Source organism: Rhizobium sp. YTU87027 (assembly GCF_050644135.1).
GTDB lineage: Bacteria > Pseudomonadota > Alphaproteobacteria > Rhizobiales > Rhizobiaceae > Rhizobium.
The window spans coordinates 1-57,671 of the sequence record NZ_CP098443.1; the positions used below are offsets into that span (position 1 = coordinate 1).

Below are 57,671 nucleotides of genomic sequence, written 5' to 3' on the forward strand. Positions count from 1 at the left end.
CAGTGGACAAGCAACCTTGAAAACCACAGAAAAACAGCCGTTTATGGACGGGCACTATTTAGGCAGGCGGCGTCGCATCGACGGCGCCGAACTGCTTTGCGCGGCGCGGTGTCCGGGTGATTTTCCATGGACAAGCCGGTCATGGCGGGTGCCAGCAACTTCTTGCTCCCCCATTTTTCGAAGAGCGGATTTATGATCCGGCGCAGCTTTCTAAGGAATGGCTTATTTGACGTACTACTTGGCCATTTTAATCGCGCGACGTTCCGGCTTTTGTCATATAAAGGCTCACTTACATTCTAGGAAAAATGTCTGCTTTGGAGGGCAGGCGCCCACGAATGTGATTTAAAGCGTACGGAGGAGCGAACGCTTATGAGGAGTCCGATAGATTACTTCGCTTGTGCAGCACGGACGTGGTACCGCGCTTGTCAGGCGCATGCGGGCGGCTGGGGTGATAGAGCCCGCGCCAGACACAAAGCAAACAATCAGGATGCCTCTTTCATTGATTAGAAATTGTGCAATTGGACTAGCCCCGCACAAAATGCTGGCACAAAGTCGTCGTCAGAATAGCCCGCGAAGCCCAAACGGCAAGGAAAAGGAAGTGGCATGAAGTTTGCCTCACCAATTTAGCTAACTTACGTTAGTTTACTTTGCATGGCGCCTGAATGAGCATAACGCTGGCGCCGGAAAATATCTCGCGCGCCTTATGGATCGAGCAACAGAAGAAGAGCAGGGAACCTAGAAATGATAACAGTCCTTTTCGGTACAGAGAGCGGCAATTCTGAGATGGCGGCCGACGACATCGCAGAGTTCATTCGTGAAAACGGCGAAGAAGCCCAAGTCATTCCCATGGAGGACTGTGACGTCTCTCGGTTGCAGGATGCAGGCTTGGTGATCGTGATCACATCGACTTATGGCGAGGGCGAGCTTCCCGAAACTACGCAGCCATTCTACGATGCTCTCCGGGCCTCAAGGCCGGACCTTGGCGCACTCAAGTTTGGCGCTTTTGGCTTGGGTGACAGCACCTATGAAACCTACGGGAATGGGATTGACGTAGTTTCGACCCTGTTGAACGAGCTGGGGGCTCACCAGGTCGGTGAGACTGGCCGGCATGATGCGGCAAAAGGTGTGCCGTTGTCTCAAGCGGCACTCGACTGGGTTGACAGACTTCTTCCATCGTTAAGCCGGCGAGCTGCATGAGGTCCTGAAAAAAAACACCTCGCGGTCAAGAAATGGGCTGAGCTTCCTGCCACCGGATGGTGGAGGAGGAGGCGCAGCTAGGGCATCATGCTTGGCCAACTTAACCTAACAAATGTGAGTTAGTTAAATGAGCAATAACAAAGATATCGACGCCGATGTCATTATTGTAGGAGCGGGTCTCTCCGGTATGACTGCGGCCAAAGAGTTGCAGGAGAGCGGCTTGAGCGTCCTTCTCTTCGACGGAAAGGATCGTGTTGGCGGACGCACGTGGTCGGACAGCCAGTTCACAAATGGCGCACTCGACTTTGGCGGGATGTTTATCGGCACCACGCATGACCGCTCACAGCGACTTGGCAAAGAAATGGGCCTCGAAATGGTGAAGGCCCGACCCGCTGGCAAAATGGTTTGGGATCTCGGAACGGAAATCTTGATTGCCGAGGACGGAAGTTATCCAGAGAAACTCGTTGGCGATGGCAGCAGCTTGCAGCAGCAGCTTGCCAAGGCATTTGCCGCGATCGACGAACTTGCGAGAAGAGTCGGCAAGGAAAACCCATGGGATGCTCCGGGGGCCGCTGAACTCGATTCTAAGACAATGGCTACTTGGCTCGAGGAAAATGTTTCGGACGCACTTGTCAAAAAAATTGTCGGCAGCGACGTCACAATCATAACCGGCGTTGATCCGTCAGAGATCTCGCTGCTTTTCTTCGCGTTTTATGTCGCACAGTGTGAAGATATGTATGCGCTACAGGTCACATCAAATGTGATGCTGTGGGTCGGAGGAGCGCAGCAAATCTCTCAACGTATTGCTGAGCGGCTACCGGCTGACAGCGTTCACTTGAAAGAGGAAGTGATCGCGGTCACTCACGGCGAGAAGCACGTTGACGTTCTGACTCACAAAGGAACCTATCGTTCCAAGCGCATCATTATGGCGCTGCCGCCCGCTGCTGCGGCGCAGATAGCGTTCCACCCGGAACTTCCATCGGCTCGGCGTCAGATCAATCGGCGTACCAATTTCGGTCGCTACATGAAGCTCCAACTCCGATACGAAAAGCAGTTTTGGCTCGACCGAGGACTATCTGGCGAGATTTTCTCGCTTTCGCCTGGCTTCTTTGCCTTGGACGTGACGCGCCCCGGCGACACCTTCGCTACTCTGGTCATATTCATAGGCGGCTCGAACTACGACAAGTGGTTTGGCCTGGGTGTAGAGGGACGGCGCACCGAAATGCTCCATGCTGTGGGCCGCTGCCTCGGAGAAGAGGCGTTACGGCCGCAAGCTTACCTCGAGACCAACTGGAACGATGTCGAATTCACGATGGGCGGGCCAGTCTGCCATATGCCGCCCGGGTTGATGAGCACGTGCGGATCGTCACTGCGCGCGCCGATAGGCCGCATTCACTTTGCGGGAACGGAAGCCGCTCCCGCATGGACTGGTTACATGGAAGGCGCTGTGCAGTCGGGTGAAGCCGCTGCCGCGCAAATTAAGGGAGAATTGCTCAATGACCGCGAAGCAGCTTAAGGCCGTCGTTCCTTCAGGTATGGAAAGTACTGGCCCAACTTACGGTTTTGCACCTGGGCGTGTTGCCAATGGATTGCTCTTCGTCGCCGGCCAAATTGGCGTCGACAAAAGCGGGCAACTTGGAAAATCGGTTCAGGAACAGGCGTCGCTCGCTTTGGAGAACCTTGGACGTGTGCTTACAGAAGCGGGTTGCGGCTTTGCCGACGTAATCGCGATGAATACCTACCACGTAGGCGACTGCACATTGGTCAACGAATGGTTCTTGCCGCTCAAGAAGGACATCTTCCCAGCGCCCTATCCCGCATGGACGTCGATGGGTATCACCAGCTTGGCTATTCCAGGCGCTCTGATCGAAATCTCGGCGGTCGCCGAGCTCCCAAACAACTGAGGCACTAAAAATAACTAAAAACACGGCGTGTCGGTTCAAAACTCCAAAGGGGAACTACGAAAATGACTGATACTACGCAGACAGATGGTGTGAGAGCAATTTCAAGCAGTTTCGGTGCAGCTGCCGCGCCGAACACTGGAGAGAAGCCAAGACTGGTCGGCCGTATGGGCCCGGGCGCGCTTATGCTTACCGTGCTCGCATTCTCGGCACCGATCGCAGTTGTCGAAGGGTTCATTCCCTTCACCATCCTTTTTGACGGGCCCGGAGCGACCTTCGGGTTCCTTTTGACAACGATCGTTCTCATCCTCTTCTCCATCGGCTATGTGACGATGGCGAAGCACGTACCGAAGCCAGGAGACTTTTACGCGTTCATCAGTTCGGGCCTCGGGAAGGTGACGGGTCTCGGTGCCGCCTTCTTGGCCGTAATCGCATACCTGGCTCTTTTGGGCGGCACATACATATTCCTTGGAGTTAGTACGAACTCGCTAATCACGAGCGTCGGTGGATCGCAGACACCGTGGTGGATATGGACCATCATAGGCTGGATAGGGGTTAGCACTCTCGGATACTTCCACATCGAACTCTCCGCGAAAATTCTCTCGATCGCAATGCTGGTTGAAATCGCGATTGTCATGATCTTCAACGTCGCCGTTCTGTTTTCCGGTGGCGCGGAGGGATTGTCCGCTCAGCCATTTACTCCTTCGGCTTTCGCATCCGGTGATATGGCCGTTACGATGGTTTATGCCATCCTGGTGTTTCTGGGCTTTGAAGCGACTGCTCTCTTTCGCGACGAAGTCCGCGATCCCAACCGCACCATCCCACGCGCGACCTATGGTGCCGTACTCATCGTCGGAGTGCTCTACACATTGTCCTGCTATGCGCTTGTGTCCGCTTTTGGATCCCAAGCGTGGGACGTGGCAAAGAACAATCCGACCTCGATGTTTGCGGTGGCAATCGGCAAATTCGTGGCACCCGTATTTGAGCAAATCACCTACTGCTCGGTCATTTTGTCGATAACTGCCGCTTTGATTTCCATCCATAACGTCCTTTCGAGATACGTTCTTAATCTCGCGGTCGACAAAGCACTGCCCGCATACCTATCCAAGGTGCATGAGCGCCACAGTTCGCCGCACACAGCGTCAACTGCCGTTGCGATCATAGCCGCTCTCTTTGTCGGGCCGTTTATCATCATGAATGCCGACGGATCGATTTTGTACGGCATTGCAACCGGCATCGGTGGGGTAGGCGTTATCATCCTGATGGCGATGGTCAGCTTTGCAGTTATTGCCTGGTTCGCTCGCAGCGGCATACCCGCGGGTGAAAACGCATTCAAAGTGTTTGTCGCGCCGGGAATTGCTGCGATCGTGATGACAGTTTCGGTCGTCTTTGCCGTCGCCCATCTTGAGCTGATCGTCGGGGGCGAACCAGGCCAGAATCTCTGGGTGGTGTACTTCCTGATCGGGTCGTTTGTCGTTGGGAGCCTACTTGCGCTCTATTTCCGCTCGGCAAAACCCGAAGTTTACAACAGCCTTGGTCGCGCAGACCGGGTGTTTGAGTTCCTCGCCCACAAGCGGGAACGAGAGCACCAGCACTAAGGTCGGGAGAAGCCCGTCCTCGTTTCCCATCTCCAAGGGCGGGCCAACGTGATGGGGCCCTAGTAAAGGGCACCATCACAACAAATGCGAAATCAGGAGAGCTGGCATGACAATTGAAATCCTTCCGCCAAACCAGGATGAATGGGCCGGAGCCAAGAGGAAAATAAGAACAAGAAGCGGCATTGAGCTCGCGTACGTAGAGTGGGGTGATGTAGCTGCCCCTGCCGTCATTCTTATCCATGGATATACAGATAATTCTCGCGCCTATTCGCTTGTTGCGCCTTTTCTCAAGGGACGGCGCTTTGTCGCGATCGAACTGCGCGGGCACGGCGATAGCCAGAAGGTTACAAGGGACATAAACTTACTGAGCTTTGCGGCGGATGTCAGCGAGCTTATGGACGAACTTGGCATTGAAAAGGCTGACATTGTCGGCCATTCGATGGGATCCATGACCGCAGCCGTGCTCGCTGCCTTCTATGGTCACAAGGTCAACAAGGTTGTCTTGATCGCTACCGCGATGCAGCTCAGTAAGGCAACGGCGGACTGGCTTCAGACTACCGTTGAAAGTCAGACTTTCCCGCTTGATGTGAACGGTGCGTTTCTCAATGAGTGGACGTGGAATCCTCATCCAATCGACCAGAATTTCATGAAATACCTCAAGCAGGAAGCCACGGTGGTGCCCCACGAGACATGGAAGGGCTGCCTTGTCGCCTTAGAAGTTACAAACTGGTCACTAGCAGCGACGCGCATCAAGGCTCCCGTTTTTGTGATGTGGGGCGATCAGGACCAGTTCTTTAACGCAGAGGATCAGGAGGCAGTGAAAAGCGCATTGCCCGACGCGAAGTATAAGACCTATCGCAACTATGGCCACTCTGTGACGTGGGAGATACCACAAGTCGCAGCCAATGACATCATGGAATTCCTCAACGACCCTGCCTGAGGCTTTTTTCTATGATCGGGTTCGTCACCGTGATAGCGGCGGACCGCAAACACACTCAGATTGTCAATCGAAACTTCGCACAAACGGAGATGGATCACCTATGTCAAAACTTCCGGATGACGTCCGCGCCGCAATCGCCGCCCAGCACGATTTGATGAAACAGGCGTTTGCCTCTGGTGATGCCGACCCGATTGTGGACAAATATTACACCGAAGACGCCTGGGTATTTGGTGACGGGGACCAGACATGGAAAGGCTCCCAAGCGATCCATGAGCTCTATGCGGGGATTGTCGGCAAATACACCTGGACCACCAAGACCGAGCAAATCATCCCGTTGGGAGACGGTGCCCTCGAGTTCCTGATCGGCACCATTCATCCAGTCGATGGGAGCGAACCGACAGTATACAAGATTCTTTTTGGCTGGGTGAAGGCGGGCGAAAGCTGGCGTTGCAGTACCCAGATGTTTGCCTTCGGTGACCACTTTTGAGAATCGTACCCTGCAATGGCCAAAGCGGCGTGATCGATGGTTAGGTAGATGTTCGTCAAACATATCGGAATGGCACATGTAAAGACGACAAGGTTGCTAGACCTCGATCGGGCGCAAATTACCGCGCGCGGCATTGCTGGTGACCGCGACTTTATCTTGCTGAATGAAGCTGGACAACCGCTCGGAGCAGGCCATCATCGCCATTTCTTGCCGTTGATATTTCATTATGACGGAATACGGCGTCGCTTGCGCATGACCTATCCGAACGGCCGCGTGGTTGAAGACGACTGTTTCGCGAGCAGGCTACCATTCGCTCTGAGCTATATGGATATGCGACGTATTCTGGTCTCGGACGTAGTCGGTGAGTGGAATAGACGCCTTTGCGATTTTTCGGGCGAGAAGGTCCGGATGGTCAGGGTGATGAAAAGCGGAGACGGTGTTGACGTCCTGCCAATTACGCTTCTGACGACTGGATCCATTCGTGATTTGGGCCTGCGCATGGGTTCCGCAATCGACTACCGGCGATTTCGGGCAAATCTCGTTATCGAATGCGACGAGCCCTATGCCGAAGATCGATGGGAGGGAAAAACCATCCGGATCGGCGCAGCCGTTTTGAGAGTTCGAAGTTCGGTCCCGCGTTGTGTTGTCACTCAGCTCGATCCTGAGACCGGGAAGAACAACGCAAGGACCGTCGCTGCGCTGTTGGAATATCGGCAAAAGGTTCATCTGCCTGATGGACTTATGCCTGCCTACGCCACACCGGGCTTCGCATCATATGCCGAGGTGGCTCTGCCTGGCGAGGTGCTTGTCGGCGATTCCGTCGTCGTTGAGCAACAATGAGCGTTTTCAACGCAGTCAGGCCCAAATACCAGGGAGGTCGAGACAATGGAATACAATGATAAGGTTGTGGTCATCACCGGCGCCGGCTCCGGGATGGGCCGTTCAATGGTCTCCGAGTTTGCCAGGCGCGGTGCGCGGGTGGCAGCAGTCGGACGCACCTTGGAGAAAGTGGAAGAAAGCATTCGTCTTGCCGGCAACACCGAGCGAGCACTAGCACTCCGCGCGGATGTCTCGGTTGAGGCGGATGTCGTAGGTGTGATCGACGCTGTCGTCGCGCACTGGGGGCGAATTGATGTGCTGATAAACAACGCCGGTGTTCTCGACACCTATGAACCGGCCCATACGGTGAGCCTCCAATCATGGCAGGAGGTGATCGCGATCAACCTGACCGGTCCTTTCCTGATGTCGAAGTATGCAATTCCGCACATGCTCAAGAAGGGCAAGGGCTCGATCGTCAACATCGCGTCGCTGTCATCATTTAGCGCAGCCGGAGGTGGTTCGGCTTACACCGCTTCGAAGCATGGAGTTCTTGGTCTCACCCGTCAGCTCTGTTTTGAATATGGCGCGAAGGGTATCCGCGTAAACGCAATTTGCCCCGGCGCGACCGCAACTCCCATGGCACTCCACGGCGGCACGAGTGAAGCGCTCCCTGACATGGATGCCGGCGTGATGAAGACACCTGCCCAGCGGTGGTGCAAGCCCGAGGAGGTCGCGCGGCTTGCAGCCTTCCTCGCAGGCGATGACGCAGACTTCGTGCACGGCAGCGCGTACGTCATTGATGGCGGCTGGCTGACCGCAGCGCGCGAGGCGTTTTAGCAAACTTACGTGCGCCCGCGACAGTCGGGTGTGCGGCCCTTAGAAGACACACACGAGGAACCAATGGACGTTCGCGCAGCTGTTGCCGTACAGGCAGGAAAACCACTCGAAATCATGACCGTTCAGCTCGACGGCCCGAAGGCTGGCGAGGTGCTGATCGAGGTCAAGGCGACGGGTATCTGCCACACCGACGATTTCACGCTTTCGGGTGCCGACCCGGAAGGCCTGTTCCCGGCGATTCTCGGCCATGAGGGTGCCGGCGTGGTCGTCGACGTCGGCCCAGGCGTCACCTCCTTGAGGAAGGGCGATCATGTCATTCCGCTCTACACCCCGGAGTGCCGCGAATGCTACTCCTGCACTTCGCGCAAGACCAATCTCTGCACCTCGATTCGCGCTACTCAGGGGCAAGGCCTGATGCCCGACGGCACGAGCCGCTTCTCCATCGGCAAGGACAAGATCCACCACTACATGGGTTGCTCGACCTTCGCGAACTTCACCGTTCTGCCGGAGATCGCTCTCGCCAAGATAAATCCCGACGCCCCCTTCGACAAGGTCTGCTACATCGGCTGCGGCGTGACGACGGGCATCGGCGCTGTGATCAACACCGCCAAGGTCGAGATCGGATCGACGGCGATCGTCTTCGGTCTTGGCGGCATCGGTCTCAACGTACTGCAGGGTCTACGCCTTGCCGGCGCCGACATGATCATCGGTGTCGACATCAACCCGGACCGCAAGGCCTGGGGCGAGAAGTTCGGCATGACGCACTTCGTCAATCCCAAGGAAGTGGGCGACGACATCGTTCCCTATCTGGTTAACATGACGAAGCGTAATGGCGACCTGATCGGCGGCGCCGACTATACCTTTGACTGCACCGGCAACACCAAGGTGATGCGTCAGGCACTCGAAGCCAGCCATCGCGGCTGGGGCAAGTCCGTGATCATCGGCGTCGCCGGCGCCGGTCAGGAAATCTCGACGCGTCCGTTCCAGCTTGTAACTGGCCGCAACTGGATGGGCACCGCCTTCGGTGGCGCGCGTGGCCGCACCGACGTGCCGAAGATCGTCGACTGGTACATGGAAGGCAAGATCCAGATCGATCCGATGATCACCCACACCATGCCACTGGACGACATCAACAAAGGTTTTGAGCTGATGCATAAGGGCGAGTCGATCCGTGGCGTGGTGGTCTACTGACAATGAAGACGATATCGACCGCGAAGTCCTTCGGGGGCATTCAGGGCGTTTACTCCCACGAATCCGCCGAGTGCGCCTGCGAGATGACGTTCGCCGTGTTCGTACCACCACAAGCGGCAGAAAGGCAGTGCCCGCTCATCTGGTACCTGTCGGGGCTGACCTGCACCTACGCCAACGTCATGGAGAAGGGCGAGTACCGGCGGCTGGCAGCCGAACTGGGACTGATCGTGGTGTGCCCGGACACGAGCCCGCGTGGGGACAACGTTCCTGACGAAGGCGACAACTGGCAGTTCGGGCAGGGGGCTGGCTTCTACCTCGATGCGACGGAGGCACCTTACGCCCGGAACTATCGTATGTATTCCTATATCACTCGCGAGCTCCCATCGCTTCTGTCCAGAGAATTCCCGGTCGACATGGACCGTCAGGGCATATTTGGCCATTCGATGGGTGGGCATGGTGCAGTCACGATCGCACTGCGAAATCCCGAGAGGTTTCGCAGTTGTTCCGCGTTCGCCCCGATCAGCAGACCCACGCTTTCGGGATGGTCGGATCCAGCATTCCGCAAGTATCTCGGCTCCGACGAAGAAAACTGGCGGTCTTATGACGCCTGTCTCTTGATTGAAGACGGTCACAGGTTCCCGGAGTTTCTGGTTGACCAGGGAACGATTGACGATTTCCTTGAGGAAGGCTTGCGCCCCGGCGAGCTTCAGAAGGCCTGTGAACAAGCGGGCATTCCGCTCACGCTCCGCATGCAGGAGGACTATGGGCACTCATATTTCTTCATTTCGACATTCATGAATGATCATCTCCGCTGGCATGCGGAGCGGCTGAACAGGTGATCGCAGACGGCCGGCCATCTTTTGCCGGCCAAAAAAGGAAGGAGAGCAGCATGACACTACACCCATCGATCGATTCCGGGTTCAGGGCGACGGACGCTTTGTTCTCGGGCGGCACGCTCGTATGCAACTGCGCAAGTAATCCGGTGAAGGTGCGGATTAAGGGCGATATCGCGCATAACCATGCCTGCGGCTGCACCAAGTGCTGGAAGCCGGAGGGCGCTGCGTTTTCGATCGTAGCAGTAGCGCCGACGGATAACGTTGAAGTCCTCGAAAACGGCGAAAAGCTTGTCGTCGTCGATCCTGCAGCTCTTATTCAGCGTCATGCTTGTAAGCAGTGCGGCGTCCATATGTACGGCCCAGTAGAGCGTGAGCATCCTTTCCAGGGTTTGTCCTTCATTCACCCGGAGCGGTTCGAAGAAAAGGGATGGGCCAAGCCTGGCTTTGCCGCCTTCGTTTCTTCGATCATCGAAAGCGGGTTCGACCCGTCGAAAATGGATCAAGTCCGCGCCAGGTTGAAGTCTGTAGATCTTGAGCCTTTCGACTGTCTGTCGCCAGGCCTGATGGACTACATCGCGACTTGGACTGCCAAGAAAAACGGCGTCCTTCCGGGTTAACTCGATGGTCGCCTGATCTCGCTGCCGGTCAGCATCAAGTTAGCCCATGTGGACCGGTTATAACAGCATTGTCACGTTTATCCGAGGCAGTACAGCCCGCAGAAACACGAGGAACAAGCATGTCAGGAAGGGTAGCAGGGAAGAATATTGTTGTGATCGGTGGCACGAGCGGCATGGGGCTTGCCCAAGTCCGGCGTTTTGTTGCTGAAGGCGCGAAAGTCGTTATCGCCAATCGAAATGCAACGCAGGGCGCTGCCGTTATTGAGGAGGTCGGGCAGGCCGCGAAATTCGTTCAGCTTGACGTCCGCAGCGAGGAAGATTGGGCGAAGCTTGTAATCCGCGCGGAGGATTTCTTCAATGGGCCCATTCACGCGCTGGTCAATAACGCTGGAATTCTGGTCGAGGAAGGTATCGAGCAGACTAGTCTCGAAACTTACCGCCACTTGGTAGACGTGATGCAGGTAGGTCCCTTCCTCGGTATGAAAGCGGTTATACCCTCTATGCGGCGCGCTGGAGGCGGATCAATCGTTACCGTCTCATCGACCGCAGGGATTGTGGGGTACCAGGGTTTCTTCGCCTACACTGCGACGAAGTGGGCTGTCAGGGGCATGACCAAAGCCGCCGCTCTCGACCTCGCTTCCTCCAACATTCGTGTCAACAGCGTCCATCCCGGTGATACGGAGACGCCTATGATCGAAGGCCGTGGTTACAATGCAGACTTCGTGCCTCTCAAGCGATTCGCCCGCCCTGAGGAGATAGCGTCGCTCGTATTGTTCCTGGCGTCCGATGAAGCGGCCTATATTACCGGGGCAGAGCATGTCATCGACGGAGGCTATACCGCGCAGTGACAGCTGCGGCAAAGCGCTGGCAGTTAGGCTGAACGTGTAAAGCTCAGAGACGATCGCCGCGCACAGCCCAGAACAATCGTTTGTTCGCAGGGGCTTGCTTGAAGTCTTGTACTACTAAAAAAGGGGAATAACTCATGAATGCGCACGTTCAACATGACAGTCTCTTGCCGTGGGCCGACACCGCCTTCCGCGAAAATCCGTATCCGTGGTATGACGTCCTCCGTCGTGAGGCCCCGGTTTATCGCGATCCTATTGCAGAAAATACGTATATCGTCTCGCGTTACGATGATGTCGTAAAGTTCGGCAAACATCCTTCGTTGTCCATGATCGCTCCTAGCTGGGTCCCTAAGGGTCCTTGGAGTCTCTTCAAGGACAGCATGATCGTTTCAGATCCCCCCGACCACACCGCGCACCGCCGTCGCTCGAATAAGTGGTTTACTCCAAAACTCGCCAATCAATGGGCGCAAGCGACGGCAAAAGCAGTTAACGAGGCGATCGATGATCTTGGTCCCGGCGGCATGATCGAGGCGTTTCGCAATCTCGCGCTCATTCCCGCCCATCACGCAATGTGCGCAGCTCTTGGGCTACCAAACGATGGCTACGATACCGGTTCCGCTTGGATGCATGATGCGATGACCGCTCTCGGCTCCGCCGTTACCGAAGAGGAGGAGCAGCGTTGCCAAGCTGCATTCGACTACCTGTCAGACAGGGTACGGCATTATCTGCAAATGCGCCGTGCAAACCCGCAGCCAGGCGTTGTTTCCTCCTGGATCGAGGACGTCGCCAATGGCGAGATGAACGAGCAGCAGCTGTTCGAGGGGTTGCTTCTCTTCTGGGCAACGGGAACGCCCAATGCGGCGTATCTGATAACTGGTGGCCTGGAGATTTTCGCACGGCGGCCGGATGTGTTCGAACTTTGGAAATCCGATCCTGGCAAACATCAAGCGATCTTCAGCGAAATCGCGCGTCTGCATACGCCGGAAATTTCATTCACGCGGTTCACCACCGAAGAACTCGAGATCCGGGGTGTCAAGATACCCGTAGGCATGATGGTTCGCTTTATGATTGCGTCTGCGAATCGTGATCCCGAAGTCTTCACGAATCCGCATGAAGTGGATGTCACGCGTTCGACGGAAATGAATCAGCACATATCGTTTGGTGTCGGTGCGCATTCGTGCCCAGGCATGATCATCTCGACAGCCGAAGCGAACGCCGTGTTCAATACGGTTGCGCAACGCGTTAAGCGTGTCGAACTGGCTGGACGGCCAGTTTACAATCACAACGATAGGTCAGCCGCGTACTCACGTCTTCCCCTGCGTCTTGTCATCTAGCTTCTGCGAAATGACGAGCAGGCAGAAGGGGCGCTCTTGAAGCGCCCCTTCTGCATCACCACAATATTTTTTCGACGATTAACTGTTAGAGATGTTTTACAAACCAGCCGACAGCAGCGCTACTCGATTGCTCAAAGAGCGTCGTGTAAGGTTCGAAGTGGCCGCCAGGAAGCACCTCGAGTGCCTTAGGCTCGCCGGCGCGGTCGAACGCGTCCAATGCAAGGTCGGTCGGCGTCAGATGGTCCTCTTCGGCAACAAGCATCAGCAATGGGGTCGGGCTGATCAGCCGGACGTATGCACCCGGCTCGTTCGCTCGCGCCAGTTCCAAACTTCTGACCGTCACCTTCGGGTTCCAATTCGTTGCAAACTCGGATGACTTTGTAAAATACTCGAAACTATCGGCGCCTGGCAGCGCGCATGGCACTTCCGGATCCGAGGCAACCACATTTACGTAGCCTCTTCCCTTGCCGAGCACCCTGACGGCCCGGTCGCTCGCCAACTGCTCCCTGAGATAAGCTGCTTGGGGTGTTTTTGACCGACGAACAGCGACCTTTGACCCGCTTATCGTTGGAACCTGCGAGACAACGGCCCTTACACGCCTGTCCTCGGCGGCAACTGCAAGAACATGGCCGCCGCTGTAGCTTGTGCCCCAAATGCCGATGCGTTCCGGATTGGGGCCGTCCATTGTCTGAATAAAGGAGATTGCGTCTTTGTATCCGCGTCTCTGTCGTTCGGGATCGACCTCGAAACGAGGTTCCCCGCCGCTTTCTCCAAAGCAGCCGTGATCAAAAACCAGCACACCAAACCCGTGATCTGCAAACTTCTGCGCATATTGGTCCAGATACTGCTCCTTCACAGCGGAGAAGCCGTGTGCCATGACAATCGCAGGATATAATCCAACTGCTGCCCGAGGCTTGTAAAACCAACCGCGCAATTGATCGCCTTCGGACCAAAACGTGACGTTTGTTCGTGACATAAATTCTCCTATTGAATGTCTGACGCTCAGACATTCACCGATCGTGGACGTCGCTTTGCCGCGGAGATTTGGGATCGCAACTAAGGGTGAGGTAACTCGCCAAATGGAACTTGAGCGCGTTCGACCGCGTATTGGGTCCCAGCGCAAGGACGCCGGTCGTGAACGGCTGCCTCAACGAGAGCGATCGCTCTTTTCATCTCGGTGGGAATGCTCTGAATACGTGCAGTAAGCTGAACCGATCTCAGCCAGCCAATTTCGCAGGATTTCCCACCAACCCCATCGCTGCATATTCATACGCACCCATCCCTTGCGTTTGGAGCCCATGAACAAACTCGCCACAGCTGGGCAACGAACAGCTCTCCAGTAAAGGAAATGTAACTCGACCAGTCAGCCATGGAAGGGCGAAGATGGACATTAACTACGCGTAATCTGCCAATTACGCCGTTAGGGCCTGTAACAGTATGTGTAGAGGCTCGTTTGCGGTGACGTATTGGTCAAGGAATGCTTCTAACTCATCGGCTTCTCCTAGCACATCGAATGTTCACGTCCTTCCATTGCGACCCAGCTTGCCTTCAGGCAGGGCAGCGCGAAACGCTTTCTGATAATCCTCACGCATCGTCTCGCCCAAATCTCCACCGAGCGTTAAAACGGGTGCGGTGATACGCTTGGATTCCATACCCTTGACCAACCGATCTATGCCTGTCGTGAAACGGCAGCCTCTGCGTATTGTGGATGGCACAGCAGATCCTCGGGAACATAGCGACCATGCTTATATGACTGCGCCGTTAGGATCGAGTGGAAACGACGTCGCGGTGACATGGCGAGAGAACCACGAACGAACGTGGCTTTCGAAGCTCCATGTTCAAGCAGAAGGGACGCGTTTTAACATTCAAGGCCGAGCGGTCTCCTGACTGCCCTCCAAGGGGCAACGTCAGTTGATGGCCCAAATGCAAGCGTCTGAAGTGAAATTGGCAGTTTCGGCGTAGCACTTGTCAGCTCAAGGCGACGCCGGCCTCATCGCGAGCAGCTATGTTGATCTCAATTCGCGGTACCAACGAAAGGTGCCAAACGTCAGGAGCGTTCGGATCGCGGCGTTGGGTGAAGCAATCATCGGAGGATCAATAGTGAGCAAAAACACCATTAACTGGGATCGCGTAAAGCACCGGGTCAGCAAGGAAAATGTCCGGACGTATTGGCGCCCGTATGCCGCACCGACAATAATGTCGGCGGGAGACAGCCTGATCTCCGGCGCGCCTCAGATGCCCCGCTGGGACCCCCTACCGAAAGCTGCAGTTTCAGTCGCGATCAACGGCGCGTTCTTCACGAAGGCCGAAAATCCGAACCAGGCTCAGACCCCCGACGAGATCATCCGCTCTGCAAAGGAGTGCATCGCTGAAGGTGCTCAGATCATCCACATTCACGTTCGTGACGAGGGTGGTCACAATGTGCTTGACGTCGACAGGTTCAGCGAAGTCCTTGGCCGGCTGAAAGCCGACCATCCCGAAATCGCGCTCGATGCCTGCCTTGTCGCTGTCAATGACGAAGAAAGCAAGGCCATGCAGGAAGTCATCGATCGAAGGCTGGTCAGTGCGGTTCCGGTAAACACGACGGCACTGATCTTGGGCGACAACCTGTTTGTTAAGCCGCCGCACGCCATCATAGAGAAGACACGCATGGTCATGGACGCGGGACTTGTGCCGCAGCTTGCGGTTTATACTGACGGTGATGTCGACAACGCCCGGCGCCTTCTGATTGACAGTGGCTTGGTAAAGGGCCCGTTGACTTGGCTTCTCCTGGCTGGCCTCCCGGGATGCTCGCCCATGTACTCGCCCCAAAGCATGATCGACGGGCTTGTCCGTCAAGTTGGCCTCATCCGCCAGGTTGACCCGGGCGCAAATATCATCGTCTGCGCAGGTGGGCGCGCCAGCCTTCATTTGGCAAACCTCGCGCTTTTGATGGGTCTGCACATTCGTGTGGGCATGGAAGACACGGTGTGGAAATGGCCGCACCGCGATGATCTCATCCAGCGAAATGTCGATGCGTTCTGTATCGCGAGGACCATGGTGGACGCTGTCGGTCGCGAGCTCATGTCGGCCGAGGAATTCCGACAGATGTGCGGAATTTCCTCTGGTATTTCCCGCGGTAATGCAGCCGCTGCCGAGTGAGGTGCTTGCTATGAGGGAGGAGAACAGCAAACATAACGGTGTCCCCACATTGGGGACATTCGATCCAACCGCCAATCGGGACCGCTGGAACATCCCTCTCGGCGCCTTTGAGGAGGGGCGCTGGAAGGTTGACCAAACTATCAATGAGACCAAACAAGAACCGGGGAGGCTGCACGTGCGCTACTCCGCACGGCCAGCCACCTATGACGCATTGTTCCGAGCGAGCGTGGAGCGTTTTCCAGAGCGGGAGGCCGTCATCTGCGGTGAACGACGTGTCAGCTATCGGCAACTTGACACTCTTGTGGAAAATGCCGCTTGCGGCCTCCTTCACGCGGGCCTGTGTAAAGGCGATCGTGTCGCGATCATGCTGGACAATCGCCTCGAGTATTTCGTGGCGATCTTGGCGGTTGTCCGGGCGGGCGGTATAGCTATCCCACTGGGTACCCGTCTCGGACCCGCCGACGTTGAGTACATCGTCTGTGATGCCACACCGGTGTTTGCGATAACGGGTCAACAGTGGCTCGACAAGTTTCCGACTGAGGGAGGACCAAGCCGGATCTTTGTTGTTGACGCGGACGCGGCCTCGGACGACCACTTCGATAGGCTCACCAAGTCGTCGCCTAAAGCTCTACCGGCTTTGGAGAGCGAGGCGCTGATGATGATCATCTTTACGTCAGGGACCACAGGCAAGCCGAAGGGTGCATGCCTGACACACACGAATTTTGTCCATACCTGCCTGCATTATCTGTATGCGCTTGCTATCGACAGACCGCAGAAGAGCCTTCTGGCGGTTCCCGCCACTCACATCGCAGGTTTCGGCCCGCTGGCTTCTGTCACGTTGGCATCAGGCGGCACGCTCGTCATGGCACGTGAATTCAAGGTGGCGCCCATCCTTGAGCTCATGGTGCGAGAGCAAATTACCTATGCGGTCCTCGTCCCGGCGATGTACCAACTGCTTGCAATGGCACCGAACGTTCAAGACTACGACCTGTCAGCTTGGAAATACGGGGTCTATGGTGGGGCCATCATGCCGCCGGCCGTCATCAACCGGTTTCGTCAGATTGTGCCCGGCCTCCGAATGATCAATGCATATGGGGCGACCGAGACATGCGCGGTTTGCACCATAATGCCTCCGGAGCTGACGTCGTCTGCGCCCGCGAGCGTGGGATTGCCGCTTGAGTGCGACGAAATTCTTATCGTCGACTCAGACGGCAAGCCGGTTGCAGACGGCGAGTCGGGCGAACTCTGGATACGTGGGCCGAACGTGAGTCCAGGTTACTGGAATAACGAAAAGGCAACCCTGCTGTCTTTCGAGAATGGCTTTTGGAAGAGCGGCGATATTGGCAAGAGAGACACCTGCGGCCTGATTTATGTCCATGACCGCCTCAAGGACATGATTAACCGGGGCGGCTTCAAGGTTTTCAGTGCTGAAGTTGAAAACTCGTTAATGGAGCATCCTGAAGTCGACGATTGCGCAGTCGTCGGCGTGCCGGACCCTGTCCTTGGTGAAAAGACGTTTGCGTTTGTAAAGCGCCGATCGGACGCTGTCACCGACAGTACGCTACGCGCCTACCTTCTGCAAAAGATCGCTGACTACAAGGTGCCCGATTTTTGGCTGGTCGGCGACGATGCGGTTCCGAGAAATCAGAATGGGAAAGTCCAGAAGGCTGAAGTGAGGGAGCTCGCTAGGAGCCTCCACGCATCATAGGAATTTCGCGTCATCTGGCGCGATTAAGGTGAGATCCATAGCAAACGGAGGAGACACAATGTCTGGATCAGTAAAGGACAAAATCATCATCGTAACTGGCGCTGGTCGGGGTCTTGGCGCCGGCATCGCCGGTGATCTTGCTCGCAATGGTGCGAAGGTAGCGGTTGCCGATTTGAATGCGGACAACGCCGCTTCAGTCGCCGAGCAGATCAAGCAGGCTGGCGGTGACGCGATGTCTGTCGCGGCTGACGTTTCCGACCGTCAGCAAGTCAAGGCAATGCTCGCGAAGGTCGTGGAGAAGTTTGGCCGTCTCGACGTCCTGTTCAATAATGCCGGCATCAGCCAAACTTGCCCCTTCATGGAAGTCACGGAAGATGACTTCAACCGCATCATGAGGATTAACGGCCTTGGCGTCCTAATCGGCACCCAAGAGGCTGCCCGGCAGATGATCAAGCAGGGCCATGGTGGCAAGATCATCAACACGGCATCGATTGCAGGAAAACAGGGTTGGCCGGACTATGCCCACTACTGCGCATCAAAGTTTGCAGTGGTGTCGCTCACGCAATCGGCTGCCCGTTCCTTTGCCAAGCACGGAATCACCGTCAATTGCTTCAGCCCGGGCGTCGTCGCAACTGAACTCTGGAAGCAACTCGATGACGACGCTTTGCAGCACGGGATCACTTCCAAGCCGGAGCAGCTGATCACCGAGTTTTCTGCGAACATTCTACTGGGCCGGGTGTCGGTCCCGAAGGATGTCGTCGGGACAACGACGTTTCTGGCCTCCGATGCTTCCGACTACATCACCGGCCAGACCATCATGGTCGATGGCGGCATGGTTCTGATTTAGACGATTTTTCAACCGCTTGGCTTTCCTGGGGAGGGAGAGCCAAGTAACCGGGAGGAGTGAAGTATGACCATCCGTTCAATGTTCGCAGCGTTTTTGGCGACCAGCTTCTTGTTTGGTGCCGGCCAGAGCCTCGCCGAAACTGGCGAGGATCTTATGAAAAGCCGATTGGGTACAACGGAGGTTGATCCGGCCATCGCCAAATCGCTCGAAATTGCTGCAAAGCCCTTGACGCCTGAACTGCAGGCAAAGGCTTTGGAGTGCTGGAAGAGCGATACTTGCGACACCGGCAGTGGCGGGAAACTCAAGATCGCCTATGCCGACGGCTTCGGTGAAAACGTTTGGCGACGCGTAACCAAAATGGAGTTCATCCAGCAAGCGCTTGCCTACCCAGAAATTGGAAAGATCCAATATTCATCGGCGCGCGGTGATGTCTCGAAAGCCATTGCAGATATGAACGCTTTCATCGCCCAAGGCGTCGACATCATCGTTCTTTACGCTGACGCTGGGCCGGCACTTCTGCCGGTGGTGCGTGAAGCCAAGGAAGCGGGCATAACTGTCGTCTTGAATAACGGCCAGGAAGTCGGCACTGCAGGCGAAGACTACGCGAGCACCGTTCACGAAGACCTTTGCGAGCTTGGCCATCAAATGGTGAAGGCGGTTGTCGCCGACAAGGCGGGAGCTAAATCTATCGTCGCCCTCGGCGGCACGCCGGGCAACACGCTGAGTTCGACATGGCAAGGCTGTGCCCAGGAAGAGGCAGACTCTTCTTCCATCAAAATCCTAGCGAAGATGGACACGAATTGGACGCAGGAAGGCACTTTCCAAGCGGTATCCGCTGCGCTCGCCCAGTATGGCGACTTTGACGGCTGGGCTTACGAATATGCCGATGGTTTCCGAGCTGCGATGCGCGCTTACCAAGCCGCCAACAAACCTGTCGATACAGTCGTATCGCTCCGAACGGATGAACAAGGCCTGTTCTGCGATTGGGAAGCCGCCAAGAACCCCAGGTTCCGGATCTATTATTCGGCTTCCGGCTCTACGATTACCGCCCGCTTCGCCGTTACCGCTGCAATGATGGCAAAGACGGGCGAGACCGTCTCCACCTGGGTTAAGGTCCCCTTCTCAATGAAGGCGGTCAAGGACGGCCTCTGCGACAAAAACCTCCCAATGGAAACGCCTGTTTCGACCATCGTGAACGCGGATACGCTCAAGGCAATGTTCCCGAACTGAGATACCTCCCAAGCGGGTCGGCGCGTTGAGTGTCGGCCCGTTTTTGTTTGGTTCCATAATTTGAATTTGCGTAGGAGGCCGCAATGACCACGCCCGTTCTGAAGCTGCAGGGAGTGTCGAAAACATATCCCGGCGTACGCGCACTGGACCAAGTGAACCTGGAATGCTTGCCGGGTGAGGTTCATGCGATTCTCGGCGGGAACGGCTCTGGAAAGAGCACGTTAATGAAGATCGCCAGCGGCGTGGTCAAGCCGGATGGGGGGACTGTCGAAATCGCCGGCAATAGGCTTCTTAGAGCAGACCCGCGGGCTGCATCTGATTTCGGCCTTGCGACGGTTTACCAGGACGATTCGCTTGTTTTGGAAATGACTGTAGCCCAAAATCTTTTCATGGCAGCGAAAGCGGGCTCGGTTGCCTTCGCTGAAATGAATAGTTGGGCTTCCAAAAGGCTTGCAGCCCACGGGCTTAAGATCGACCCGCAGGCCGTCGTCGCAGAACTATCTCCAGCACAACGTCAATTTATTGAAATCATCAAGGCGCTGCAGTCTGAACCCAAAGTGCTGCTGCTTGACGAACCGACGTCCACGCTAGACGCTGACGGTGTACGAAAATTGGCTGCCATCATTGCTGATCTGAGGGCACGGGGAACGTGCATCATTTATGTGAGCCACCGACTTCCAGAAATTTTGGAGCTCGCCAGCCGTATTACTGTCCTGCGCGACGGTGTTCATCGCGGTACGTTTGATGTGACCAGCGACCTCTCAGAGCATGACCTTATAACCTTCATGGTCGGCCGCGAAATCGATGTGGAATATGGCGTCAAATGTACGAACACATCGAATCAGCCGGTGTTGGTTGTCGATCGTCTGTCTGGTGATGCGTTTCAGGACATTTCCTTCTCTTCACAGGTGGGTGAGATCATCGGCTTTGCCGGCGCGGAGGGCAACGGACAGAGGGAGGCGATGCGCGCCCTGGTCGGCTTGGAGGAAGCAGAGGGCCAAGTGTTTTGTGCTGGCCGACAAGTGTCTCGGGTATCGCCAGGCGCTGCATTGGACAGCGGTGTTCTCTTTCTCAGCTCGGATCGCAAGGGGGAGGCAATTTTCCCCGAGCTTGGGGTCGGCAGGAACATGGTGCTGCCCCTTCTCGGGGCATTCACTTGGTTTGGCATGCTGTCGCGCAGACGCGAGACAGAACAAGCACGTACGATGAAAAGGGATTTTGGCGTCGTGGCAGCCGATCTTGAGATGCCGGTTATCGGTCTTTCCGGCGGTAACCAGCAAAAGGCCGTTCTCGCAAGAAGCTTCAGGTCCGGCGCCAAAGTCTTTCTCATCGACGAGCCAACTCAAGGCGTAGACGCAGGAGCCCGCTTCGAAATTTACAAGGCAATCCGGGAGAATATCAGTGAGGGAGGGACGTGCGTGGTCAATTCCTCCGATGCCCAAGAATTGGCTGGGATCTGTGATCGCGTTTTCGTTTTTTCCCGCGGTCGGATTGTCAAGGAATTGAGCGGAGAGTCCGTTACAGAAGAGACAATTGTCTCGAGCTTTCTCACTGCAAGGAATGCCCGGGACAACAAACGTGGCCAGCCGCCGCAAGAAGTACTCGGTACACTTCAGCGGATCGTTTCCGGGAGCTCGCCCTGGTGGATTCCGATCCTATTCTTGATCGGGCTTATCGTGCTGGTCTGCGCTTACGCAGCAACGCACAGTGATGTGTTCCTAAAGCCGATTAATTTTCGCCACCTTCTTCTCGCACTGACCCCGGTTGGTTTTGTTGCCATGGCCCAGCTTCAGGCGCTTGTCGTGCGAGGCATCGATGTGTCGGTTGGATCTCTAATGAGTTTGATTGTTGTTACGATGTCCTTCATGATTGGCGCAGGGATCAGTCCTTCCGCAATGGCGGTCGGCGTGATCGGCTGCCTTTGTGTTGGAGCAATCGCGGGTTTCGCAAACGGAAGCTTGGTACGCTTCGGGCGGATAAACCCGGTCATCGCGACGATCGCGACCCTGAGCATCATGCAGGGATTGGCTCTTGTTGGTCGACCGACACCAGGCGGTGTCCTCAATGGTCAGTTCACATCATTTTTGCGAACCTGCATCGGCTTTGTGCCCGTATCGACCGGTATCCTCGTCGTCGCGGCGATCGTAGGCGATTTCTGGCTGCATCGCACCAAATCCGGCTTATTCGCGAAGGCTGTGGGTTTCCGTGAGGAATCAGCACGACGAAACGGCGCACCAACGACCTGGATCCATCTTCGGGCATATGCGCTCACTGCACTGACCGCTGCTGTCGCGGGTCTTTTCCTTGGTGCCGAGGTCGCTGTCGGCCATCCAACCGTGGGGCAAAACTACGCGCTCTTGAGCATAGCTGCAGCTGTTCTCGGCGGAGCGGCGCTTAGCGGAGGGAGAGGCTCTTTCTCTGGCGCACTGCTTGGGGCTTTTTTCTTCACCCTTATGACGAACGTGATCTCGGTGCTTGGGTTGAACTCCGCATTCGGCGTAATCGCATCCGGCGCGATGACGCTGATCGCGATCTTTCTTTATACCGGAGCTTCAGGGTTCGATCGACTGCTTAAAGGTCTTTCAAAGCAAAAGCGGGCGGTGGAGGTTTGACCATGCCCTCTGAGCAACTTGACAACCTTGCCTCTGGTGTCGGCGCCGCTGCTTCCAGTAAATCCGCCGCGAATCAAAGACCGCGACGCTCCGCCCTCGCGAGACTGGAGGGGCGATTCCTCACCATCTGGATCGCTCTTGGTATTTTGTTGGTGGCCGATGCAATCTTCCTGCCGAAAAGCCTCGATGGCACGACCCTCCTGGCTGTGTCTCCTTTCTCGGCTTTCCTTGCAATAGCGGCAATCGGACAAGCCACGGTAATCATGGCTCGTGGCATCGACCTGTCGGCGCCCGCCATCATTACGCTGTCGAGCTCGATACTGATTGGCGTTTCGGGAGGGAGCGATGAGCGACTGTGGATCGCCGTAGTCGCAGCATTGCTAGGGGCGGTATTCGTCGGCACCATTAACGGCTTGTCGATCGTCTTCTTGAAGTTGAATGCTCTAATAGTCACTTTGGCTGTTGGCGCCATCGTGACAGGATTGACGATATGGTATCGTCAAAGCTTCGGGGCCGAGTCCCCTGTGCCCCCAAGCCTGGCCGAGTTCGGGAACGGACGCATATTCGGTGTTCCGACGGCGGTGGCAATCGCTTCAGTCATAACATTGATCGCGGTTTTACTTTTGACCAAAACCGTATGGGGCCGGAAGTTCGAGGCATCAGGCTGCAATCCGGACGCTGCGTTTATCATTGGGATCAATGTAAAGCTCTATCAAGCCGGGGCTTATGCTATTGCCGGGCTAATATACGGAATAGCTGCGGTTTTGCTTGCTGGGTTCATCGGAAATCCGACGCTCGATGCAGGAAACCCGTACTTCATGGCGCCTATTGCCGCAGCGGTTCTCGGAGGCGTTGCGATGACTGGCGGCATTGGCAACATGCTCTCTGTTTCTATAGCCGCTATTTTTCTCATACAGCTAGACCAGTCTCTCAAGATGCTCGGTCTTCCCACATCGTGGCAGTTGGTTATTCAGGGCGTGGCAATTGGCGCCGGCATGTGGCTATCTGAGATAACATCAACGACCCGACGTGGCTGAAGAGTGACTGCGAGAAGCTGTAATGCTACGCCGGTGCTTCATCCAAAGGCTGCATGCAGCGGCCTTTGGATTGTGAAAGAATGATGAAAGTCACCTTGACAAAAAGCTAACGAACGTTAGTATGTATCCCGCAAATATTACTTCGTAGAAAAACCAAAGGGGAACGCGAAGTATGGACGCTAAGAGCCCAAGCATTGCTGTCGTCGGCAGTGGACCGTCTGGTTGCTACGCCGCTCAGTTTCTTAGAAAGAAATGGCCGGATTCGGAGGTTGTTGTCTTCGAAGCCTTGCCCGTTCCGTACGGACTGATTCGATACGGGGTTGCTCCCGATCATCAGGGCAACAAATCGGTCACCCAACAATTCGACCGACTTTTCGAACGTGACGGAATTCAGTTTGTCGGCAACATCACCGTCGGCAGGGACGTTCCCTTTGAGGAACTGCGCAGCAGTTTTGACGTCGTAATCCTCGCCACCGGCTTGGAGAGTGACCGGCGCCTGCAGATGGGTGGCGATGGGCGGCACGGTCCTACTATCGGCGCAGGCTCTCTGCTCAAAGCGCTCAACGGTCATCCGGTCTTTGATGGGCCGAAACATTCGAACGGCTTGCCCCGGCATCTCGGGAGCAAGGTTGCGGTCGTCGGCAATGGCAACGTTGCAATGGATGTCATCCGCCTTCTAGCGAAGCGCAATGAGCATCTTGTCGGCTCGGATGTAGCCGACAGCAGACTTAAGTTTCTTCGCACGGAAGGCATCGAGCGCATCGATGTCATCGGTCGCTCGCCCGCGTCGCTGGCCAAGTTTGACCTGTCGATGCTGAAAGAAATAGTATCCCTTTCCCACGTCAAAGTGGTTGCGACTGGCCTTGACCATGTAGCGGATGATCCGGTCAGCGCGCTTCTTTTGCGAACTATGGCAGATCATTCCATACGATTGAATTCAAGCGCAATCACGGTTTGTTTTCATTTCAATGCCCGCCCTTCGGCCGTGCGAACCATGGGCGAGACGGACCTGCTTACAGTCGAGCAAGGAGAACTTCCCACCCACCTTGAGCTTGAAGTGGACTGCATTGTCACCGCAATCGGATTCGAGAGAGCCGGCTCGAATCAAGATGAATGGAGCGGCATAAACGTCTTCAAGGTTGGCTGGCTAAACAGCGGCGGAAAAGGCGCCATCGCCGCGAATAGGCGGGATGCAAAGGATGTTGTCGACACGATCATCCACGCGTTTGACTCCGGAGAGCTTCGGGTCGGCGATGGCGAAGGCATTTCAAGCCTAGCAGACTTTATTGGCGACAAAGCCGTTTCGTTCAGCGGTTGGCGGAAGATCGATGACTGGGAACGCGCAAATGCGCTGGAGGGGCGTTGCCGACAGAAAATCTTGAACGTTGCGGAGATGATCGACGTCGCCACGTCGTAGCAACTCTTAAAGCTTCGCGGTGTCGGCAAGGACGGTCACATCGGGGCATGGGATCAATGCGTAAGGATAGGCAAATGGAAGCGGTAGCTCAAATCCAAGATGAATACTTGCCATGGGCAGACGAGAATTACAGGCAAAACCCTTATCCGTGGTACGAGCGAGTTCGTCAAGAACGGCCCGTGTACAAGATGGCTGACGGAACGTATGTCGTTTCCAGATATGACGACATCACGAAATACGGCAAACTCCCGATCATGACTATTGTCGATCCGGAATGGGTGCCCAAAGGACCTTGGGCGGCGCTCTCCAAAACAGTGCTCGGAGTCGACCCCCCCGTTCATACAACTCTTCGTCGACGTACCAACAAATGGTTTACGCCGAAGCTCGTCCAGACTTGGGTCGAAGCGGCGGAGAAGGCTGCGAACGATGCCTTAGATCGGATGTCACCTGGAGAAACTATCGAGGCTAACCTCGATCTAGGGGTATTTCCAACGCATGCAGCCATGTGTCGTGCTCTTCAGCTACCCACCGATGACGTGGCGCCTGTCCACGATTCAATGTTGAAGGCTATGGCTGCGCTAAGCTCTGTCGCCTCGAAGGAAGACGACGATCGGGCTGCCGTTGCCTTCGCTTACCTGCGAGGGCGCTCTATCGCGTTGGTCGCCTACAAGCGCGCCAATCCCGGAGATGGCCTCGCCGATGCTTTGATCGAGGCGGAAAAGGCCGGGGAGATGACAGAAGACGAGGTCATCCAGACGATTTCGCTATTCTGGGGGTCTGGAGGCCACAATCCGTCATTTTTCGTCAGTGCTGGAATTGAGTATTTCGCACGAAATCCCGAAATCTATCGCCTGTACCGGGAGCGTCCTGATCTGCGTGTTGGAATTCAGAATGAATTCCTGCGGTTGAATCCTCCTGAACTTTCCTTTGTTCGCTACCCAACCGAAGACGTGGAAATTCGCGGGGTCCAGATCAAGGCAGGTGAGCGAGTCCGCTTCCTTCTTGACGCCGCTAATCGAGATCCTGAAGTTTTCCCGGATCCCGACAAGCTAGACCCGCACAGACCCCTCGATGCCGCGCAGAACCTGAGCTTTGGCATTGGTCCACATGCGTGCGCGGGTCAGGTTATCAGTCGCGCGGAAGCTGATACGATCTTCAGGGTCATTGCCGATCGGATCGAGCGTATCGAAATGGCCGGAACTGCGGAGTATGACATTACCGACCGATCCCGCGCTTACGTCAAGCTACCGGTCCGGCTCTTCTAGTCATCAGAAGGCTTTTCGCCTGCCATTTATTCAAGCACCTTTTGATGCTGGTGGCAGGCGATAGCAGGAGCGTTTTGGGCAATAGTTCTAAGCACAAGAACCCGGCAGTCTTCGCCTCAATCTGTAGGCAATAAGACGATAGAGCCGGTTTGAAAGTTGTCCGTCGGCACTGACAAATCACCGGCGGGGGCCAGGAGGGGCCTGATATTATTCGCCGGTGTCTGGCGAGCAGGATTCGTTCGGCAACAGGGAGGAACTGTGATGCTGCATACAAGGGATACAGTTAAATACATCGCTGTGCGCGAAATGAACTACCACAATGGACAGTTTGTCGAACCGCATTCCCATCGGCGTGGCCAACTCATCTACGCGATCGCAGGTGTGATGGAGGTGGTCGTCGGAAACAAGCTTTGGCTTGTTCCACCGCAACGGGCGGTGTGGATGCCTCCCTCAATTGTACATCAAATGCGCGCCAGGGGCGCCGTGGAGCTAAGGACTGTCTACTTCTCGCCGGACGTTATCCCCCATACGTTCTCGGCGCAGCCTATGCTTGTATCTGTCAGCGCTTTGCTGCGTGAGCTTGTCTTGCGGAGTTTGGATTCACCGACAAATCATGACTCCTATGACCTGAAAAATCGCATACTAGCGCTCATACTTGATGAACTTGGCGTGCTCCTTCGCGAAGCAGAACACGCACTCCCGTTGGAGCTACAGCTTCCCCAATGTCAGGATCGGCGTCTTGGAAAGGTGTGCTCTGCCATACTTGAGGATCCCGGATGTCCACGGGGTCTAGACGAATGGGCTCAGTTGGTCGGAGCGTCAAAGAGGACCCTTGCTCGAAGATTCCAGTCCGAATTTGGAATGTCGTTTCTTGCGTGGCGTCAGCAGGTGAGAGTGGCGGCAGCTTCCTCTAGATTGGACCAAGGTGAGCCGGTGACGCTCGTTGCCGGAGATCTAGGGTACGAAACGCCGGCAGCCTTTTCAGCGATGTTCAGGCGCGTGACTGGTGTGACACCAAGTGGATACATCGCTCATTCACCGGCTCACAAGGTCGAGGAAATGTATGCATCTGCCTGAAACCAAAGTAAAACAGAGGTTGTCCCCGCCGCTGGCAGAGTGTAATCGTTCGTCCTTATGGAAAGGACGAACCGTGGCGTTATCGGAAAAAATCACGACAATTCTCGACGAACTACGCATCAGCATGGCGGCTTTCGATTTCTCGGATGTCGGCAGTAAGAGGCTGGCAATTCTAAATGTGTTCATGAGGTTGGCTGCTGCAAGGGGTTATGCGGCGATTACGATGCGCTCTATTGGGGCGGAACTTCGTATCAAGGCGCCCAGCATCTACTCGCACTTTCCGGGCGGCCGTGAGGAGATCACAGAATATTGCCTTCGTTGGCAATCGCGCGATTATGGCGAGTCCCTGCTAAAAGCTATCGAAAATGTTCGTAGCCATGACGAAATGTGGGACGCATTGGTTCGCAATCACTGCCGGCAGCAGCTCGATAACCCGAATAATCGTTTGTGGGACATGATCTTCGCATCCGACAAGGTCGGCCGCTTCCTGCCAGCAAATCTCCGCGCCGACATGGATGAGCGCGTGGACCTTTTTATCCGACTCTATGCGGCCGTTGGCGAGGCCTTAGGGTATGAAAACACGCGCGAAAAAGCGCGTGCAGTCATGAGTCTGATCGACTGCGCCGAGATCTGGTGTGACTGGACATCTGATATCGAGCTTCAGGACGCCGTGCTCGATAAAGCGGTCGCTTTTTCCCGGGGCATCCTGTCGTCAGACCTAGATACCCGTCGAATTTCGCGCATCGAAAAAGTTAGCGCCTAACTGTCTCCACCAGAGTATTCCAAATCACTTCGAAGTCGTCGCGCCCTTGATGCCGAGGGGGTACACGTCTCAACATCAATTCTTCACTTTGAACAATTTTCGAGGTGGCGTTCATTGCCGCGCTTTACAGCTCGAATGCATTGAAAGACCAACGTTCTTTCCATGTTTCTCCATCTATCTCTTACTCGAAGAAAACGGCCCAAGATGACTTTTGCGGCGTAGTGTTTGGCCGACTGGAATGCGCAATCGAGCGGGTCATCGTTTACGGTACCTTCCATCGTAGGCCACCTAGAGAAGCTTAGGCTGCCTGCAACTATGACCAATGGAGGATTTAGCGTGGAACAGAAGGTAGAATTTAAAAGCTGTGGCTACACCCTGAAGGGCGTGCTTACTCGCCCCGAAGGGAAGACTAATGTCCCTCTCGTGGTGATGGCTGGAGGATGGTGCTATACCAAGGAAATCGTTCTCCCAAACTACGCGAAGAAGTTTCACGACATCGGCTGCGCCACGCTGGCCTTTGACTATAGAAACTTCGGTGAAAGCGAAGGCGATGTCCGGCAGGATCTCAACCCCTGGGAGCAGATCGAGGACATCCGAAACGCGGTGTCGTATGCTGAAACGCTCGAAGGTATCGATCACAAGCGAATTGGCCTGATGGGCATCTCTTACGCTGGTGGACACGCAATCATCACCGGTGCCATCGAGCCTCGGCTTGCTTTTGTCATTTCAGCAGTTCCCGTTATTGACGGCTATTTGACCCTCCGTCGTTGCCACGGCGAAATGCGTTTCGAAGAACTTTTGCACCTGGTCGCCGCTGATCGGAAGAACCGTTACGAGGGCAAGCCTAGCGGCATCATTGCACAGTCGCCAAAGGAAGATCCGAGCAAGGAACTTACGGCGTGGCCGTTCCCGCATATTTATTCGGGCTTCATGGGCATTAAAGAAAAGTCGGCGCCTCTTCACGAGCACTGGACCACGATCGAATCCGTTGAATGGCTCCTGCGTTATCAGGTGAAGCCCTATGCCGAGCGTATCTACGAAACCCCGGTTCTTGTTGCGATCGCAAAGGGTGACAATATCACTTCGGCCGATCTGGAAATCGAGATGTTCAACGCCATCCCCAATCCGAACAAGTCGTTTGTCTCGGTTGGTGGCGTCGATCACATGAGCCTTTACACAAAGGCCGATCACCTGGAGAAAATTGGCCAGGCGTCTGCCGATTGGCTCAAGGAAACGCTCAAGAAGCTCTGACCTGGGATCCGTGAGAACTTTGAACATTGTCGCTCGGTCGGACTGCCCGACCGAGCCATCTCCTTGCGGAGGGGCGGTGAGAGCATTCGGTTTGCGACACCGAGTACGACGTGCGTGTGTTTCGATCAATTTGCGGGTTTCAACATGAGCAAAATATATTCTAGCGCGGCGCAGGCGTTGGAGGGACTGCTCTTCGATGGCATGAGGATAGCCGCAGGGGGGTTTGGTCTGTGCGGCATTCCTGAGCTGCTGATTGACGCAATTCTGGAGAGCGGAGCCAAGGACCTCTTGGTTGCCTCCAACAATGCCGGTGTCGACGGCTTCGGCTTGGGCAAGCTCCTGGAGACCAGGCAGATCAGGAAAATGATCTCTTCCTATGTCGGAGAGAACGCCGAATTCATGCGCCAATATCTGGCTGGCGAACTTGAGCTGGAATTCAATCCGCAGGGCACCTTGGCCGAACGAATGCGGGCGGGCGGCTCCGGGATCCCCGGTTTCTACACGAAAACCGGCGTCGGCACGTTGGTCGCCGAAGGCAAGGACCACAAGGAGTTCGACGGAGAAATCTATATTCTCGAACGCGGGATCATCGCCGACCTGGCGATCGTCAAGGCGTGGAAGGCCGATCCCACAGGTAATCTGGTCTTCAGAAAGACCGCTCGGAACTTCAATGTGCCGGCCGCCATGTGCGGGAAGGTTTGTGTCGCCGAGGTCGAGGAAATCGTGCCTGTAGGCTTTCTTGATCCGGACCACATCCATCTGCCCGGCATCTATGTGCACCGTCTCATCGAGGGGCCGCACGAGAAGCGCATCGAGAAAGTGACCACCCGCAAGCGTGAGGAGGCCTGAGATGGCTTGGGATCGTGATAAAATGGCGGCCCGTGCCGCCCAAGAACTGCAGGACGGCACCTATGTCAATCTCGGCATTGGCATCCCCACCCTGGTTCCGAACTTCATTCCATCAGGTGTCAATGTAATCCTGCAGTCGGAGAACGGTATGCTGGGCATGGGCCCGTTCCCTTTCGAGGGTGACGAGGATCCGGATCTGATCAATGCGGGAAAGCAGACCATCACCGAGCTGCCGGAGACGGCCTATTTCGACAGCGCGACGAGCTTCGGGATGATCCGCGGCGGCAAGATCGCGATGGCGATCCTGGGCGCCATGGAAGTGAGCGAAAAAGGTGACCTTGCTAACTGGATGATACCGGGAAAGCTGGTCAAGGGCATGGGCGGGGCCATGGACCTAGTTGCGGGAGTGCGCCGGGTTGTCGTAGTCATGGATCACACAAACAAGGCCGGCGAATCCAAGGTCTTGAAGGAGTGTACGCTCCCACTGACCGGCAAGGCCGTCGTCAACCGCATCATCTCCAATCTCGCAGTGCTCGACGTCGTGGATGGTGGCCTGCGAATCGTCGAGCTCGCCGACGGTGTTTCCGAACAGGACGTTCGCGATGCTACCGAAGCAAACATAACGGTCTGATTTAACTCCAACAATCTGCTGACCTCACGGCGGTCGGCTCATAAGCAGGGGACCTAGCAAGATGAGAATTGGCGTGCCGCGCGAGATCGTCGCCGCAGAGGCTCGGGTCGCATTGACTCCCGATAGCGCACTGCAACTACAAAAGATTGGATACCAGTGCCTGGTCGAGACAGGTGCCGGCAACGCTGCCGGATTTTCTGACGAAGCCTATGTTGCTGCCGGCGTCGAGATTATTCACTCGGCCGATGCGCTATGGTCCTCGTCGGATGTGATTGCAAAAGTTCGTCCGCCGGAAGCGGATGAGGTCGCGAAGCTGTCTTCTGGCAAGACACTGATCTCTTTCTTTTATCCGGCGCAGAACAAAGACCTGCTGGAGCAGGCACAGTTGACCGAAGCCAATGTCATTGCCATGGACATGGTGCCCCGCATCAGCCGCGCCCAGAAAATGGACGCGCTGTCATCGATGGCGAATATCGCCGGCTACCGAGCTGTGATTGAGGCTGGCAGCAATTTCGGCCGCTTTTTCACCGGCCAGGTGACGGCTGCGGGCAAGGTGCCGCCCGCCAAGGTTCTGGTCATCGGTGCTGGGGTTGCGGGGCTTGCCGCGATCGGCGCGGCGACCTCGCTCGGCGCTATCACCTATGCCTTTGACGTTCGCCCGGAAGTGGCCGAGCAGATCGAATCGATGGGGGCCGAGTTCGTCTATCTCGACTTCGAAGAACAACAGCAGGATGGTGCCGTGACCGGCGGTTATGCCGCGCCCTCGTCGCCTGAGTTTCGCGAGAAGCAACTCGCCAAGTTTCGCGAACTGGCTCCTGAGATAGACATCGTCATCACCACGGCGCTGATACCGGGACGTGATGCACCGAAGCTCTGGCTTGCCGACATGGTGGCCGCGATGAAGCCCGGTTCGGTCGTCGTCGACCTTGCCGCCGAGCGTGGCGGCAATTGCGACCTCACCGTAGCCGACCAGAAGATTGTGTCCGAGAATGGGGTAACCATTGTTGGCTATACGGACTTCCCGAGCCGGATGGCCGCCCAAGCCTCGATGCTCTATGCGACCAATATCCGCCACATGATGACCGACCTGACGCCGAACAAGGACGGCGCGGTGGTCCACAACATGGAAGACGACGTCATTCGGGGCGCGACGGTTGCGTTCCAGGGCGAGATCACCTTCCCGCCGCCGCCGCCCAAGGTACAGGCGATCGCGGCGGCCAAGCCGAAGGAAACGGTGAAGGAGCCAACACCTGAGGAAAAGCGGGCCAAGGAAGCCGCGGCCTTCAAGGCGCAGACGCGCAACCAGGCCGGGCTGCTGGTGATCGCGATCCTGCTCCTGCTCGTGGTCGGCGCCTATGCGCCGGAAAGCTTGATGAACCATTTCATCGTTTTCGTGCTCGCCTGCTTCATCGGCTTCTCGGTCATCTGGAATGTCAGCCATTCGTTGCATACGCCGCTGATGGCGGTGACAAACGCCATCAGCGGCATCGTCATCCTTGGCGCGCTGTTACAGGTCGGTTCTGGCAGTTGGCTCGTAGTGGTCTTGGCAGCCCTGTCGGTGCTGATCGCGACGATCAACATCGTCGGTGGCTTCCTTGTGACACGGCGCATGCTTGCCATGTTCCAGAAGTCTTAAGCGGGAAGGGGAAAAGATTATGACTATCGGTATCGTTTCTGCGGCCTATATCGCCGCTGCAGTTCTGTTTATCCTCTCGCTCGGGGGCCTGTCCGGCCAGGAGAGTGCCAAGCGTGCCGTCTGGTACGGCATCGTCGGCATGGCGCTTGCCGTCGTGGCCACGGTCTACGGTCCCGGCGTCGGCAACTGGCTCATCATCCTGATAATGATCGCCGCCGGCTCGGTCATGGGATATTATGTCGCCGCCCGCGTGCAGATGACGGAAATGCCGCAGTTGGTTGCGGCGCTGCATTCCTTCGTCGGCTTGGCCGCCGTGTTCATCGGCTTCAATGCCGAACTGGAACTCGGGACGGTTCTGGCGCTGAAGGCGTCCGGCGGCGATCTTTCGACACTGGCCGGGTTTGCCGCCAAGCTCGCGCACAAGGATGCGGTGGAGATCGTCATCCTGAAGGTTGAGGTTTTCCTCGGCGTGTTTATCGGCGCCGTCACCTTCACCGGCTCGGTCATCGCTTTCGGCAAGCTTGCTGGCAAGGTCGACGGCAAGGCGAAGAAACTGCCGGGTGGCCACTTCCTCAATGCGAGCGCTGCGATCGTCTCAGTCCTCCTGCTATTTATGTTCTTTAACGGCGCCGGCATTTGGACGCTGTTTCTGATGACATTGCTCGCCTTCTTTATCGGCTATCACCTTATTATGGGGATTGGCGGCGCCGACATGCCGGTGGTCGTTTCAATGCTCAACAGCTATTCCGGTTGGGCGGCTGCGGCGATTGGCTTCACGCTCGGCAACGATCTCCTCATCGTCACCGGTGCGCTGGTCGGCTCCTCGGGAGCGATTCTGTCGTATATCATGTGCAAGGCTATGAACCGCTCCTTTGTTTCTGTCATTCTCGGCGGTTTCGGTAGCGCGACCGGTCCCACGATGGAAATCGAAGGCGAGCAGATCGCCATCGATGCGGAAGGCGTTGCTAGTGCGCTAAACGATGCCGATAGCGTCATTATCGTACCGGGCTACGGTATGGCGGTCGCCCAGGCGCAACAGGCTGTCTCCGAGCTGACCCGCAAGTTGAGGGCGGCTGGCAAGAACGTGCGCTTCGCTATCCATCCGGTGGCCGGCCGCCTTCCAGGTCACATGAACGTGCTCCTCGCCGAAGCTAAGGTACCCTACGACATCGTGCTGGAAATGGATGAGATCAATGACGACTTCCATGAAACGGATGTTGTTATCGTCATCGGTTCCAACGACATCGTCAATCCGGCGGCCCAAGAAGACCCGAATTCGCCGATTGCAGGCATGCCCGTGCTCGAAGTGTGGAAAGCCAAGCAGGTTTTTGTCTCAAAGCGCGGCCAGGGAACCGGCTATTCAGGCATCGAAAATCCACTGTTCTATAAGGAAAACACGCGAATGTTCTACGGCGACGCTAGGAGTTCGGTCTCCTCGTTATTGCCGATCCTCGCGTGAGGAAACAAGCAGCTTTAACGTAGAGGAGTGAAGCTATGCATGGATCTATCGTCATAGCGAGCGCGGCCCGCACAGCCGTTGGCACCTTCAACGGTTCCTTCGGCGACACTCCGGCCCATGAACTCGGCGCTGCCGTCATTAAGGGTGTGCTGGAGCGTGCAGGTGTCGAGGCCGCCGAAGTGGATGAAGTGATCCTCGGCCAGGTTCTCGCCGCCGGTGAAGGCCAGAACCCTGCCCGCCAGGCAGCAATGAAGGCTGGAGTTCCGCAAGAAAAAACAGCCTGGGGCGTGAACCAACTCTGTGGCTCGGGCCTGCGTGCGGTCGCGCTCGGCATGCAGCAGATTGCGACGGGCGACGCCCGTATCATCGTTGCAGGTGGTCAGGAATCCATGTCCATGGCACCCCACTGCGCGCACCTGCGGGCCGGCGTGAAGATGGGCGATTTCAAGATGATCGACACGATGATCAAGGATGGTCTAACGGACGCCTTCAACGGCTATCACATGGGCATCACTGCCGAAAACATTGCGCGCCGGTGGCAGCTCTCCCGCGAAGAGCAGGACCAGTTCGCGCTCGCCTCGCAAAACAGGGCCGAGGCTGCCCAAAAAGCTGGCCGCTTTGTCGACGAGATCGTTCCCTTCGTCATTTCCACCCGCAAGGGCGATGTGACGGTCGATCAGGACGAATATATCCGCCACGGCGTGACGCTCGAATCCGTGGCGAAGCTACGTCCGGCCTTCGACAGGGACGGCACGGTTACCGCCGCCAACGCCTCCGGCCTCAACGACGGCGCCGCCGCCGCCCTGCTGATGACCGAAGAGGAAGCCTCCCGCCGCGGCATTTCACCGCTCGCCCGCATCGTCTCCTGGGCAACCGCCGGCGTCGATCCGCAGATCATGGGTACCGGGCCGATCCCCGCCTCGCGCAAAGCGCTTGAAAGGGCCGGCTGGTCGGTTGCCGATGTCGAGCTTGTCGAAGCCAACGAAGCCTTTGCCGCCCAGGCCTGCGCCGTCAACAAAGACCTCGGCTGGAATCCGGCGATCGTCAACGTCAACGGAGGCGCGATCGCCATCGGCCATCCGATCGGCGCATCCGGCGCGCGCGTGCTCAACACGCTGCTGTTCGAAATGAAGCGTCGCGGCGTGTCCAAGGGCCTGACGACGCTGTGCATCGGCGGCGGCATGGGCGTCGCTATGTGCGTCGAGCGTCTGTAGCCGTTGATCGGCTCGGCGAAAAACTAGGGCGCATATTGGATCCATGGGCGAAGGTGGATAGCGCCTTTTTCGAGCGGCTATCGTCGCGTTTCAAAAGCAGGGGAGCGCATCTGAGGCGATGAGTGCAGCTTCCGCCAAACGCATCCGCGACGATCTGATGTCGCCCGACGAGCTCGGCTTCGTGTCCGTCAAGGCCTCAGAGCTACGGGACGCGAAATTGCCGCCGAATTGACGGTCCTTTGACACTGGGGAATCGGGATTTATCCAATGTCCCGCCCTTGGAATTGAAGCGTGCTGCAGCGGATGACTTTTGTGCTGCTCGTTTGCCAACGACCCATTCATGAAACCCCGTTGTTTGGCGCATGCCGCATCAATACTCTCGACCACCCGAACGTGTTTAGGGGTCTATTCACCAACAATGCGCTATAGCTAACGAACGTTCGTATTGCGCGATATGGATTCTTTGGGCCCGCGAGTTGCTCCTCATTGGCCAGTGTGAAAATGAGATAGAAGGAGGGGATCTATGTATCAGCTACTAAATAAGTCTCTGGCGTTGAAAATTATTGTTTCGGCCGGTGTCGCCTTCTTCCTGGTTTTGCTGGGAGCAAACTATCTCGTGATTGAGAAGTCTGCGGCACGCACTCAGCGTCTCGTGGAAAAGCAAGGAGAAGTCGAGGCAAGATCCATTGCGAACGACATTGCCGGTTCGATCGGCGAATACGCGGGTGCCGTCCGCACTATGGCTGACGTTATCAGTCTTGGCCGAGACAACGGGGGAATGACCCGTTCCCTGCTCCGAGATATCCTTAAGTACGCAACTCTGCACTCCAATGTTTTGTATGCCACATGGTTTGGCGAAGAGACTGACGTTTTCGACGGGAAATCTGCGGCCTTGAAAGGGGACGTGGGCTCTGGAACGAACGCTTCCGGGAGACTGGCGATGACGTGGGTGATGCATCCCACCGGGGCATCGTTCGAAACGTTCGACGGCGTCAACTACTCGGAGGAGTGGTTTGCCCTTTCGAAAAAAAGTAGGAAGGGTGCCCTGACTGAACCCTTTACCTACGTCGACCCGAGCACAAAGAACCCAGTGACGCTGACCTCAGTCACTTATCCGGTCATATCGAAAGGAGAGTTCATCGGTGTAACTGGTGTAGACATATCCCTATCTTCGCTTGGCAGCCAGTTGCGCGCGATGCGCCCGTTTGAGACAGGAAGGGTGTTCTTGCTGTCGCAGTCCGGAAATTGGATCGTCGGGCCGACCACAGAGGTCACGTCGAAGGAGTATGCCGATCCAGGCGTGGATTCCGTCAAGCAAGCGCTAAAGTCCAACGCGCTCCAGACAATTAGCGGTATCGAGGACGAAAAGGGTGGGATTTTCGATCGTGTCATCTATCCTTTTGAGCTGCCAGATGTTGGGACGAAATGGCTCGTCGTCGTCGATGTGCCGCGGGCAATAGTCGAGGCACCGGTTGCCGATCAGACGAGTCTTCTGATTATTGCAGGTCTCGTGACTTTCCTTTCTGTGACTGCGGCACTGTTTGTTGTCGTAGACAAAGCTGTTCGAAAGCCGCTCGCAAAGCTCGTTCGCGACGTCGATGCTCTGCGATCTGGGAGATACGATGTCGAAGTCAGTAGCCAGGATCGCGCAGATGAAGTTGGTGCCGTAGCGCAAGCCCTTGAAAATTTCCGGTTCCAGTTGGCCGACACGGAGCGACTGCAAACCGAAGCAGCCTCTCAGCAGCAAGCAGCCGAAACGGAGCAAGCCCGTTTTGACGCGGACAGGGCTGAGGCAGTATCCACCCAGCGCCGAATTGTGTCTACCCTCGCCGAGAATCTGTCTCAGCTATCGCAAGGCAATTTATGCACCCGTATTAGTTCGCATTTTCCTGGTGAGTACGCACAACTCAAAGACGACTTCAATATCGCCGTCTCAAAGCTCGAGAGCACTATGACCGAGATCAGCAGTATTGTCGCAAACATCAGCTCGAACAGCGCAGAAATTGGCAGTAGTGCCTCTGATCTCGCGTCCCGTACCGAGAGGCAAGCCGCTAACCTTGAAGAGACAGCCGCGGCTCTTTCTGAACTCAGCGAGCAGGTCAGTTCAAGTGCGGCAGTGGCAGAAACCGCGACATCCGATGTCGAGCGTGCGCGGCGTGACGCAGAAAAATCTGGGGACGTCGTGCTTGCTGCGATCAGTTCAATGCACGCAATTAAGCAGTCGTCTGTTGAGGTGTCGCGAATTATTGGCGTTATCGATGAGATTGCATTCCAAACCAACCTTTTGGCGTTGAATGCAGGCGTAGAGGCTGCGCGTGCTGGAGACGCTGGCAAAGGTTTCGCAGTAGTCGCTCAGGAGGTGCGCGAACTCGCTCAACGCTCTGCAAGCGCTGCGCGTGAAATCAAGGCGCTCATCAATGCCTCGGCCGCGCAGGTGAAGGAGGGGACGGAACTCGTTGGGAATGCCGGATCGACTTTAGATCTGATGTCCGAGCAGGTGATGAAAATCAGTAGTGCAATTCACGGCATTGCGAGGTCATCCATCGAACAGGCGGAAGCTGTACGTGATATTAATCGTGCCATGAACGAAATGGATGAGGTGACCCAGCGAAATGCCGCGATGGTCGAGGAGACGACTGCTGCAAGCTTATCCCTTAGCGAAGAAATACTGGCACTGAAAAACTTGATCCAAATCTTTAAGCTTGGTGACGACGTGGAAGCGCTGCCGGCGGTTCGTTTGGTTGCGGCAAGCTGAAGTTTAATCGTCAAGCAGTGTGGTGGCGGCGCGAATTTTCCGACGTACGCGCAACCTCGAGGCGACCAATCTAACGCCGCCGCGTCAAGTTAGCCGTGAGCTGGCGGAGCATTCGTGTTCCTTGCGGCCGCTAATCTACTGAGAGACAATCCGGCTTTTCAAAGTGAAATAACTAACGTACGTTAGCCATTCGACAATGGCGACCAGCAGTCTGAAAGTGGAGATGAACTTGGACGGAAATATCCTAACCAACTCGATGGAAGCCCGAGATATCAAGTATATGCTCCATCCCCACACCAATCACATCAAGCATCGAGAGGTCGGTCCGATTATCATTGAGAGGGGCGAGGGGGTTTTCGTCTACGACAATGCAGGAAAGCGATATCTCGAGGGGATGTCGGGCATGTGGTCTGCTGGTCTCGGGTTTAGCGAAAAACGTCTCGGTGAAGCGGCAAAACGGCAATATGACCGATTACCATTCTATCATATTTTTGTTCACCGCTCGACGCCGCCAGTTATCGATCTGGCGCAAAAGCTTGTCGAAATGTCGCCAGTTCCGATGAGCAAGGCTTTTTTCAATGCATCCGGCTCAGAGGCCATCGATACGGTCATAAAACTCCTGTGGCAGCGATCGAATGCAATGGGACAGCCAAAACGCAAAAAGATTATTGCCCGCAAGCGCGCGTATCACGGTGCAACGATTGCCACCAACAACCTGACTGGTCTTGACGCCAACCACTGGGGGCATGATCTGATTATGCCCGTTGTTCGATTGACTTGCCCGCATTTCTATCGAGAAGGCGTTCCAGGTGAGACCGAGGAAGAGTTCGCAACGCGTCTGGCCAAGGAGCTGGAAGACGCAATTCTCGCCGAAGGCCCGGAGACGATCTGCTGCTTCATCGCGGAGCCCGTTATGGGAGGAGGAGGCGTCATCGTACCACCGGTGACGTACTGGGAAAAGGTGCAGGCCATCTTGAAGAAATACGACGTATTGTTCGTAGCTGACGAGGTGATATGCGGGTTTGGCCGCACCGGAAAAATGTTCGGTTCGGAAACTTACAATCTTGAACCTGATGTCATGGTCTATTCTAAACAGTTGACGTCATCCTACATTCCCTTTGCCGCCTTTGTAATGAATGAAAAAGCATTGGAGCCGATCTATGATGCCAGCGTTAAATATGGTGGGATGTGGCATGGCTTCACTACATGTGGCCATCCCGTTGCAGCTGCCGTTGCGCTGGAGACGATCCGCATTATTGAGGACGAGAGGCTTCCCGAACATGCCGCAATGATGGGTAACCGACTCAGGGAGGGGTTCCGCAAGCTTCTTGGTCATCCGCTCGTGGGCGAAGTTCGCGGGATCGGGCTTCTCGCGGGCGTTGAGCTTGTCATCGACAAGGACAACAAAACGGCGCTTGGGACAGTCGGACAACTCGGCTCCATGGTCGCGGAGCGCATGCAGGCGAATGGCGTGATCACGCGTCCGACAGACGATGCTGTGCTGTTTTCACCACCAATGATCACCAAGCCCGAAGAAATCGACATGATCGTCAAAGCCTTGGATAGGTCGCTCGACGAAGCCGCGGCACAGCTGGGAATGTAGGTGACGTCGGCTCATCGACCCGAGGGAGGCGCGCTAGGATCATGCATCCTAATCGAGCTGGCAGTTGCCCGGTGCAAACGCGCTCCCGCTTTATGCGCTTTCCTCGCTGCGGCTGGTCCAGTTTCCGTCCGTAATGTGCTGCAGAAAGCAGAAGGAGGTTCGATGGTGAACTGACGAAATACTGAGAAGCTGCGTGTGAGGGTAGGCTCCTCGGGATCGACTTTCAGGAGTGGGTCTCAAACCAGCCCAAGCTGCTGTGGTAGAAGAGACTTGGTGGTTAGCGTTGGGACAAAAGCCGCGGACATGATCCGGGGCAGGTAGGCATCCGGAAGATGAGCGCAAGCAAACCCTTCGATGACGCGTCGTTAGCACTCTTTGATACCAATAATACCGAGGGCCTATGGATCTCTTCGGGACAAATCCGTCGGGATATACGGATATGCTGGCCCTGCATGGAAGCTTATTGTTTCGAGCATTTCGGGGCGCTCAGACGATTAGTCGAACGCGATGGACGAAAGCTACGCAATTGACTAACTACCTGTACAACGCTGCGCAGCTAACCACTGCAACCCGAGGGCACAGGACGAAATGCGAAGATCGCCAACAATAATTGACGTAGCCTCGCACGCTGGGGTGTCAAAGTCGACGGTGTCCAATGTCTTGCAGGGAAAGTCCAATGTCGACGCTACGATTCGCGAAAGGGTCTTACAAGCAATTTCCGATTTGGGCTATCAAGCGAACGCGGGCGCGCGTTCCATGCGACAACGTCCTAAAGTACTTGGGATAGTCGTGGGTGATCTTACCAATCCCTACCACGCTGAGCTAGCAGCGCACATTGAACGGTATGCTGCAAAGCGGATGCATAGCATTCTGCTGGTTTCCACAGGCGGCCTTCCCGACGCTGAAAGCAAACGCGTGCGCACCTTGATAGAGCACCGGGTGGCTGCGGTGCTCTTTCTGTCTTCGCCGGAGAGCGAGACCTTGCGCATGATCGGTGCGGACTTGCCGAAAGTTTTCGTTGGCCTGACGATGCCGGGTCAGAATTCAGTATCTGTGAACGATTATCTCGGTGCACAGCTCGCAGTCAGACACTTGACAGCGCTCGGCCACAGAGAGATCGGCTTCGTGAGTGCGATGCTCGCTGACGAGCCAAGGATCGAGGAGGTACGTTTCCAGGGTTTCAGCTCCGGCATGGCTGAGGCGGGACTTCGACTGTGCGAGACCCACTTATTGCGGGAAAAGGGGCGCGCTCTTGGAGATGGCGACTATCAAGATCTGATCATGAGACTCCTGGCACGCGAGGGCCGGCCAACGGCCATCGTGGCTGCTCTCGACAGGATCGCCCTTGAGGTAATCTCGGCCGCGGATAGGCTGGGAATTCAAATCCCAAACGAGCTGTCTCTCATTGGCTTCGATGATATTGCGATCTCCGGCCACAGCAGAATTGCGCTGACCACAATTGCGCAGCCCATGGAAGAATTAGCGAGACTCGCTGTCGACATGGCGGTCGACGGCATTTCGATCGATGGGAACGGAATGCGACTGGCCGAGGTAATGCTTCCGCCGCGTCTCATCGAGAGGCACACCACTGGCCGTTGCAAAGACTGATCTTTGCCCCGCTTGGAATCCTGACTGCGTAAGCGCCGAAATTAACGCTTGACAGGCGCATAGAGTTGGTGGAACGTTCCATCGACTTGACACGGGAGGGAACTAAGTCATGACAAACGGTCTCGGCAATGCGCCGGCGCGAACCATTGCAAACGTAGATAGACGTACATTTTTGCGGAGCTCGGCGGCTGTTCTGGCGACAAGTGCCGTCGGTGGACTATCCGCATGCTCGCGCGCCGACGACGAAGTCGTCGTGCTCGGATGGTCGAGCTATGTCGCGCCGGAAATTGCCAGTCTCATGAAAAAAGCTGGACTGAGCATGCGCGGCATTCCTGCCGAAACAGACCAGGATATGTTTACGAAGTTGAAGGCAGGCGGGGCAGGTTCATATGATATCGTCTTTGCCAATTGCGGCTGGTCGCCGACCTACTTTAAAGCCGGCCTGATCGAAGCCTTTGACATTAGAGAAGTTAACGGTTGGGAAGACATCTGGCCGATTTTTCGTGAGGACACAACGTTTCCTTACGTCATCGAACCGAACAAGGTCACCCTCTTCCCAAACATGTGGGACTCGCTCGGCCTCATCTGGAATGTCGACCAGTTATCGCTGTCTGAACCCTATTCCTGGAATGCACTTTGGGACGAACGGGTTCCAAAAGGGAAGGTCATCACAAAAGGGGGACCTGAAGATTTTCTTGCAATCTCCGGGCTGAGCATTGGTATTCCGCGTGAGCGGATTTACGCCATGAACGGTGCGGAACTGCAAGCCGCTGCTGAGCGACTGGCGCGGTTGAAGCCATTCCAGATCGGCGCGAGCGACTCATCCTTCGAGGACGCCATCAGAACGGGCAAGGCATGGGTTGGACAATCCTCCAATCTTGCAGCGTCTGCCAGGATCAACCGTGTGGCCCAAAAGCAGGTGTCGAAATGTGTGGTACCGAAAGAGGGCAGCCTCGGTTGGGTCGATGGGCCGCAGCTTGTGCGCGGCGCAAAGAATAGAAAGAACGCTCTGAAATTCATCGAGGTCTGGAACAGCGAAGCCGTTCAATCCTACTTGTACGACACCTATTCATTTCCTCAATGCAACAAGGCGGCGACAGAAAGAACGTTAGTAAAAGGCGGCGATGGCGCCACAAATCTGCTTGATCGGGGTGCCGACGATCCGAGCACCGCCAAGCATCTCCTCTTTCAAGGGCCGCCCGACGATCCCGCTGCCTGGACAAGAGCTTACGATCAGGTGGTCGGGAGCTAGAGATGCAGATCGCAAATAACAAGAATTCTGCAGCTGGCGCGGTCGACGCGATGCGCGCCGAAGTTGGCAGTTCCGTCAAGCGCGGTCAATCGCTCGCCGTGAGCTTGGAAAGTCCGATCCTGAGCATGCCAGCTGTAGCGATCATCGTCATCGGGGTGTTCTTGCCGCTTGGGGTACTGACGGTCTATTCGCTTTGGCCTACGGTTGACCAGGTTATCGTTCAAGAATGGACGCTGGAGAACTATCGGCGTTTTTTTGCGACGGGTACCTATTGGTATACGCTTTTGCGCAGCCTGTTCTTCGCATGCTTCGCTTCGGTAATAACGGTGGTGCTTACATTGCCCTTTGCCTATTTCGTTGCGACAAAGATCGCGCCGGAGCGACGATTGGTTTGGGTCCTCCTCGCAGTCCTACCATTTTTCACCAGCTATCTCATTCGCGTCTTTGTGTGGATGAATCTGCTTGGGGATACCGGTTTGATCAACGGCTTCCTTCTTCAGGCGGGCGTTGTTCGAGAGCCTCTCTGGGTCTTTGGTCTCAACACGTCAGGAATTGTTGTCACCTTTATTTATCTCCTCTTTCCCCTTGCATTCCTGACGGAGTTCATCGCTCTCGAGCGAGCCAATCCGGCCGTCCTTGAGGCCGCAGGCGACCTCGGGGCCAAGCCGTGGCAGGCTTTCCTATTCGTGACTTTGCCGATGGCACGCACCGGCATCCTTGGCGGGTTCGTTTTTAGCGCCATCACGATTTTAGGCGACTATGTCACCCCGCAGCTCATCGGGGGGACCGATGGCTATCTATATTCGAATCTGATTCAGCGTCAGTTCGGGTCGTCGGTTCAATGGGGGTTTGGATCTGCGCTCGCACTGATCTTGCTCGCGATCGTGTTTGCCCTTCTTCTTCTCTTGCGAAAAGCCACTGGCGGCGCGGCTGAGGTCGGCACGTTTTCACGTCAGTTCAATCCAACCCGCGCGCCGCTCTTAAAAATATATGCATGCTTTTTTATCGCGTTTCTCTACATGCCCGTGATGTTGCTGATCATACTTGCCTTCAACGATAGCCCGACGATCGGGTTTCCGTTCCGTGGTTTTACGTTCCATTGGTTTGCTGATGTGTTCGCCGATCCCCTTCTGATCGACAGCTTGGTCAATAGCCTGGTCGTTGCCACCGCTGCAATTGCGATAAGCATCCTGGTTGGTACAGTGGCAGCTGTTCAGCTCGCACGCAGCAGCGGCCGGTGGCGTCAGGCCAGCCTCGCCATCGTGTCCGTCCCGCTATTTCTGCCACCGATGTTGCTTGGCTTGGCTATAATCATTGGTTTGAATGCTCTTGGCATCGAAAGAGGGCTTTGGACGATCGTTGCCGGTCATACGGTTCTGACCCTGCCGGTGGTCGTGCTGTTGGTCTTGATCCGGCTGGAAGGCCTTGATCCCAATCTCGAGCTTGCCGCTATGGATCTTGGGGCAAAGCCGCTGGTTGCGCTTCTTCAGGTCTCGGTCCCGCAAGCCCTGCCGGGAATCGTGGCGGCGGCAATCATCTCGTTTGCGCTGTCGATGGATGAGTTTATCCTGACTGCGCTGGTCACCGGGTCGGACAGCACCTTGCCGCTCTACATCTTTGGGCAGCTGCGTTTTAGCGTGACGCCGGCAATCGTTGCAGTCTCGATAATGCTCCTGGCTGCGTCGTTTGTCTTGCTGATCATCGGATCGCTTCTTGCCACCATCGGCCAGCGCACATCCGCGCGATACACGCCCGTCGCGGTCGCCTTCCAAGCCTAAGCCTAGCACCCTATCAAAGAGAGGATGGTTTCGATGCCAATGGCATTGCAATGCTCAAATATCGCCAAGCGTTATGCTGGACAACGAGGATCTGGACTCGGTGAAACAGGTTCAGGAATATCGTTCGAGGTCGACACGGGTGAGCTTTTCGCCCTCCTGGGCCCAAGCGGCTGCGGCAAGACCACAACCCTTCGCATCATCGGCGGATTTGTCGAGCCAGACAAAGGCACCATCCGTATTGGCGGTAGGGATGTGACGGCAATGCCGCCCTACATGCGACCAACGAATACGGTGTTCCAAAGCTATGCCCTGTTCCCCCACATGCGACTTGGTGCGAACGTCGCATTTGGCCTGAAGATGACTGGAATGGCCCAGGAAGAGCGCCTAAGGCATGCCGCCGAAGCACTAAGGCTCGTTGGCCTGGAAGGATTGGACGCACGCAAGGTCGCCGAATTGTCCGGTGGTCAACAACAGCGAGCAGCATTGGCACGTGCGCTTGCCAATAAGCCCGCCGTGCTGCTCCTCGATGAGCCCCTCGGCGCTCTCGACCTGAAGCTGCGTCGGCAGATGCAAGACGAGTTGGTCGCCCTTAAGCAACGAACCGGGACGACCTTCATCCACGTCACCCATGATCAGGAAGAGGCTTGTGCGATCGCTGATCGTATCGCGATCATGCACCAAGGTCGCATAGCGCAGATCGATACGCCACGCGAACTGTACCGCACTCCTCGCACGACGCATGTTGCCCGATTTATAAATCTGGGAACTATTGTCAAAGGAAGGGCAGAGCGCAATGGGAGCGCGTTACGGATTGCTGGCCCGGGTTTGCTCATCGAAGGCACCCGTCCGGCATGGCTGGCGCCATCTGCAGAAATCGCCGCCGTTTTGCCGCGGAACCGCATTTCGGTCGCCACGCGGTCTCTAGCCGCAGCCGCAGCCAATCAAATGGAGGGGACTGTTGAGCGGTCTTTCTTCACGGGGATCGGTTACGACTTGCTGGTGCGAAGCCCAGATGGGCTGGTCATCCATGTCAGCGCAACGATTGACGCCTTCGAAGGCGCCGAGCCTGGCCAACCGGTAGTTTTAAGCTGGCGCCCGGAAGACGTGCTTTTTGTCGAGGACGACGACGATCGGCCGAGCGCTGTCCAATGAGTTTCACGTTCCCATACATATCGAAAGGAAAGCCAATGGGAGTCCTCCAGGACAAGGTAGCAATCGTTACCGGAGCAGGTAACGGTATAGGCAAAGCGACTGTCGAACGGTTTTTGCATGAGGGCGCAAAGGTCATCGCCTTCGATCGGTCCATTGATCAGGCTCTCCGTCATGACAATCTGATCTGGGTAGAGGGCGACGTGACCCGCGCCGAAGATATTGAAGAGGCTATGAGCCGCGCAAAGGCGTTTGGCCGACTTGATGTCTGCGTCGCGAATGCAGGAGTTGGAAAAATCGAGGAGTTTGTGAACGGGAGCCGTGAATCCTGGATGCAGGTGATCGATGTCAACCTCATAGGCGTGATGATGACACTGCAGGCTGCTGCAAGATTGATGATACAGGGGGGCCGGGGAGGGCGCCTCCTGGCAACGGCGTCAATTGCCGGATTGCGGGGAGAGGCCCACGCGCCTTCAACCGCTTATGCGACAAGCAAAGCGGCAGTCATGGCACTTATGAGAGCGCTCGCCATGGAGCTTGCCGAACACAAGATCACCGCGAATGCTGTGGCGCCTGGCCAGATCGACACCATACTGAATTTTGCCGATCTTGAGGTGATGAGCGCACGGTTCGGCCGAGACGCCAATGAGTTCCGCTCGGAGTTTCTGAAAACGTCGGTTCCACTGGGACGGATGGGAGCGCCGTCGGAGGTTGCCGGACTTTACACGTACCTCGCTTCTGATGAAGCGTCCTTCGTGACCGGTTCAACGTTCCGCATCGATGGCGGAGAGCTCGCCATCTAAATTGAGGACACGTACCCATGGAAGCCCGGGCTTCCATGGGTACGTGTCAATGCGTCTCAGAAAGCTGCATCCAGCCCACATCATTCCCTGCACGCACCTGCCAGAAAAGCGGCGCCCCAGATAGTCAAACCGGTGTCTGCCGCCTTACCGGTCCGTTTCGTCGGGCATTCTTCGCTCGAGTGCATCGAACACAAGGCCAAAAAGGAGGTCCAGGCGGTTTGTAACGCCCAACGCATATGGCGGCGTCCCTGCTGATCGCGGATATTTCGCCGAATAGAATATCGCCGGTGGCATGTCGCTGCCGTATTTATCATGCATTTCCTTCACCATCACGCATCCAACTCCGGCCGGTTGCGGCGCCGAAAAGCAGGGAGTGTTGTCGATGTCTCCCTCGGACGGTCTGGAAACATCGGAAATAACGGCGTCGTAGCGGAATTGGTCCATCATTTTGAAGGCCTTGTCCGTCGCAGACGCCAGATCAAAGCGAATTCCGAAGCTCTCCAAGGCGTGGCGCGCCAGTATATTTTGCGAGTATCCGCCATCGTCGACCCATAAAACGTATGCTCCGCGCAACTTGTCCTGAATCGCGCCTGCACGATCGGGGATCGGTTTGAACTCTCTATATGTTCTCGGGATGCCGGCTATGTTCGGGTCCTTGATACGCGCGACCGTTTCCTGTGCGATGTCGATCTCGAAAATGCCAACGCCAAGCTTCGATATCCTTCCTTCTTCAAGAAGCCGAACAGCGGGTTTTGAAAGCAGGAGTAATGCCAACAACGCGAGAAGGACCCAACACAGCTGCGGAACCAGACCAAGTAAATCGGCCAGTCTGAGCGGTCCCTCGACCCGCCAAAGCTTTGATGTGACCGGGCGGTGCGGGTTTGCGTCCACGCTTGTGATTGCGCTATCGCCTGGCTGTACGTTTCTGCCTTGTCCATGCCGTTCCATCTGGTCCTCGCCTTTGCGTCCAAGGTCAGCGGATTAGAAATCGCCATAGCAGCAGGAAGCTCGCCAGGGCGGGCTTCCTCAAAAGTTGCAGGAGAAACTAACCGCATCTCGGTCAAGCCGATAGAACCACAGCCAACGATTGTTCGCACGTCCGCCACTGGTGGCAATCGACTACTTCTCGGTGAGTGGCCGTCGAGGAATCGACGAATGAGATCGCCTTTCCCGTAATACGCAACGCGGTCTCCTTCCATGGGAAAGTCCCCCGCAAAAAAAGCGATCAATCAACTTTCAATATTAGACTTATCCGCATATATTTGTGCGTCCACAAAGGGTTCGTTTGTTAAACATCCATCATCGCTTTGAACAAGATAACCAACATAACGCCACAATCGATGTCGCCTCAAGATGCCGAACGTCCGCTGCTCATGCAAAGACAGTCGTCCGTCCGGCGCACTATCGAAATTGTCCTCGATACGTGGAACTTTCTTATCTTGCGTGAGGCCTATTTCGGGGTCCGTCGGTTTGACAAGTTCCAGCAACGGCTAGGAATCCCAAGACAGACATTGTCCTCTCGATTGTCAGCCTTGGTGGCGAACGAGATCCTTAGCCTAGGAAAGCGGCCGAACGAGCCCGGGCAACAGTATTTTCTGACCACACGTGGGAAAGATCTGTTTCCCACGATGTTGTCGCTCATGGAGTTCGGCGACAAGTGGCTGACGGGCGGCAATGAGCCGCCCCTGCAGATGATACACAAGGTCTGCGGCTGCGAATGCCATCCCGTTACTGTATGCTCCGAATGTCTGCAGCCTTTCACCGCGCGGGAAGTTTCTCCGCGCGATGGACCCGGGGCCGGATACGCGCCCGTCGAAAATCGCCCGACGTCTCGACGCAGTTCCGATGCGACCTTGCTTGAAAGAGTGAGGCCTTGCTCTGTCGCCCGTACCCTGGGAATCATTGGTGATCGGTGGAGCTTCCTAATACTTCGCGAGGGTTGGTACGGGGTTCGCCGTTTCGAGGAAATGCGGGAAAATCTTGGGATCGCCACCAATATCTTGGCAGACCGTCTAGCGCGACTTGTCCAGGCTGAGGTGTTTCGCAAGGTTCCCTACAATTCGGGAGACCGCTTCGAGTACCGCTTCACGGAGATGGGCCTGGATCTATATAAGCCGATGCTGGTCATGATGGCCTGGGGCGATCGCTGGCTTGCCGACGGCAAACCGCCGATGCGACTGCGTCACAAGGTATGCGGTCAAGACTTCGCGGCGATTGTGATTTGCTCTGAGTGCAGGAAGCCGATCGTGGCAAAAGATACGGATTATGTTCTCAGGTATCCGTTCGATCTGTAAAGCAAAGCCGTTTCCAGCTTGGCGGGACGAGGTTCGTCTGTATCCTGGCTATTGGAAGGGTCGCGGCATTACCATGGGTATGACATTGCCCCCAATCTTGATCCCGCTTGGTAGAAGGCGCATCGCGGCCACGGATCAATGGCTTTGGCGGGAGGTCATTGCCAGAGAAGCGTCCGGTGTCACCGCCTCTGGCGGCACGATATCTTCTTCGAACTTTTCCTGGCGCAGCGGCGTGCCCCAGAGCACCAGCGGTTTTGACTATGAGGTAATCTGCAGCAATTGGCGCACTCGTCTTGCTTGTGGTGACAAGGTATCCGAGATGGCGCCATGTGTCTTTGGCGGTTCTCTTCTGGGCCTGGCGCATCCAATGTTTGATCTTGGCGAAGACTTGCTCAATAGGATTGAGGTCGGGCGAGTATTTCGGCAGAAACCATAGCCTTGCGCCGGGCCGCTTTGATGGCGTCACGATGGCCTTGGATTTGTGGAGCTGCCGAGATTCTGGATCGATAGTGGATAGCGGAGAGAAAGCGCCTCGAGCGAGGCGAGGTAATTCCGGGAAGGCTGTCAGTGGTTCGGTCAGAAAAAAATCGTCGAAAGTGGATATCTACTGCGCCATTCGGACACATGAGCTTTTGGCGATGGAGAGGAGACTCCATTGCACCGGCTAAGTTGGACGCTGATGCAGAGAAAAAGTCTCCTTATGCAAGTTATTTTGAGAATCCGGAGTTTCGTTCAACTCCGGCGTTCTCGCCTCAGTCAGCGTGTCCCGGCCCGCGCTCCGAACAAGTAACCAATAGCGGCGGCCATAATCAATTGCACGATGCTCGCCAGATCCGGTGAGATATGCGCCCGGGCGTCAGCCATGGGGGCGAGGCTCGGCAGAAGGCCACCGTATACTAGCCAAATTGCCACAAGCACCGCGGCAAACACGATTGCTGCAAGAACGGGCAGGCTTACGGAGGCCGACGAAACAGACGCATTCTGCATCTGACGCACGGAACGAGGTGGTGTTGCTGCGCCTGTACCGTGGGAAGAGGATGCACGTCGGGCGCTCGGTTGCGGCAATGCCGCATCGGGGGATGCCGGTTCTCCGGGGGATGCAGGTTGACCCTGGCGGACTTGGATTTCCTCGGCGAAGCGCTTGAAGAACTGGCCAGACATCTGCTTGGCAGTCACATCGATGAGGCGCGCGCCAAGCTGGGAAAGCTTGCCACCGATCTGGGCGCCGACTTCGTAGTGCAGGATCGTTCCCCCCTCGACCTCTTCGAGCCGGACGGTCGCGATGCCCTTTGCAAAGCCGGCAACGCCACCTTGCCCTTCACCGGTAATCTTGTAGCCATTCGGTGGATCAAGGTCGGAAAGCGTAACGGCCCCCTGAAACCTGGCCTTGATCGGCCCGACCTTGATGACCGCAACCGCCGACATTTCTGTGTCGGATGACTTGGTGAGTTCCTGGCATCCGGGGATACAGGCCTTAAGCACGTCAGGATCATTGAGAGCGCTCCACACCTCCTCCTTCGTTGCCGGAATATGCTGTTGGTCCGTCATGTCCATGATGGATTCCTCCTCTTGCCCGATTGACGCCGGCCCGGAAAATTGCGCCAGCATGATTGCTTGACATTCTTATCTTAAGTCTAATAATGCAAGTTAAAATTAAGAATTGAAGCCTCGCAGGAGGACATTGGAGGAGACGGGATGAGGAACACGACAGAAGTGGGCTCAATTGACGCGCCTGAACCAATCATGCGCTGTCGGCGATGGCGCCGTTCCGTGTCATGGTGACGGCATGAAGCCTTCACCATTCGATTACTTTGCCGCCCATACGGTTGCGGAAGCCGCCGAGGCGCTTGCCGCGGCGAACGGAGACGGCAAGATCATCGCCGGCGGCCAAAGTCTCATGCCCATGATCAACTTCCGTCTGGTCAAGCCGACGATCCTGATCGACATCAACCGGATAGCCGGGCTCGACCGTATCGAGCTGAACGGAAGCCGGCTGAAGATCGGCGCGACTGTACGGCACTACATGACCGCTACGAATAGTCTCATCGAAAGGCATGTCCCAATCCTCCACGACGTCATGCACCATGTCGCGCACATGACCGTTCGCAATCGAGGCACGTTTTGTGGAAGTGTGTGCCATGCCGATCCTGCGGCCGAGATGCCGATGATGACGCTTCTCCTCGATGGCACAATCATCGCTATGTCTGTTCGCGGCGAACGGCAGATACCCACCTCCGAATTTTTTACCGGCTCGCTGATGAATGCGCTGGAACCCGACGAACTCGTCACCGCCGTCGAGATCGACACGCTTTCGCCCGACACCGGCTGGGGCTTTGAGGAGTTTTCCAAACGTCACGGGGACTTTGCACTCGCATGCGTTGCAACGACGATGCGTATCGTTGGCGGCGTAGCGAGCGAGGTACGCTTCGGCATGATGGGTGTCGGCGAGACACCCCTACGCCTGGTCGAGATTCAGGAACTTGTCGAAGGCAATGCGCTCTCCGATGCGGTTCTGGACCGGGTTGCAGAGACCCTGAGCACGATTCTGACCCCCAACACGGATATACATGCATCAGCCGATTACCGCCGGCATCTGGCCGGCGCACTTGCGAGACGCGCATTGCGGGATGCCTGGAAGCGCGCGGAACTCTGCGGAGGACGAGTTCATGGATAGGAAAACGATCACCCTCGAAGTTAACGGGCTAAGTTACACGCGGTCGATCGAACCGCGCATGTTGCTCAGCGACTTCCTGCGTCAGGAACTGGCCCTGACCGGAACGCATGTCGGTTGTGAGCACGGCGTCTGCGGCGCCTGCACGATCATTCTTGATGGCAGGAGTGCGAGGTCATGCCTGGCGCTCGCGGTTCAAGCCGACGGCATGCAGATCGAGACCGTCGAGGGGCAGGGCAGTATCAACAATCTCGGTCGCGTGCAGGAAGCATTCCGGCAGCACCACGGCCTGCAATGCGGCTTCTGCACGCCCGGCTTTATCATGGCGATCACCGACCTATTGCGCCACCACCCGCTCGAAACGGACGACCAGATCCGCGAGGCGCTCTCCGGAAATATCTGTCGCTGCACAGGATACGAGCACATTGTCAATGCCGTTCGGGAACTGGCTAAGGAAAGGGGACCCCTGAAATGAGGATGCATTTTCTCGATGGTGGTCGCCTGCGCATGCGCCGCTCCATTTTCGTCTCAGGAGCGCCTAAGGAAGAGACGATCGAACTACCCGTTCACGCGACGCTTATAAAGCATCCCTCGGGGAACGTTCTTTTCGACAGTGGCTGTAATCCCGAAGCCGCGACCGATCCTCAGGGGCGCTGGGGTGGCCTGAGCAAGGTGATGACCCCGATTTTCACCGCCGAGCAAACGGTCGTCACGCAGCTCAAGCGTCTTCAACTGGCAGCCGATGATATCGACCTCGTTGTCTGCTCGCACCTGCATCCCGATCACTGCGGCTGCAATTCCTATTTCCACCGGGCGACGATCCTCTGCCATGAAGCGGAGGTCGCGGCGGCGCGCGCCGACGGCGCCGAAAACCAGGGTTATCTGTCGAAGGAATGGGACCAGCCCCAGGGGTTTCAGACGTTCAATGCCGAGCACGATGTGTATGGTGACGGGCGGATCGTTCTTCTTCCCATGCCCGGACATACGCCTGGAATGAGTGTCGCCCGCCTATCTCTGCGGAAGGATGGCGCTTTCGTTCTGGCCTCCGATGCCGCTCCCCTGCAAATGAATATCGAACAGGGTGTGGCTCCCAAAAACACCTGGAACATGGATCTCGCTGCCAAGGCGCTCGCGGAACTGAAGGCGCTCCGGGATAAAGGTGACACCATTGTATCCGGGCACGACGACATGCAATGGCAGGCATTGCGCAAGGGCGCGGAGTACTATGAATGAGCAAGGGCGATCATTCCGTTGAACTTCGTCCTAAGCTAGTTGGCAAGCGGGTCAAGCGCACCGAGGATCCCCGGCTACTTACTGGCATCGGGCAATATGTGGATGACATGGCGCCGGCTGGAATGCTGCATGTCGCGTTGCGGCGCTCGGATCAGCCTCACGCTCGCATTCTAAGCATCGATGTCGGTGATGCCTTCTCGGTTCCCGGTGTTGTTGCAATCTATGACGCGACCGATCTCGAAGGCGAGATCAATCCGGCGATCCCGACTTCGCGCATGCCCGGATATTACGCAACACCGATCTGGCCGCTGGCCCGCGGGAAGGTACGGTATGTCGGCGAACCGGTGGTCGCGGTCGTTGCTGAAAACCGCTATGCAGCGGAGGACGCGCTCGAACACATCAGCATCGAGTACGAATCTCTGCCCTTTGCGATAAGGCAGGTGGACGCGGTCAAGGACGATGCACCGCTTCTTCACGAGGAGGCCGGGACGAACACGATCATTCGACGCGAGTTCAAGCGAGGTGACGTCGATGCGGCCTTTGAAGGAGCGGCCGTCACCGTCAAGGGCCGTTTCCGGATGACCCGTAAAACAGCGGTCGCGATGGAGAACAGGTCCTATCTTGCCGAGTGGGACAGCCGAAAGCAGTCGCTCACCCTCTACACGTCGTCCAACATTCCCGGTGTCATACGCGACGTTCTGTCCGGCTGTCTCAGCCTGACAGGCACCCGGTTGCGCGTCGTTGCTCCGGATGTCGGCGGAAGTTTCGGGGGCAAGGGATCGCTTTATGGCGAGGAAATGCTCGTGTGCGCCCTTTCTCGTAAGCTGAAACGCCCGATCAAATTCATCAGCGACCGTCTTGAAGATCTTTCCACAACGAGCCAGGCATTCGACGAACTGATCGAAGCCGAGTTGGCGGTTACGAAGGAGGGAACGCTGATCGGGCTGCGTGCGGACGTCATCGGCGATGTCGGTGCCTATTCGATCTACCCGTGGACCGCGGCGCTGGAAACCGTGCAGGTGGTCAGCTTCCTGCCCGGGCCTTACAGAATGGAGCATTACCGAGGGCGCATCAGAGGCGTGCTGACGCCGAAACCGCCCACAGGACCTTATCGGGGAGTTGGACGGCCATCCTCGACGTTTGCGATGGAACGCCTGATAGAGATGGCCGCACAAAAACTAGGCATGGATCCGGTCGAGTTTCGCAGAAGAAACCTCCTCCGGGCCGAGGAGTTTCCCTACAGAACCGCTTCTGGCATCATCTGGGACAAATCAGCCTTTCAGGAATGCTTAGAAGGTGCCTGCGCTCACGTCGACTATCCCAATCTCGTCCGCGAACGGGACGAGGCGAGGATGCAAGGTCGGTGGGTCGGGATAGGGCTCGCGAGCTACGCCGAGTTAACGGGCATCGGCTCGCGCATATCCGTCGCCCCTGGCATGCCAATCAATACCGGCACGGAGACCTCGAAGATTGAGATCGACGCTACCGGCGCCATCACGGCAGCCTTCGGCATTTCCTCCCATGGGCAAGGGCTAGAAACTACGCTCGCGCAGGTGATCGTCGACGAGCTTGGCTGCAAGCTCGAGGACATTGAGGTCAAGCACGGCGACAGTTCCCTGGTCCCGATGTCGAGCGGCACCTACGCCAGCCGATCGGCGGTGCTCGGGGGAGGCGCGGCAATCCTTGCGGCCCGAGTCGTTAAGGACAAGGTCTTGCGTGCCGCAGCCTACCTGATGGAGCAGAGCGTCGAAGACCTCGACATCCACGACGGGATCGTCTCCAGCCGCAATTCGAATATCACGATGACGCTGAAGGAGGTCGCGTCCGCCGTCTACACCCAGATGGGCCGCATCCCGCGCGAGCGCCGCGAGGACCTGACTGCGTCGGAAACCTACGATCCTTATCTGGGCACCGCCTGTTCCTCGACGCATCTTGCCATGGTCGAGGTCGACCCGGAAACCTATGGCGTGAAAATCCTGCGATACGTCGTCGCCGAAGATTGCGGCAAGACCATCAATCCGATGATCGTCGATGGACAAGTGCATGGTGCGGTTGCTCAGGGGATAGGCGCAGCACTTCTGGAGGAAATCATCCACGACGACCAGGGGCAGACAGTTGCCGCAAGCCTTGCCGATTACCTCGTCCCCGTTGCCAGCAATGTTCCTAACATCGGTATCGTGCATATCGAAGCGGAGCTGCCCAACAATGTCGGTGGTTTTCGAGGCATGGGCGAAGGGGGGACGATCGGAGCGCCCGCCACCATCGCCAATGCGGTATCCGATGCACTGTCTCATCTGGGTGTTTCCGTGGACACGTTGCCCGTGACACCCGAACGCATCTTCCAGATGCTGCGCAAGCAAAAGGAGAAGAGCCCTGAAGGCAATGCTGCCTGAGGTTTGACGGGTATCGACCGGTACGAGCCAATGGTAGGCCGCCGTCGGGGTTGGGATCGACGGCAATCCGCTGGATCGCAAGAGCCAGCGATGAGGAGCCGACATTACGGCCGCAAGACTGGCGAAGGTCTTCGAGCTTGGATGCGCGCGAGGCATCCGTTGTCGTGATGATTGACGATCGTAAGGCCGTGATGCTCGACGAAATGGTCGAGCGTCTGTTCGTTGAGTGGCAGGTGGGCATCAACCGGAGGGCGCTCGCCAAATACTTCAGAGCCGCAGGATATGATCCGGATTAAGCAGGATCTGCTCTAGCAGTGTCGGTTTAGGCGGGCCGTACCTCCTGCTTCTCTTTCGCTTAGTTTTGTTTAGGCGCGTCCGTGGGTTTGTTTTGCCTGCATAATGATACCTGCCATTTCACCCTTGGCGGCGTTCCCAAAGCGCCTTTAGTTCGCCGAACACCCCCCGCCTGAATGTCATGACGCAAACCACAAAGAACAGCCCGATTATGAAGGTGATGGGCAGGCCGCTGGTTGATAGAAAATGCTCCAATCCGACGACGATGGATGCGCCGACGATCGGACCGATGAGCGTGCCCATGCCGCCCAGCAATGTCATGAGGATGACTTCGCCCGACATATGCCACGTCACGTCAACGAGGGAGGCAAGCTGAAATGCAATAGCCTTAAGTGCACCTGCGAAACCCGAGAGTGCTGCCGACAGCGTGAAGGCAATCAGTTTGTAGCGGTCCGGCTTGAGGCCAAGGGACGTGACGCGGGTTTCGTTTTCGCGAATTGCCGAAAGGATATGGCCGAACGGCGAGTTTACGGCGCGCCAGATGATGAGGAGACCGATCACCGTTCCGCCAAGAACGGTGTAGTACATGGCGGTAGTATTCCGGAGGTCGATGAGACCGAGAAGGTAGCCTCGTGGCACGGCCTGGATGCCGTCCTCACCGCCCGTGAAAGGCATCTGAACGGCCAGGAAATAGATCATCTGCGCAAGGGCCAGTGTGATCATCGCGAAGTATATGCCGTGACGACGAATGGCAAGTGCACCAAAGACGAGGCCGATTGCGGCCGCGAATATCGTCCCGGCAAGCACCGCGAGCTCAAACGGAAGGTGCCAGACCTTCGCAGCCTGAGCCGCGATATAGGCGCCGCCTCCGAAAAAGGCGGCGTGCCCGAACGACAGCAAGCCGGCATATCCGAGCACAAGATTGAACGCCGCCGCAAACAGCACGAAGCACAGGATCTTGATCAGGAAGAGAGGATAAACCACCAGCGGCGCACACAGCATCAGAACGGCGACTATCAGCATTAAGGTATTGCTTCCCGTGCGAAGGAAACTCGTGAGCGGCGTGGAAGTGGAGAGGGGGGCGCTGACCATGATCATGCCTCGCGGTTGAAGAGGCCTGACGGCCGGATAAGGATGACGAGCACCATGATCACGAACACCGCGATCGAAGAGGCCGCGGGATAGAAAGTCTTGGTCAGGCCTTCGGTGATGCCGAGGCCGAGTGCGGTAACGATCGCACCTCCGATCGACCCCATACCGCCGATCACCACGACTGCAAACACGACAATGATGATGCTGGAGCCCATGCCCGGACTCACCTGATAAAGCGGCGCGGCAAGCGCTCCGGCAAAACCGGCCAGCCCCACGCAGGAAGCGTAGGTTAACGTGAGCATCAGCGGTACGTTGATGCCGAAAGCCTGTACCAGGGCAGGGTTCTCAGTGGCCGCTCGCAGATAAGCGCCAAGCTTGGTGCGCTCGATTGCAAACCAGGTCAGAATACAGACCACCAGCGAGACAACGATCACCCAGCCGCGGTACATCGGCAGGAACATGAAGCCGAGATTGATGCCTCCGGTCAGTGACGGGGGCACTGGGTACGGCTTGCCGGCGGAACCGAATAGGTGGCGGAACAAACCCTCCACCATCATGGCAATGCCGAATGTCAGAAGCAGGCTATAAAGGTGGTCCATCCGGTACAGCCGCTTGAGGAGCAGCCGCTCTACGAGCACGCCGAGAGCGCCCACCATGATCGGCGCCACGATGAGAGTGGTCCAGTAGTCCAGCCCCAACTGAGAAAGAAGGAACCACGCAGCAAAACCCCCGAGCATGTAGAAGGCGCCGTGCGCAAAGTTGATTACGTTCAACATACCGAAGATGATCGCCAGACCAAGGCTCAGAAGTGCATAGAATGAACCGTTGATCAGGCCAAGCAGTAGTTGGCCGAGAAGGACGGAAGCCGGAACGCCGAAAATTTCAGTCATCGGTTTCTACCTGTTTGAAAAGATGTGCCATGGCTTACACTCCGAGATAGCGGTTCAGCCGTTCCATGTTGGCATCGAGGACGTTGTTGGAAATTTCATCGACCACCTTGCCTTGATCGAGGACGAAGTGACGATCGGCGACAGAGGCCGCAAAACGCAGATTCTGCTCGACCAGAATGATTGTCATTCCGCGCTCCTTGAGGATGCGCAGGGCCGCGCCGATCTCCTCGATGATCACGGGCGCGATCCCTTCCGTCGGTTCGTCGAGTAAAATGAAGTCGGCGCCGGTTCGCAGAATTCGACCGATCGCCAACATCTGTTGTTCGCCACCGGACAGGCGCGTGCCGGGAGTATGGTCGCGTCCCTTCAGATTGGGGAACAGGTTATAGATCTCGTCGATCTCCATGCCGCCGCTTTGCCAGGCGGGCGGGAACATCAGGTTCTCGATAACGCTCAGTGTCGAAAAGATCCCTCGCTCTTCCGGGACATAGCCGATCCCGAGACGCGCGACCTTATGGGGCGCGACGTTCAAAAGATCCACACCCTTGTAAACGCTCGTACCGCGCCGCTTGCCGACCACTCCGATCAGACTGCGCAGCGTCGTCGTTTTGCCGGCGCCATTGCGGCCGATCAATGTGACGACTTCGCCTTTGCGGACGTCGAAGGTGACGCCATGCAGGACATGACTCTCGCCATACCAGGCTTCAAGATTATTCACACTGAGGAGCCGGGCTTCAGCCATGTGCCCCTCCTAGATACGCTTTCTGGACTTCGCTGTCTGATGACACGTCGGAATAGCTGCCCTCGGCAATGACCTCGCCGCGCCGCAATACGGTAATCGTGTCGGAAAGATCCGCGACGACACCGAGATTGTGCTCCACCATCAGAACGGTTCGGCCTATTCCGACTGACCGGATCAGGCTCGCGGTCCGCCCGATATCTTCAGTTCCCATGCCCGCCATCGGTTCGTCCAGAAGCAGAACTTCCGGATCGAGTGCCAGCGTCGTCGCCAGTTCCAACGCCCGTTTCCGGCCGTAGGATAGTTCGCTCGCCTTTGCTCGGGCACGGTCCGCCAAACCAACACTCTCCAGCAGGTTCATTGCTTCGTCGTTGAAGC

The 57,671-nt window shown here is 56.5% G+C and carries 49 protein-coding genes and 1 pseudogene (1 of these 50 running past the window's edge); 42 read left to right on the forward strand and 8 right to left on the reverse strand.

What is annotated here, in order from left to right:
- Positions 1-741 precede the first annotated feature (741 nt).
- The 13 genes from NBG89_RS30635 to NBG89_RS30695 all read left to right on the forward strand — a co-directional run bounded on the left by NBG89_RS30635 (position 742) and on the right by NBG89_RS30695 (position 12,602).
- Complete coding sequence (locus tag NBG89_RS30635) at positions 742-1,197, forward strand: flavodoxin domain-containing protein (RefSeq protein WP_431324669.1); 456 nt, start codon at positions 742-744, stop codon at positions 1,195-1,197.
- Positions 1,198-1,324: 127 nt separating this feature from the next.
- Complete coding sequence (locus NBG89_RS30640) at positions 1,325-2,713, forward strand: flavin monoamine oxidase family protein (RefSeq protein ID WP_431324670.1); 1,389 nt, start codon at positions 1,325-1,327, stop codon at positions 2,711-2,713.
- A complete protein-coding gene (locus tag NBG89_RS30645; protein ID WP_431324671.1) occupies positions 2,694-3,101 on the forward strand; it encodes a Rid family hydrolase in 408 nt (135 codons plus the stop codon). The genes NBG89_RS30640 and NBG89_RS30645 overlap by 20 nt, the downstream gene beginning before the upstream one ends.
- A gap of 62 nt (positions 3,102-3,163) precedes the next feature.
- Positions 3,164-4,696: an APC family permease gene (locus NBG89_RS30650; RefSeq protein WP_431324672.1), complete on the forward strand. Its 1,533-nt coding sequence runs from the start codon at positions 3,164-3,166 to the stop codon at positions 4,694-4,696.
- 106 nt (positions 4,697-4,802) lie between these two features.
- Positions 4,803-5,636, forward strand: a complete 834-nt coding sequence (locus NBG89_RS30655) for an alpha/beta fold hydrolase (protein WP_431324673.1) — start codon at positions 4,803-4,805, stop codon at positions 5,634-5,636.
- 100 nt (positions 5,637-5,736) lie between these two features.
- Positions 5,737-6,123 carry a YybH family protein gene (locus NBG89_RS30660; protein ID WP_431324674.1) on the forward strand — a complete coding sequence of 129 codons (387 nt, stop codon included), beginning with the start codon at positions 5,737-5,739 and terminating at the stop codon, positions 6,121-6,123.
- A 48-nt stretch (positions 6,124-6,171) separates the two neighbouring features.
- A complete protein-coding gene (locus tag NBG89_RS30665; protein WP_431324675.1) occupies positions 6,172-6,963 on the forward strand; it encodes an MOSC domain-containing protein in 792 nt (263 codons plus the stop codon).
- Positions 6,964-7,008: 45 nt separating this feature from the next.
- Positions 7,009-7,779, forward strand: a complete 771-nt coding sequence (locus NBG89_RS30670; RefSeq protein ID WP_431324676.1) for an SDR family NAD(P)-dependent oxidoreductase — start codon at positions 7,009-7,011, stop codon at positions 7,777-7,779.
- A 63-nt stretch (positions 7,780-7,842) separates the two neighbouring features.
- Positions 7,843-8,970 carry an S-(hydroxymethyl)glutathione dehydrogenase/class III alcohol dehydrogenase gene (locus NBG89_RS30675; RefSeq protein WP_431324677.1) on the forward strand — a complete coding sequence of 376 codons (1,128 nt, stop codon included), beginning with the start codon at positions 7,843-7,845 and terminating at the stop codon, positions 8,968-8,970.
- 2 nt (positions 8,971-8,972) lie between these two features.
- The gene (gene fghA / locus NBG89_RS30680; protein WP_431324678.1) at positions 8,973-9,809 is read left to right on the forward strand and encodes an S-formylglutathione hydrolase; all 837 of its coding nucleotides are present in this window, start codon (positions 8,973-8,975) and stop codon (positions 9,807-9,809) included.
- Between the two features lie 50 nt (positions 9,810-9,859).
- A complete protein-coding gene (gene gfa, locus NBG89_RS30685; protein WP_431324679.1) occupies positions 9,860-10,423 on the forward strand; it encodes an S-(hydroxymethyl)glutathione synthase in 564 nt (187 codons plus the stop codon).
- Between the two features lie 119 nt (positions 10,424-10,542).
- On the forward strand, positions 10,543-11,271 hold the full coding sequence (locus NBG89_RS30690; protein WP_431324680.1) for an SDR family oxidoreductase: 729 nt from the start codon (positions 10,543-10,545) through the stop codon (positions 11,269-11,271).
- Between the two features lie 134 nt (positions 11,272-11,405).
- Complete coding sequence (locus tag NBG89_RS30695; RefSeq protein ID WP_431324681.1) at positions 11,406-12,602, forward strand: cytochrome P450; 1,197 nt, start codon at positions 11,406-11,408, stop codon at positions 12,600-12,602.
- Positions 12,603-12,687: 85 nt separating this feature from the next.
- On the opposite strand, the gene NBG89_RS30700 is transcribed toward NBG89_RS30695, so the two are convergent.
- On the reverse strand, positions 12,688-13,578 hold the full coding sequence (locus tag NBG89_RS30700) for an alpha/beta hydrolase (RefSeq protein WP_431324682.1): 891 nt from the start codon (positions 13,576-13,578) through the stop codon (positions 12,688-12,690).
- A gap of 1,124 nt (positions 13,579-14,702) precedes the next feature.
- On the opposite strand from NBG89_RS30700, the gene NBG89_RS30705 reads away from it, so the two are divergent.
- The 23 genes from NBG89_RS30705 (at position 14,703) to NBG89_RS30815 (ending at position 45,687) form a co-directional block, all read left to right on the forward strand.
- Positions 14,703-15,743 carry a 3-keto-5-aminohexanoate cleavage protein gene (locus tag NBG89_RS30705; protein WP_431324683.1) on the forward strand — a complete coding sequence of 347 codons (1,041 nt, stop codon included), beginning with the start codon at positions 14,703-14,705 and terminating at the stop codon, positions 15,741-15,743.
- Between the two features lie 175 nt (positions 15,744-15,918).
- On the forward strand, positions 15,919-17,451 hold the full coding sequence (locus NBG89_RS30710) for a class I adenylate-forming enzyme family protein (RefSeq protein WP_431324684.1): 1,533 nt from the start codon (positions 15,919-15,921) through the stop codon (positions 17,449-17,451).
- A 58-nt stretch (positions 17,452-17,509) separates the two neighbouring features.
- The gene (locus NBG89_RS30715) at positions 17,510-18,298 is read left to right on the forward strand and encodes an SDR family NAD(P)-dependent oxidoreductase (RefSeq protein ID WP_431324685.1); all 789 of its coding nucleotides are present in this window, start codon (positions 17,510-17,512) and stop codon (positions 18,296-18,298) included.
- Between the two features lie 63 nt (positions 18,299-18,361).
- A complete protein-coding gene (locus tag NBG89_RS30720; RefSeq protein WP_431324686.1) occupies positions 18,362-19,528 on the forward strand; it encodes a substrate-binding domain-containing protein in 1,167 nt (388 codons plus the stop codon).
- Between the two features lie 83 nt (positions 19,529-19,611).
- Positions 19,612-22,140, forward strand: coding sequence for an ATP-binding cassette domain-containing protein (locus tag NBG89_RS30725; RefSeq protein WP_431324687.1), 2,529 nt, complete (start codon positions 19,612-19,614; stop codon positions 22,138-22,140).
- A 2-nt stretch (positions 22,141-22,142) separates the two neighbouring features.
- Positions 22,143-23,177 carry an ABC transporter permease gene (locus NBG89_RS30730; RefSeq protein WP_431324688.1) on the forward strand — a complete coding sequence of 345 codons (1,035 nt, stop codon included), beginning with the start codon at positions 22,143-22,145 and terminating at the stop codon, positions 23,175-23,177.
- Between the two features lie 172 nt (positions 23,178-23,349).
- Positions 23,350-24,594 (forward strand): FAD-dependent oxidoreductase, encoded by a 1,245-nt coding sequence (locus NBG89_RS30735; protein WP_431324689.1) that lies wholly within the window; start codon positions 23,350-23,352, stop codon positions 24,592-24,594.
- Positions 24,540-25,859, forward strand: a complete 1,320-nt coding sequence (locus tag NBG89_RS30740) for a cytochrome P450 (protein WP_431324690.1) — start codon at positions 24,540-24,542, stop codon at positions 25,857-25,859. Before NBG89_RS30735 ends, NBG89_RS30740 begins: the two co-directional genes overlap by 55 nt.
- Positions 25,860-26,165: 306 nt before the next feature.
- Entirely contained in the window at positions 26,166-26,936 is a 771-nt protein-coding gene (locus tag NBG89_RS30745) for an AraC family transcriptional regulator (protein WP_431324959.1), read from the forward strand.
- Entirely contained in the window at positions 26,923-27,699 is a 777-nt protein-coding gene (locus tag NBG89_RS30750) for a TetR/AcrR family transcriptional regulator (RefSeq protein ID WP_431324691.1), read from the forward strand. Before NBG89_RS30745 ends, NBG89_RS30750 begins: the two co-directional genes overlap by 14 nt.
- A gap of 315 nt (positions 27,700-28,014) precedes the next feature.
- A complete protein-coding gene (locus NBG89_RS30755; RefSeq protein WP_431324692.1) occupies positions 28,015-28,950 on the forward strand; it encodes an alpha/beta hydrolase in 936 nt (311 codons plus the stop codon).
- 144 nt (positions 28,951-29,094) lie between these two features.
- The gene (locus NBG89_RS30760; protein WP_431324693.1) at positions 29,095-29,799 is read left to right on the forward strand and encodes a CoA transferase subunit A; all 705 of its coding nucleotides are present in this window, start codon (positions 29,095-29,097) and stop codon (positions 29,797-29,799) included.
- A 1-nt stretch (position 29,800) separates the two neighbouring features.
- Complete coding sequence (locus NBG89_RS30765; RefSeq protein WP_431324694.1) at positions 29,801-30,430, forward strand: 3-oxoacid CoA-transferase subunit B; 630 nt, start codon at positions 29,801-29,803, stop codon at positions 30,428-30,430.
- 61 nt (positions 30,431-30,491) lie between these two features.
- Positions 30,492-32,066 carry a Re/Si-specific NAD(P)(+) transhydrogenase subunit alpha gene (locus NBG89_RS30770; RefSeq protein WP_431324695.1) on the forward strand — a complete coding sequence of 525 codons (1,575 nt, stop codon included), beginning with the start codon at positions 30,492-30,494 and terminating at the stop codon, positions 32,064-32,066.
- 19 nt (positions 32,067-32,085) lie between these two features.
- Complete coding sequence (locus NBG89_RS30775; protein ID WP_431324696.1) at positions 32,086-33,525, forward strand: NAD(P)(+) transhydrogenase (Re/Si-specific) subunit beta; 1,440 nt, start codon at positions 32,086-32,088, stop codon at positions 33,523-33,525.
- Positions 33,526-33,560: 35 nt separating this feature from the next.
- Positions 33,561-34,739, forward strand: coding sequence for an acetyl-CoA C-acetyltransferase (locus tag NBG89_RS30780; protein ID WP_431324697.1), 1,179 nt, complete (start codon positions 33,561-33,563; stop codon positions 34,737-34,739).
- Between the two features lie 523 nt (positions 34,740-35,262).
- Positions 35,263-37,494, forward strand: a complete 2,232-nt coding sequence (locus NBG89_RS30785; protein ID WP_431324698.1) for a methyl-accepting chemotaxis protein — start codon at positions 35,263-35,265, stop codon at positions 37,492-37,494.
- 229 nt (positions 37,495-37,723) lie between these two features.
- On the forward strand, positions 37,724-39,097 hold the full coding sequence (locus NBG89_RS30790; protein ID WP_431324699.1) for an aminotransferase: 1,374 nt from the start codon (positions 37,724-37,726) through the stop codon (positions 39,095-39,097).
- A gap of 588 nt (positions 39,098-39,685) precedes the next feature.
- Positions 39,686-40,705, forward strand: coding sequence for a LacI family DNA-binding transcriptional regulator (locus NBG89_RS30795; protein WP_431324700.1), 1,020 nt, complete (start codon positions 39,686-39,688; stop codon positions 40,703-40,705).
- Between the two features lie 109 nt (positions 40,706-40,814).
- Complete coding sequence (locus tag NBG89_RS30800; RefSeq protein ID WP_431324701.1) at positions 40,815-41,957, forward strand: ABC transporter substrate-binding protein; 1,143 nt, start codon at positions 40,815-40,817, stop codon at positions 41,955-41,957.
- A gap of 2 nt (positions 41,958-41,959) precedes the next feature.
- On the forward strand, positions 41,960-43,735 hold the full coding sequence (locus NBG89_RS30805) for an ABC transporter permease subunit (RefSeq protein WP_431324702.1): 1,776 nt from the start codon (positions 41,960-41,962) through the stop codon (positions 43,733-43,735).
- Positions 43,736-43,768: 33 nt separating this feature from the next.
- Positions 43,769-44,887 (forward strand): ABC transporter ATP-binding protein, encoded by a 1,119-nt coding sequence (locus tag NBG89_RS30810; RefSeq protein ID WP_431324703.1) that lies wholly within the window; start codon positions 43,769-43,771, stop codon positions 44,885-44,887.
- A 35-nt stretch (positions 44,888-44,922) separates the two neighbouring features.
- Positions 44,923-45,687, forward strand: a complete 765-nt coding sequence (locus NBG89_RS30815) for an SDR family NAD(P)-dependent oxidoreductase (RefSeq protein WP_431324704.1) — start codon at positions 44,923-44,925, stop codon at positions 45,685-45,687.
- 144 nt (positions 45,688-45,831) lie between these two features.
- Here NBG89_RS30815 and NBG89_RS30820 read toward each other — a convergent pair whose 3' ends face one another.
- A complete protein-coding gene (locus tag NBG89_RS30820; protein ID WP_431324705.1) occupies positions 45,832-46,635 on the reverse strand; it encodes a hypothetical protein in 804 nt (267 codons plus the stop codon).
- A 392-nt stretch (positions 46,636-47,027) separates the two neighbouring features.
- Between NBG89_RS30820 and NBG89_RS30825 the strand changes: the two genes are divergently transcribed.
- The gene (locus NBG89_RS30825; RefSeq protein WP_431324706.1) at positions 47,028-47,981 is read left to right on the forward strand and encodes a winged helix-turn-helix transcriptional regulator; all 954 of its coding nucleotides are present in this window, start codon (positions 47,028-47,030) and stop codon (positions 47,979-47,981) included.
- A gap of 357 nt (positions 47,982-48,338) precedes the next feature.
- Here NBG89_RS30825 and NBG89_RS30830 read toward each other — a convergent pair.
- Together NBG89_RS30830 and NBG89_RS30835 are read right to left on the reverse strand one after the other, a co-directional pair.
- Positions 48,339-48,465 (reverse strand): annotated as a pseudogene (locus NBG89_RS30830) (transposase); the annotation flags it as partial.
- A gap of 272 nt (positions 48,466-48,737) precedes the next feature.
- Entirely contained in the window at positions 48,738-49,535 is a 798-nt protein-coding gene (locus NBG89_RS30835) for an SRPBCC family protein (protein WP_431324707.1), read from the reverse strand.
- 232 nt (positions 49,536-49,767) lie between these two features.
- Here NBG89_RS30835 and NBG89_RS30840 point away from each other — a divergent pair, with 232 nt between their 5' ends.
- From NBG89_RS30840 to NBG89_RS30860, 5 genes are all read left to right on the forward strand, one after another.
- Complete coding sequence (locus NBG89_RS30840) at positions 49,768-50,655, forward strand: FAD binding domain-containing protein (RefSeq protein ID WP_431324708.1); 888 nt, start codon at positions 49,768-49,770, stop codon at positions 50,653-50,655.
- Positions 50,648-51,127, forward strand: a complete 480-nt coding sequence (locus NBG89_RS30845) for a (2Fe-2S)-binding protein (protein ID WP_431324709.1) — start codon at positions 50,648-50,650, stop codon at positions 51,125-51,127. The genes NBG89_RS30840 and NBG89_RS30845 overlap by 8 nt, the downstream gene beginning before the upstream one ends.
- Positions 51,124-51,885: an N-acyl homoserine lactonase family protein gene (locus tag NBG89_RS30850; protein WP_431324710.1), complete on the forward strand. Its 762-nt coding sequence runs from the start codon at positions 51,124-51,126 to the stop codon at positions 51,883-51,885. The genes NBG89_RS30845 and NBG89_RS30850 overlap by 4 nt, the downstream gene beginning before the upstream one ends.
- Positions 51,882-54,278 carry a xanthine dehydrogenase family protein molybdopterin-binding subunit gene (locus tag NBG89_RS30855; protein ID WP_431324711.1) on the forward strand — a complete coding sequence of 799 codons (2,397 nt, stop codon included), beginning with the start codon at positions 51,882-51,884 and terminating at the stop codon, positions 54,276-54,278. The genes NBG89_RS30850 and NBG89_RS30855 overlap by 4 nt, the downstream gene beginning before the upstream one ends.
- A 164-nt stretch (positions 54,279-54,442) precedes the next feature.
- Positions 54,443-54,574, forward strand: a complete 132-nt coding sequence (locus NBG89_RS30860; RefSeq protein WP_431324712.1) for a hypothetical protein — start codon at positions 54,443-54,445, stop codon at positions 54,572-54,574.
- 118 nt (positions 54,575-54,692) lie between these two features.
- On the opposite strand, the gene NBG89_RS30865 is transcribed toward NBG89_RS30860, so the two are convergent.
- The 4 genes in view from NBG89_RS30865 to NBG89_RS30880 are tightly spaced (at most 34 nt apart) and all read right to left on the reverse strand, a layout consistent with a single transcriptional unit that may run on beyond the window.
- On the reverse strand, positions 54,693-55,664 hold the full coding sequence (locus NBG89_RS30865) for a branched-chain amino acid ABC transporter permease (protein ID WP_431324713.1): 972 nt from the start codon (positions 55,662-55,664) through the stop codon (positions 54,693-54,695).
- A gap of 2 nt (positions 55,665-55,666) precedes the next feature.
- A complete protein-coding gene (locus NBG89_RS30870) occupies positions 55,667-56,554 on the reverse strand; it encodes a branched-chain amino acid ABC transporter permease (protein ID WP_431324714.1) in 888 nt (295 codons plus the stop codon).
- Positions 56,555-56,588: 34 nt separating this feature from the next.
- Positions 56,589-57,296 (reverse strand): ABC transporter ATP-binding protein, encoded by a 708-nt coding sequence (locus NBG89_RS30875; RefSeq protein ID WP_431324715.1) that lies wholly within the window; start codon positions 57,294-57,296, stop codon positions 56,589-56,591.
- A protein-coding gene (locus NBG89_RS30880) for an ABC transporter ATP-binding protein (RefSeq protein WP_431324716.1) crosses the window boundary here: on the reverse strand, positions 57,289-57,671 show its 3' portion. Its footprint extends 376 nt past the window's final position; 383 of the gene's 759 nt are visible here — the last part of the coding sequence; its start codon lies off the right edge, out of view — the gene reads right to left on this strand; the stop codon is at positions 57,289-57,291. The genes NBG89_RS30875 and NBG89_RS30880 overlap by 8 nt, the downstream gene beginning before the upstream one ends.

Bases quoted from the DNA above. Each gene is read 5' to 3' on its own strand.
- NBG89_RS30635 (WP_431324669.1), top strand. From the start codon at position 742: ATGATAACAGTCCTTTTCGGTACAGAGAGCGGCAATTCTGAGATGGCG.
- NBG89_RS30640 (WP_431324670.1), top strand. From the start codon at position 1,325: ATGAGCAATAACAAAGATATCGACGCCGATGTCATTATTGTAGGAGCG.
- NBG89_RS30645 (WP_431324671.1), top strand. From the start codon at position 2,694: ATGACCGCGAAGCAGCTTAAGGCCGTCGTTCCTTCAGGTATGGAAAGT.
- NBG89_RS30650 (WP_431324672.1), top strand. From the start codon at position 3,164: ATGACTGATACTACGCAGACAGATGGTGTGAGAGCAATTTCAAGCAGT.
- NBG89_RS30655 (WP_431324673.1), top strand. From the start codon at position 4,803: ATGACAATTGAAATCCTTCCGCCAAACCAGGATGAATGGGCCGGAGCC.
- NBG89_RS30660 (WP_431324674.1), top strand. From the start codon at position 5,737: ATGTCAAAACTTCCGGATGACGTCCGCGCCGCAATCGCCGCCCAGCAC.
- NBG89_RS30665 (WP_431324675.1), top strand. From the start codon at position 6,172: ATGTTCGTCAAACATATCGGAATGGCACATGTAAAGACGACAAGGTTG.
- NBG89_RS30670 (WP_431324676.1), top strand. From the start codon at position 7,009: ATGGAATACAATGATAAGGTTGTGGTCATCACCGGCGCCGGCTCCGGG.
- NBG89_RS30675 (WP_431324677.1), top strand. From the start codon at position 7,843: ATGGACGTTCGCGCAGCTGTTGCCGTACAGGCAGGAAAACCACTCGAA.
- fghA (WP_431324678.1), top strand. From the start codon at position 8,973: ATGAAGACGATATCGACCGCGAAGTCCTTCGGGGGCATTCAGGGCGTT.
- gfa (WP_431324679.1), top strand. From the start codon at position 9,860: ATGACACTACACCCATCGATCGATTCCGGGTTCAGGGCGACGGACGCT.
- NBG89_RS30690 (WP_431324680.1), top strand. From the start codon at position 10,543: ATGTCAGGAAGGGTAGCAGGGAAGAATATTGTTGTGATCGGTGGCACG.
- NBG89_RS30695 (WP_431324681.1), top strand. From the start codon at position 11,406: ATGAATGCGCACGTTCAACATGACAGTCTCTTGCCGTGGGCCGACACC.
- NBG89_RS30700 (WP_431324682.1), bottom strand. From the start codon at position 13,578: ATGTCACGAACAAACGTCACGTTTTGGTCCGAAGGCGATCAATTGCGC.
- NBG89_RS30715 (WP_431324685.1), top strand. From the start codon at position 17,510: ATGTCTGGATCAGTAAAGGACAAAATCATCATCGTAACTGGCGCTGGT.
- NBG89_RS30720 (WP_431324686.1), top strand. From the start codon at position 18,362: ATGACCATCCGTTCAATGTTCGCAGCGTTTTTGGCGACCAGCTTCTTG.
- NBG89_RS30725 (WP_431324687.1), top strand. From the start codon at position 19,612: ATGACCACGCCCGTTCTGAAGCTGCAGGGAGTGTCGAAAACATATCCC.
- NBG89_RS30730 (WP_431324688.1), top strand. From the start codon at position 22,143: ATGCCCTCTGAGCAACTTGACAACCTTGCCTCTGGTGTCGGCGCCGCT.
- NBG89_RS30735 (WP_431324689.1), top strand. From the start codon at position 23,350: ATGGACGCTAAGAGCCCAAGCATTGCTGTCGTCGGCAGTGGACCGTCT.
- NBG89_RS30745 (WP_431324959.1), top strand. From the start codon at position 26,166: ATGAACTACCACAATGGACAGTTTGTCGAACCGCATTCCCATCGGCGT.
- NBG89_RS30750 (WP_431324691.1), top strand. From the start codon at position 26,923: ATGCATCTGCCTGAAACCAAAGTAAAACAGAGGTTGTCCCCGCCGCTG.
- NBG89_RS30755 (WP_431324692.1), top strand. From the start codon at position 28,015: ATGACCAATGGAGGATTTAGCGTGGAACAGAAGGTAGAATTTAAAAGC.
- NBG89_RS30760 (WP_431324693.1), top strand. From the start codon at position 29,095: ATGAGCAAAATATATTCTAGCGCGGCGCAGGCGTTGGAGGGACTGCTC.
- NBG89_RS30765 (WP_431324694.1), top strand. From the start codon at position 29,801: ATGGCTTGGGATCGTGATAAAATGGCGGCCCGTGCCGCCCAAGAACTG.
- NBG89_RS30770 (WP_431324695.1), top strand. From the start codon at position 30,492: ATGAGAATTGGCGTGCCGCGCGAGATCGTCGCCGCAGAGGCTCGGGTC.
- NBG89_RS30775 (WP_431324696.1), top strand. From the start codon at position 32,086: ATGACTATCGGTATCGTTTCTGCGGCCTATATCGCCGCTGCAGTTCTG.
- NBG89_RS30780 (WP_431324697.1), top strand. From the start codon at position 33,561: ATGCATGGATCTATCGTCATAGCGAGCGCGGCCCGCACAGCCGTTGGC.
- NBG89_RS30785 (WP_431324698.1), top strand. From the start codon at position 35,263: ATGTATCAGCTACTAAATAAGTCTCTGGCGTTGAAAATTATTGTTTCG.
- NBG89_RS30795 (WP_431324700.1), top strand. From the start codon at position 39,686: ATGCGAAGATCGCCAACAATAATTGACGTAGCCTCGCACGCTGGGGTG.
- NBG89_RS30800 (WP_431324701.1), top strand. From the start codon at position 40,815: ATGACAAACGGTCTCGGCAATGCGCCGGCGCGAACCATTGCAAACGTA.
- NBG89_RS30805 (WP_431324702.1), top strand. From the start codon at position 41,960: ATGCAGATCGCAAATAACAAGAATTCTGCAGCTGGCGCGGTCGACGCG.
- NBG89_RS30810 (WP_431324703.1), top strand. From the start codon at position 43,769: ATGCCAATGGCATTGCAATGCTCAAATATCGCCAAGCGTTATGCTGGA.
- NBG89_RS30815 (WP_431324704.1), top strand. From the start codon at position 44,923: ATGGGAGTCCTCCAGGACAAGGTAGCAATCGTTACCGGAGCAGGTAAC.
- NBG89_RS30820 (WP_431324705.1), bottom strand. From the start codon at position 46,635: ATGGAACGGCATGGACAAGGCAGAAACGTACAGCCAGGCGATAGCGCA.
- NBG89_RS30825 (WP_431324706.1), top strand. From the start codon at position 47,028: ATGTCGCCTCAAGATGCCGAACGTCCGCTGCTCATGCAAAGACAGTCG.
- NBG89_RS30835 (WP_431324707.1), bottom strand. From the start codon at position 49,535: ATGGACATGACGGACCAACAGCATATTCCGGCAACGAAGGAGGAGGTG.
- NBG89_RS30840 (WP_431324708.1), top strand. From the start codon at position 49,768: ATGAAGCCTTCACCATTCGATTACTTTGCCGCCCATACGGTTGCGGAA.
- NBG89_RS30845 (WP_431324709.1), top strand. From the start codon at position 50,648: ATGGATAGGAAAACGATCACCCTCGAAGTTAACGGGCTAAGTTACACG.
- NBG89_RS30850 (WP_431324710.1), top strand. From the start codon at position 51,124: ATGAGGATGCATTTTCTCGATGGTGGTCGCCTGCGCATGCGCCGCTCC.
- NBG89_RS30855 (WP_431324711.1), top strand. From the start codon at position 51,882: ATGAGCAAGGGCGATCATTCCGTTGAACTTCGTCCTAAGCTAGTTGGC.
- NBG89_RS30865 (WP_431324713.1), bottom strand. From the start codon at position 55,664: ATGGTCAGCGCCCCCCTCTCCACTTCCACGCCGCTCACGAGTTTCCTT.
- NBG89_RS30870 (WP_431324714.1), bottom strand. From the start codon at position 56,554: ATGACTGAAATTTTCGGCGTTCCGGCTTCCGTCCTTCTCGGCCAACTA.
- NBG89_RS30875 (WP_431324715.1), bottom strand. From the start codon at position 57,296: ATGGCTGAAGCCCGGCTCCTCAGTGTGAATAATCTTGAAGCCTGGTAT.